The organism is Streptomyces sp. NPDC049040, from assembly GCF_043197715.1.
Taxonomy (GTDB): domain Bacteria; phylum Actinomycetota; class Actinomycetes; order Streptomycetales; family Streptomycetaceae; genus Actinacidiphila.
Window position 1 is genome coordinate 288,358 of sequence record NZ_JBICTO010000006.1, and the last position, 57,671, is coordinate 346,028.

Here is a 57,671-nt window from a genome sequence, read left to right on the forward strand (position 1 = left end):
GCGTACGAAGGCCACGCAGTGCTCCGCTGCCGGGCCCTGCGCGGTCAGCGGCTCGTAGCCGCCGTCCGGGCCGTACCACTGCGGGTTGTCCCTGCGCAGCCGCAGCGCCACCGCGGTCAGCCGCAGCTTCGCCTCGTCCGTGCCGTGCGGCTCCCGACCCGCCAGCAGCTCGTCCAGCGTGCCGCCGAGCCCGAAGCGCCGGGTGCCGCCGGCCGGGCCGGTCATCGGGCCGCGGTTGTCGGGGTCGACCAGGGTGTGCACGGGGAATTCGGTGCCCTGGTAGACGTCGGGCACCCCCGGCATCGTCAGGTGCAGCAAGGCCGCGCCCAGTGAGTTGGCGGCGGCGTAGGGGTGCAGCCGCGCGACGAACTCACCGATGTCGTATATCTGCACCCCGCAGGGGCCGTGCTCGACGAAGTCGGCGACCGCCTTCTCGTAGGCCTCGTCCTGCTCGGTCCATGTGGTGTGCAGGCCTGCCTCGCGTGCGGCCTTCAGCACCGCGGGGGTCAGCCGGTCCGGGTGGCAGAACCCGATTCCCACGCCGGTCTGGTAGGCGGTGTACCGCACCTGCCGGTCGGGCGCGGGCGGGCAGCCGAGCTGCTCCTCGCGCTCCTCCCGCTGCCCCATCCACTCCCGCCACACCTCCGGCAGCTCCGACAGCACCGCAAGGCGCAGCCGCAGATCGGCGCTGCGCTTGGTGTCGTGGGTGGACAGCACCGTGCCGGTGGTGGGCCGGTCGCGCCCGATCCCGGCGCAGTAGGCGTGGAATTCCGCCGGCGCGGTGGCCGGCTGCCCCGGGTCGCGGCCGACCTCGCACAGCGAGAGCAGCGGGGTGTAGCGGTAGAAGGCGGTGTCCTCGACGGACTTCGCGTGCAGGGCGGAGGCGACCTGCGCGAACCGCACCGCGAAGTCGCCGGTGCCCGCGCCCGGCCCAGCCGCCGGGCGGGCCAGTGCAAGGTCCCGTACGAGGTCCAGCGCGTCGCCCAGGGCGGGGACCGCCTCCCGGGCCTCGCGCGCCGCCCGCTCCAGCATCGCCTGGTCCGCGGCGCGGGCCGGGCCGCCCGCGGGCACGTAGGGCCGGTACACCGGCACCCGCACCAGCAGCTCGCGGATCGCGTCCTCCAGCACCCCGGCGGCGTGGCCGCGGGAGCCGGCGCGCTCCGCGGTGCGGCGCAGCCGGGAGACCTCGGCGGCCAGGTCGTGGGTGACCACCCGGTAGGCGGCCCTGCGCACGGTCGGCGCCCACCGGCCGCCGCGGTCGTCGTCGGCGCCGGTGTACTCGCGGTGGAAGGCGTCAAGGGCGGCGGCGCCGTCCGGGTCGGTGAACAATCCGTCGATCCGGTCCAGCGCGTCGTAGCCGGTGGTGCCCGCGCACGCCCAGTCCGCGGGCAGCGGCTCGTCCCGCTGGAGGATCTTCTCCACCACCGTCCAGCGGCCGCCGCTCGCCTCGGCCAGCTGCCGCAGATAGCCCGCCGGGTCGGCTAGGCCGTCCGGGTGATCCACCCGCAGCCCGTCGGCCACACCGTCGCGCAGCAGCCGCAGCACCGTGGCGTGGGTGGCGGCGAAGACCTCGGGCCGCTCGACCCGGATCGCGATCAGGTCCGAGATGGTGAAGAACCGGCGGTAGTTGAGGTCGGTCCTGGCCGTACGCCAGTAGGCCGGCAGATACCACTGGGCCGCCAGCAGCTCCGGCAGCGGCAGGTGCTCGGTGCCGGGGCGCAGCGGGAAGCGGTGGTCGTGGTACCGCAGCACCTTGCCGCCCGCGGCCTTGTCCGACACCACGCCCAGCGCGCCCAGCGCGTCGGGCAGCGGCTCGCCCAGCACCGGCAGCAGGATCTTTCCGCCGAGCGCGTCCCAGTCGACGTCGAACCAGTCCGCGTACGCCGACTGCGGCCCGTCCCGCAGGACGGCCCACAGCGGGGCGTTCAGGTGTTCGGGTGCCGGTAGGGCCATGTGGTTCGGGACGATGTCAAGGATCAGCCCGAGCCCGTGCTCCCGGGCCGTGCGGGACAGCTCCCGCAGACCCTCCTCGCCGCCGAGCTCCGCGCGGATCCTGGTGTGGTCCACCACGTCGTAGCCGTGCCCGGAGCCTGGCACGGCCTCGAGCACCGGCGACAGGTGCAGGTGGCTGACGCCGAGCCGGGCCAGGTACGGTGCGGCGGCTGCCGCCTGGGCGAAGGTGAAGCCCGGTTGTACCTGTATCCGGTAGGTGGCGCTCGGCGCCGGCGTATGGCTCATGCCACCTTCTCTACCCGGGTTCCGCCCGTCCTGCTCCTCGTGCCCCGTCCTGCTCCTCGTGCCACGGCCTGCGCCGGGGCCGCGGCGCCGATCAGGCCCGCGGACCTCAGTCCGCCGGCCGCTGGAGGACCACCATGCTGCGGTCGGCCAGCAGGATGCGGTCCCCCGCGGCGACCCGCTCGCCCGCGCCGGGCGGCACCCCCTCGGGGCGCTCGGTGTCGACGATCAGCTGCCACTCCTTGCCGTGGTTGACCGGGACCAGGAACTCCTGCGCCCGGGGCGCGGCGTTGAACATCAGCAGGAAGGAGTCGTCGGTGACCCGCTCGCCCCGCGGCCCCGGCTCGGAGATCGCGTTGCCGTTGAGGAAGACGACCAGCGAGCGGGCGTGCGCGGCCTGCCACTCGCGCTGCGTCATCTCCCCGCCCTGCGCGGTGAACCACGCGATGTCGGACAGCTCGTCGTGCGTGCCCTCCACGGGGCGCCCGTGGAAGAACCGGCGGCGCCTGAAGACCGCGTGGTCGCGCCGCAGCCACACCATCGTCCGCACGAACTCGTGCATCCGGTGCGCCTCGTCCGACTCCTCGCTCGTGCCCGGCTTGTCCGGCCAGCCGATCCAGGCCAGTTCGTTGTCCTGGCAGTAGGCGTTGTTGTTGCCGCCCTGGGTGCGGCCGAACTCGTCGCCGTGGGAGAGCATCGGCACGCCCTGCGAGAGCATCAGCGTCGCGACGAAATTGCGCATCTGCCGCTGCCGCAGCGCCTTGACCTGCCGGTCGTCCGTGTCGCCCTCGGCCCCGCAGTTCCACGAGCGGTTGAAGCTCTCGCCGTCGCGGTTGTTCTCGCCGTTGGCCTCGTTGTGCTTGTCGTTGTACGACACCAGGTCGCGCAGGGTGAAGCCGTCATGGCAGGTGACGAAGTTGATGGAGGCCAGCGGGCGGCGTCCGTCGTCCTGGTAGAGGTCGGAGGAGCCGGTGAGCCGGGAGCCGAACTCGGCGAGCGTGGCGCTCTCGCCGCGCCACAGGTCGCGCACGGTGTCGCGGAATTTCCCGTTCCACTCGGTCCACAGCGGCGGGAAGTTGCCGACCTGGTAGCCGCCCTCGCCGACGTCCCACGGTTCGGCGATCAGCTTGACCTGGGAGACCACCGGGTCCTGCTGGACCAGGTCGAAGAACGACGACAGCCGGTCCACCTCGTGGAACTGCCGGGCCAGGGTGGCGGCGAGGTCGAAGCGGAAGCCGTCCACGTGCATCTCGGTGACCCAGTACCGCAGCGAGTCCATGATCAGCTGGAGCACGTGCGGGCTGCGCATCAGCAGCGAGTTCCCGGTGCCCGTGGTGTCGGTGTAGTAGCGCTTGTCGCCGCCGAGCCGGTAGTAGGAGGCGTTGTCCAGGCCGCGCAGCGACAGGGTCGGGCCGAGGTGGCTGCCCTCCGCGGTGTGGTTGTAGACCACGTCGAGGATCACCTCGATGCCGGCCCGGTGCAGCGCGCGCACCGCCGTCTTGAACTCCAGCACCTGCTGCCCGCGGTCGCCGAGCGAGGCGTAGGCGTGGTGCGGCGCGAAGAACCCGATCGTGTTGTAGCCCCAGTAGTTGGCCAGCCCCGCGTCCATCAGCCGGTGGTCCTGGATGAACTGGTGGACCGGCATCAGCTCCAGGGTCGTGACGCCGAGTTCCACCAGATGGCCGATCACGGACGGGTGGGCGAGGGCCGCGTAGGTGCCGCGGATCTCCTCCGGCAGACCGGGATGGGTCATCGTCAGGCCCTTGACGTGGGCCTCGTAGATGACGGTGCGGTGGTAGTCGATGCGGGGCGGGCGGTCGTCGGCCCAGTCGAAGTACGGGTTGACGACGACCGAGGTCATGGTGTGCGGGGCGGAGTCCAGGTCGTTGCGCGAGTCCGGCTGCCCGAAGCGGTAGCCGTAGACGGACTCGTCCCAGTCGATGTCGCCGCTCATCGCCTTGGCGTACGGGTCGAGCAGCAGTTTCGCCGAGTTGCAGCGGTTCCCGCGGGCCGGCTCGTAGGGCCCGTGCACCCGGAATCCGTAGCGCTGGCCCGGCATCACCCCCGGGAGGTACGCGTGCCGTACGAAGGCGTCGGCCTCGCGCAGCTCCACCGCCGTCTCGGAACCGTCGTCGTGCAGCAGACACAGTTCGATCCGCGACGCCACCTCGGAGAAGACGGCGAAGTTGGTGCCCGCCCCGTCGAACGTGGCGCCGAGGGGGTAGGACTGACCCGGCCAGACTTGCATGTCGAGACTCTTCCACTCCTGACCGGGCCGCGCGGCCCGGTCACTGGTCCTCGCACCCGGCGTTGCGTTGCCGAAGTTGCCGAGCAGTCATCCTTGCATCCGCTTCCACCCGAGGGTGACACAGCCACAACAGGCAGCGACCGTACGAGTGATGGGGTTGTCCGGTAGTAGTCAAGTAGGGTCGATACTGCTGCGACACCCCCCGCCCCGCAGTACCCTTCCTTGATCGTGGACGGGGGTGGGAGGCGGTGGAGTGGTGACGTCCGGAGGTCTGATGCTCCCGGGAGGCGGTGAGCAGGGTGACCAGCACGACACCACTGTGGAGGGGCCGCACACAGCGGTCACTCTCGCCCAGCCCATGGAGATCGGAGCGGAGCTCGACTGGGGCGCCGACGCCTGGGCGGAGGTGCGCACCCGCGCCCGCAGGGCCGGGCGCGCCTACGTCTGGCTGAACCTGGTCGAACAGCGGCTGCGCGCCGTCGTCAACGCGGTGCTGCGGCCCATCTACGAACCCGTGCACGGCGACGAGTGGGTGGTGGCGGCCGCGGGCCCGGCCGGCCACGAATGGGTGCAGCGCGCCGTCGCCGTACGCGAGGTGAGCCGCCGCAAGGGCTTCCTGCTCGACCCTGCGGACGACAACGTGCTGAGCTTCCTGACCCTGCCGCAGCTGCGGGAGCTGGTCGTCCAGCACTGGCCCTGCTTCGAGCCGTACTTCGACGACCGCCGCGACCTCGAACTCGCCCTGGACGAGCTGGAGGTGGCCCGCCATGTGGTCTCCCGCAACCGCGCCCTGTCACGCACCGTCCTGGACCAGGCGGAGCGGGCCTGCGCGCGGCTGCTGGAACTGCTGGGCGCCGGGAACGCCCGTACCGCCGCGCAGCGGCTGCCGGTCGACGCCATCGAGGAACTCGTCGCCGACCGCTTCTCCGACGTCATCGGCGTCTACCCGGACCGGGTGCGGCTCCAGCGGCAGCTTCCCGTCGAGGACCTGTTCGCCGGCGCCCGGCGGCTCGACGCGGTCGGCATCGGCCTGAACCTGCTGGTGCAGAACTACTCGGGGCGGCGGCTGATCAGGCTCGCAGAGGCGGGCTGCCGGGTGCGGCTGCTGTTCCTCAACCCGGCCAGCAGCGCGGTCCGCCGCCGGGAGCGCGAACTCGGGCTCGGACGCGGTGAGATGAGCCGCTCGGTGGAGATGAACATCATGCACATGCGCCGGGTGCGGGCCAGGCTGCGCGACCCCGGCGCGTTCGAGATCCAGGTCTTCGACGAGACCCCGCGCTTCACCGCCTACCTCGTCGACGGCGACAGCGGCGAGGGGCTCGCGGTCGTCCAGTCGTATCTGCGCAGGGCCCGCGGCATGGAGGTGCCGGTGATGGTGCTGCGCGGCGGGTCGCGCCGGGTCGTCGCCGACGACCGGCCCACCGAGGCCGGGCTCTTCGAGGTCTACCGCGAGGAGTTCGAGAGCATCTGGAGCGACGGCCGCCCGGTCTCCTGACCCCGCGGCGCCGGGCTGCCGGGCGCCGCGGGGGAGTGTCAGTGGTGCGCGCGATGATGACAGGGCACACGGGGGAAGACGGGGCGGGAAGGGGACACGCCATGGCATGGCACGAGGATCTGCTGGTCGGCTTCGACCTGGAGACCACGGGGACGGATCCGCGGCAGGCGCGGATCGTGACCGCCGCGGTCACCGAGGTGAAGGACGGTCAGCCGGTGCGGCACCGGGCCTGGCTGGCCGACCCGGGAGTGCCGATACCCGCCGAGACCACCGCCATCCACGGCGTCAGCACCGCACGCGCCGCCGCGGAGGGCCGCCCGGCACCCGAGGTGGTGGCCGAGGTCGCCGACGCGGTGCGCGGCTACTGGGCGGCGCGGGTCCCCGTCGTGGTCTACAACGCGCCCTTCGACCTCAGCCTGCTGGACGCGGAACTGCGGCGCTACGCGCTGCCGCCGCTGGTCGCGCCGGGCGGCCTGCCGGGGCCCGTGGTCGACCCGCTCGTCATCGACCGGGCCCTGGACAAGTACCGGCGCGGCAAGCGCACCCTGGAGGCGGCCTGCGGCGTCTACGGCGTGGTGCTCGACGGCGCCCATGACGCGGGCGCCGACGCCCTGGCTGCGGTCCGGGTCGCCCGCGCGCTGGCCGCCCGCTTCCCCGAGGCCGGCGAGGCGGACCTGTGGGACCTCCACACGGCCCAGGGCGGCTGGTATGCCGCGTGGGCCGAGGACTTCACGGCCTGGCTCCGCCGGCAGGACGCGACCGCGGCACCGATCCCGCGGGACTGGCCGCTCCACCGGGCGGCCTGAGACGCACCCCTTGGGGGCTTCGCCCGGGGTACGCACGACGCCACCGGGTGGCCGCCCGTGGCGGTGCCGTTCGGGCCCTCGGCCCGTCTCTGCCGGGCGCGAAGGGCGCGAAGGGCCCGGAGTTCGGGGCGGCTTCCCCTGGCGGTGCGTCCTGGCCTTCCGTCCGCCTCCGCGGGCTCGCGGTCTTCGGGTCCGGGCCGCCGCCTCTCGCGGCTGTGTCCGCGCCTCGCGGTGCGCTGCGGGTGCCTCGCGGCCGGTCGCGGGATCCCGCTCGGGCGGAGCAGCCCCGGCGCCCCTCGGGCCCGGCCGTGCACGCGGAGGGTGAGCGTTCTTCAGGGGCGCCGGGAGCCGCGAGCCGGCCGCCAGCGGGGCCGGCGGCGACAGGCCACCGCAAGGGGCGCCCTTCCCCCGCAGGAGCAGGGCGTCAGAAGGAGTACCAGCGGACCGTCGGGTCGCCCGACCGCAACGACGCCACCCGGCGGCGGAATTCGCTCCGCGCCGCGGGATTGGCGGCCGCGTGCTGGGCGACCCAGGCGCAGCCCGCCGTCTCCCGCGCCCCGCGCAGCACCTCGCAGCCCTCCCACTCGGCGACATCCCAGCCGTAGGCGTCGGTGAAGGCCTTGTACGCGGCCGCCGGCACCCCGTAGCGGTCCCGGCTGAGGGTCTGGACGACGAGGTCGTGCTCGCGCAGGTCGGAGGAGAAGGTCTCCAGGTCCACCAGGACCGGCCCGTCCGGGCCGATGTGGACATTGCGGGGGAGGGCGTCGCCGTGGATCGGGCCGCGCGGCAGATGCGGCACCAGGTCGGTGACGGCGCGGGCCAGCAGGTCCCTGCGCGCCCGCAGGAAGACCGCGTCGGCCGGGTCGATCGCGCCGCCTGCCAGCCGCAGCCAGCGCTCGACACCGCCGAGCAGGTCCCGCGGCGGCAGCCCGAAGTCCGGCTCCGGCAGGGCGTGCACGAGCCGCAGCAGCGGGGCGACGTCGGCGGGCTCCGCGGGCCGCAGCGATTCCGGCAGCCGCTGCCAGTAGGTGATCGGGTGGCCGTCGACGAGCCGCACCTCGGACTCGGCGGAGCGCACCGCGGGCACGTCGTGCTTGGCGAGCCAGTCGGCGGTGCGCACCTCGCGGCGCGCGCGGTCCAGCAGGTCGGCGCCGCGGCCCACCTTGATCACCAGCCGGCCGGCCGCGAAGACCGCGTTCTCCCCGAAGGAGATCAGGTCGGCATCCGGATGGCCGGCGGTCTCCAGGACCGCCTGCGCCCGCTCCTGCGTGAACACCGCTTCCGCCATGCCCCGACCCCTTCGAAGTCCGCCGGCGGCAGCGGCAGCACGCCGCCCCGCCCGCCCGCATATGCCGCCGTCATCGCCCATGTGTACGGACAACGGCCAGTCTCCCACTGGTGCGCCCCCGATTCGCGCCTGGTTTGCCGCCAATCCGCTCCGAATACGTACCCCGGCGAGCGATGACTTCGCACCGCGGCGGAGGTCGGTATCTGCGAAGCCGCTTCCGTGCGGTCCCCGACCGGGAGGTCCCGTGCCGACGCCCGCCCCTGATCCCGGGAACACCGCAGGTCAGGGCTGCCCGGTGACCGTCAGTGTGGACGCGGCCGGGCTGCCCGCCACGACCGCGACCCTCGGCGCGCTCGCCAGGCTGGGGCTCGCCGCCCGCCGCACCGGGCACCGGGTGCGGCTGTGCGGCGCGTCACCCGGACTGCGGACCCTGGTCCGGCTGTCCGGGCTCGGCGGGGAGTTCGAGTGGGAGCCCGAAGAGCGGGAAGAGCCTGACCGGGTCGTGGAATGACGTCATCGTGCTGATCCGCCCGCCGGAGGTCTCGATCACCTGGAGCGCGAATGCCCGGAAACCGCCCTCAGGCGTCCGCCGGTACTGGGCGAAGCCCGGCAGTCCGCTGGCCGCGACCGGCACCATCCGCGACCCCTCGCAGCCCGCGCCGGTGGTCGCCATGAAGTCGCGTATGTCGTCGTGACCGGTCACCCACAGCGGATAAGGCGGCATGTTGAGCACCGCGTCCTCGTGCAGCAGGGTGGTCAGCGACGCCAGGTCGTAGCGTTCGAAGGCGTCGACATAGCGGGCCAGCAGCGCTTCCCGCTCCTCGTCGAGCGCCGTGTCGCGCATCGCGGTGTCGGCGGAGGCGCCCGCCTCCGCGAGGGTGGCCCTGGCCCGCTGGAGCGCGCTGTTCACCGAGGCGACGGTGGTCTCCAGCAGCTCCGCGGTCTCGCTGGCCTTCCAGGCGAGCACCTCGCGCAGGATCAGCACCGCCCGCTGCCGCGGCGGCAGGTGCTGGAGCGCGGCGACGAAGGCCAGCCTGACCGTCTCCCGCGAGACCACCACGTCGGCCGGGTCGCCGCCCTCGGGCACCACCCGCCCGTCCGGCGCCGGCTCCACCCACATCCCGTCCGCCGTCGGGTCCGGCAGCACCGCGTCGGCGTGCGAGGCGGGGGACAGGTCCATCGGCCTGGCCCGGCGGTTGCCCGCCTTGAGGCTGTCCATGCACACGTTGGTGGCGATGCGGTACAGCCAGGACCGCAGCGAGGAGCGGCCCTCGAACCGGTCGGCGGCGCGCCACGCGCGGACCAGCGTCTCCTGCACCGCGTCCTCGGCCTCGAAGGCGGAGCCGAGCATCCGGTAGCAGTAACCGGTGAGCTCCACCCGGTGCTTCTCGAGACCGCGCTCGACCTCGTCGGCGCCCGTCACCGTCGTTCCGCTTGCGCTGCTCTCCCGTACGGTCATGTTCTCCACCGTAGCCGCGACCACCGACAGTGCCCCCGTACCGTGTCGGTAGGGGGGCACTGCCGGTTGGGAAAGAGCAGGTCAGACGCGGTCGGGCAGCTGCTCGGCCGGGTGCGGCGCGGCGGCCGGCGGCTGCGGCAGGGCCGACTCGTCGTGGGTGAGGTCGGGGAGCCGGTGCATCCAGCGCGGCAGGTACCAGTTCCGGTCTCCCAGCAGGGTCATCACCGCGGGCAGCAGCACCCCGCGGATCACGGTGGCGTCGATCAGCACCGCGAAGGCCAGGCCGACGCCCATCTGCTTCATGCTCTGCATCGACAGGGTGCCGAAGATCGCGAAGACGGCGACCATGATCACCGCGGCGCTGGTGACGACACCCGCCGTGGTGGTGATGCCGTGCTGGATGGCGCCCTTGGTGGACAGGCCGCGCATCCTGGCCTCGCGGATCCGGGAGACCACGAAGACGTGGTAGTCCATGCTCAGCCCGAACAGGATCACGAAGAGGAACAGCGGCAGCCAGGCCACCACCGCACCGGTGCCGTGCGCGCCCACCAGCGACGCGCCCCAGCCGTGCTGGAAGACCGCGGTGAGGATGCCGTAGGCGGCGCCCACCGAGAGCAGGTTCAGCACGATCGAGGTCACCGCGATGGTCAGCGACCGGAAGGACAGCAGCATCAGCAGGAAGGCGAAGACGGTCACGAAGGCGAAGACCGGCGGCACACTGCTGGTGATCTTGTGGGTGAAGTCCATCGAGCCGGCCGTCTCACCGGTGACCGGTGCCTGCAGCCCCGCGACCTTGCCGAGCGTGTCGGGCCGCACATGGTCGCGCAGCAGCGTCACGTCGGCCTCCGCCTTGGCGCGGTCGCTGCCGCCCGCAAGGGGGACGTCGATCCTGGCGACGTTCTGCGCGCTGTGCACGGTGACGGTCACCGGGCCCTTGCTGGCGCCGGAGGAGACCGCCTCGGCGCGGAAGTCGGCGATGGCCCTCTTCACCGCGGGGGCGTCGATGTCGGCCGCCTTGACCACCACGTGCGCCGGGTCGGGGCCGCCGGGGAAGGCGGCGTTGATGTGGTCGTAGGTCTGGATGATCGGCAGGCCGTCGCCCAGCTCCTGCTGCATCGACAGGTTCGCGGTCTTCATGCCGAACGCGGGCAGTGCGAGCGCCAGCAGCGCGCCGCCGGCGATGACGGTGGCCGCCTTGGGGTTGCGGAGGACAGGACCGAGCACGGACCGCCAGAAGCGGCTGTTGCCGGGCGCGGCGGGACGGCCGGCGGCCTGCTTGCGGCGCCGGTTCAGGAACGGGATGCGGCCCTTCTCGACCCGGTGGCCGAGCAGCGACAGCAGCGCGGGCAGCACGGTGACCGAGCCGAACATCGCGATGGCGACCACGATCATCGTGGCCACACCCATGGCCTTGAAGTCGCCGATGCCGGTGAAGAGCATGCCCGCCATGGCCACGATCACGGTGATGCCGGAGATCAGGACCGCGCGTCCCGACGTGGCCGCGGCGATCCGCAGCGCGGTGTCCGCGTCATGCCCCGCGGCCCGCTCCTCGCGCTCGCGGCGCAGGTAGAACAGGCAGTAGTCGACGCCGACCGCCAGGCCGACCAGCAGCATCACGGAGTTGGCGGTGTCGCTCATCGGCACCAGGTGGCTGACCACCGCCACCACGCCGCCGGCCGCGACGAAGGCCGTCATCGCCAGCGCCACCGGCAGCAGCGCCGCGACCAGGGCGCCGAAGGCGATCAGCAGGATGCCGAGCGCCAGCGGCACGGCGGAGAACTCGGCGGTCTCGAAGTCACTGCCGAAGGCGTCGTTGAGCACCTTCTCCGAACTCGCGTCGCCGAACTCCTCGACCCGCAGGTCGGGATGCCGCGCCTGGACCTGCGCGACCTTGTCCATCACCGGGTCGATCCGGTCGGCCGCGGTCTTCTCCTCGCCGAGCATGTCGAACCGCACCAGTGCGGAACGCCCGTCGGCGGAGATCGACTTGGAGTCGTAGGGCGAGGTGACCGCGGTGACCTTCCCGGTGCTCTTGACCGCCGTCATCACCTCGCCGACCACCGTGCGGAAGCCCGGGTCGGTGGCGCCGCCCGCGCCCTTGGCCTGGACGAGCACCATCTCGCTCGCCGGGGGCTTGAGCCCTGCGTCGTCGTTGATCGTGGCGGCCTGGCTGACCTCGCCGGCCATCGACCGGTCCTGGTCGACGTCGACCCGGCCGGCCGCCTGGCCGACGAAGACCGCGAGGATGACGAAGAGCAGCCAGCCGCCCACCGCGGCCCAGCGGTGCCGTGCACTCCAGCTGCCCATCGATGCCGCGATGCCCATCCTGCTGCCGTGTGCGCGTGAGCGACTCACGGTGTCCCCCTTGTAAGGATCGTCTCGGGTGGCGGCGCCGGGCCGCTCCTTCCACCCATGACGCTATGGGCCGCGGGGGCGCCGACCCATCCGGCCTGCCGGTGACTTCCTGGCGGGCCTTCTCCCCCTCAAGGGTGGGGACAACCCCACCATCCGACGGTGTGTGTCCCTTACACGCGGACAGCGGAAGGCCCAGGCCACACCCGTTGCGGCCGGGTCCGGGGGTCAATGCGGCGGCGCCTGCCGCCTCAGGCGGACAGCAGCCGCAGGGCGGCCGGGCGCAGCGCCTCGTCGTACCGTCGCAGCAGCAGCCCGGCCACCTCGGGGGCCGCGCCCAGCACCGGTGCCAGCAGGTCGGCGCCGGCCTCGCGGGCGCCGCGGGCGATGCGGTCGGGCAGGAAGCCGGGCGCGATCACGTACGGTGCCACGGCGACCCGCCTGACACCCTCGGCGCGCAGCGCCCTGACCGCGTCCTCGGTACGCGGCAGGGACGCGGAGGCGAACGCGGGCCGCACGGCGCACCAACCGGTGTGCCGCCACTCCCGCGCGATTTCTGCGATCACCGCGCTCGCCTCCGGATCTGTGGAGCCCGCCGAGGCCAGCACGACGCCGGTCGACGAGCGGTCGCCGGGCCGCAGCCCGGCCTGCGACAGCCGGCGTTCGAGCGCGGCGGTCAGCAGGGGTGAGGGACCCAGGACGTCCGCGGTGCGCAGCCGCAGCGACGGCAGCGCCGCGGTGGCGTCGCGCAGCACCGCGGGGATGTCGGTCTTGGCATGGAAGGCCCTGGTCAGCAGCAGCGGCAGTGCCACCGCCTCCCGTACGCCGTCGGCCGCGAGCCGGCTGACCGCCTGCGGTACCGAGGGCGCGTTGAAGTCGAGGAAGGCGGTGTCGACCCGCAGCCCCGGCCTGGCCGCCGCCACCCGCCGCGTCAGCGCGTGCACCGTCGCGGCGTGCCGCGGGTCGCGGGAGCCGTGCGCGATGACGAGCAGCGGGGGCGTGGGCGGGCCGGGGCGCAACGTCACTGGCTCCTGGCCGTCAGCCCGCGGGAGCGCAGCACCCAGCGCTCCAGCGGGCTGAAGAGCAGCAGGTCGATGGCGATGCCGACGAAGAGGATCAGCAGGATGCCCAGGAAGACGCCCGCCATGTCGGAGCCTTCCCGCATGTTCTCCAGGTAGCGGCCGAGTCCGACGCCCAGGTCGGGCGAGGACGCGATCAGCTCGGCGGCCATCAGCGACCGCCAGGAGAAGGCCCAGCCCTGCTTCAGGCCCGCCACGTAGCCGGGCAGCGCGGCGGGCAGCAGGATGTACCAGGCCCCGCGCAGCCCCGTCGCGCCGATGGTGCGGCCGGCCCGCAGGTACAGCGGTGGCACCTGGTCGATGCCGGCCACCAGGCCGTTGGCGATCGAGGGCACCGCGCCGAGCAGGATCACCGCGTACATCGTGGAGTTGTTCAGGCCCAGCCAGATCACCGCGGCCGGCACCCAGGCGACCGAGGGCAGCGACTGGAGGCCGGACAGGATCGGGCCGATCGCCGCCCGGACCAGCGGCACCCTGGCCACCACCAGGCCCAGCGGGGTGCCGATGATCAGCGCGGCGAGGAAGCCGAGCAGGCCGTGCGAGACGCTGGTCCAGATGATGGAGAACAGGTCGCCCGCGTTCCACCGGTCGGCCAGTTCCCGGCCGACCGCGGAAGGGCTGGGAAGCTTCGTCTGGTCGGCGAGCTTCGCCCACACCGCGAGCTGCCACAGCACCAGGACCAGCAGCACCGCCACCACCGGCGGCAGCACCTTCTTGAGGAGTATCTGCCCGACCGGCGCTCGCTTGACGGTCACCGCGTCCAGCGCGTCGAGCCCCGCTTCGAGGCCCGACATGTCGTGCCGGCCCCGGGCGGCCTCCCGTGAACGGTCCTTGCCGGGCGGCAGGTCGCCGTCCGGGATGTCGCGTGCGTCGGAGCCCTGCACGCCGGGTGTCTCAGTGCTGGCCATGACGACGGATCTCCCCACGCAGTTCCTCGGTGATCTCGACGGACAGCTCCGCCACGGCCGCGTCCTCGATCCGGCGCGGCTGCGGTATGTCGATGCGCCACTCGCGGTTGATCCGGCCCGGCCGGGACGACAGCAGGACGACCCGCTGGGCCAGCCGCACCGCCTCCCGAACGTTGTGCGTCACGAACATCACCGACAGGTCGGTCTCGGACCAGATCCGGGTCAGCTCGTCGTGCAGGACGTCACGAGTGATCGCGTCGAGCGCCGCGAACGGCTCGTCCATCAGCAGCAGCTGGCTGTCCTGGGCCAGGGCCCTGGCCAGCGCCACCCGCTGCCGCATACCGCCGGACAGTTCGTGCACCCGCTTGCCGTACGCGCCGCCCAGCCGCACCAGCGACAGCAGCCGCTCGGCCTCGGGACGGCGCTCCTCGCGGGGCACCCCGCGCAGCCGCAGGGTCAGTTCGATGTTCTTGCCCGCCGTCAGCCACGGGAAGAGCGCGTGCTCCTGGAACATCAGGGCCGGCCGGCCGCCGGGAGCGTCGATGCTCCCGGCGGACGGCTTGTCGAGCCCGGCGACCAGGTTCAGCAGCGTCGACTTGCCGCATCCCGAGGCGCCCAGAAGGCACACGAACTCTCCCGGCCGCACATCGAGCGTGATGTCGTCCAGCACGAGCTGCTGGGCGCCGGGCCTGCCGAACGCCTTCGACACATGGTCGAGCCTGGCCGCGTACGCGGCGCTTTCCGCGTCCTGCGCGGTGGCACTGGCAAGAGTGTCGGCCATGGATGTCACCTCCTGGGGTTCTCGGATCGACTGCTGGGCGCTTGCGGTTACTGCCGTTGCCGCACTGCGGTCACTGCGTGCCGAGGTTCGCGGCGCTCACCGCGGGCTGCCCCTGGGCCTTGAGCACCTTGTTGAGCAGCGTCAGGTCGTAGATGCCGTCCAGCTTCGGCGCCTTGAGCAGGCCCGCGGCCACCGCGTGGTCGGCCTCGGACTTGGCGGTCGCGGCGAGCGGATCGTCGAGCACCTGGATGGACTGCCACGCCGGGTCGAGGATGTTCGCCGGGAGCGCCTTCTGCGTCAGCTTCTCCAGCTGGGAGTTGGCGTCGGCCTTGGCCTTGTCGGAGTTGGCCTTGATCCAGGCGTTGGTCTTCACCGAGCCGCGCAGCACCGCCTCGACCACGTCCGGGTGGGCGGCCAGGAACTTCTGCGACACGATCACGTTGGTGATCACGAACTGCTTGTTCGGCCACAGCGTGCCCTCGTCGAGCAGGACCTTCGCGCCCTCGCTGACCAGCTTCGACGCGGTGGGCTCCGGCACCCACGCACCGTCGATGGAGCCGTTCTTGTACGCGTCAGGGGTGATCTTGTTGTCGGTGCGCACCACCGACACGTCGCCCTTGCCGCTCTGCGCGTCGACCTTCCAGCCCTGGGACTTGATCCAGTTCAGCAGCGCCACGTCCTGGGTGTTGCCGAGCTGCGGGGTGGCGATCTTCTTGCCCTTGACGTCGGCAAGGGTCTTGATCTTCTTCGGGTTGACCACCAGCTTCACACCGCCGGAGGCGGAGCCCGAGATGATCTTCAGGCTGGAGCCGTTGGACTTGGTGTAGCCGTTGATCGACGGGGAGGGGCCTATCCAGCCGATGTCGATCGACCCGGCGTTCAGCGCCTCGATCTCGGCGGGACCGGCGTTGAAGGTGGCTTCCTTGATCTTGGTGCTGCCCAGCTCCTGCTGGAAGAAGCCCTCCTTGAGCCCGACCAGCGCGGTGGCGTGGGTCAGGTTGGGGAAGTAGCCGATCTTCACCTCGTCGGTGGAGAGCTTCGCGGTGGTGGCGGAGCCGCCGGCGCTGCCCGCGGCCGGTGCGGAGGAGTTCGAGTCGTCCGACTTCTTGTCGGAGCCGTAGCCGCAGGCCGCGAGGGAGCCGAGGAGCAGCGGGAGAGCGGCGGCCACGGCGACGAGTCTGTGGCGCGAGGCGGAGGTGCGGAACGCGGGACGGAGGTGCGCAGACACGGGTGTGTCCTCTCGTAAGGCCCGGCGTGTCGCGCTCTGGTCCGTTGCGGAACTAGGGCGCGGCCGGAAGTTCGTCAGGTCTTCGAAGGTGGTGCGTCGGGGCGCTCGAAGCGCCGTACGGGCGTGCGCAGGCGACCACGGCTGAGCCGTGGACCGCCGTGTACCGGGTCAGCACACACATCGTGCGACCCCGCCCGTACCCGAGCCGAGCGAGCCGCTGCCGACGCGCCCGCCCTCCTTCGCGAATCCCGAAAAGGCTTCCTGAGCCATGGTCAGAAGTCCCATCCCTCGTCATCGGCCGCGCCACCGGGCGCGGACGGGCGTTCCGCGAACGCCTCGCCCGCCATGCCGGCGGTCAGCGTCGTACCGTCCGCGGGGTCGATCAGCAGAAAAGCACCGGTGAGCCGCGCGTCGGCGTAGGCGTCGATCGGCAGCGGCTCCGCGGTGCGCAGCAGCACCGCGCCGATGTCGTTGACCTCCAGCGCCGCCGGCTCGTTCTCGTGCGCCAGGCCGTGCGACAGGTCGATCCGGTAGGGCAGCGCCTTGACGATCGCCTTCACCGTCCGGGTGGCGTGCTTGAGCAGCACCCGCTCGCCGATCCGCAGCGGCCGCTCGTGCAGGTGGCACACCGTGGCCCGGATGTCCTGGGTCACCGCGGGCAGCGAACCCGAGGGCGCGATCAGGTCGCCGCGCGAGACGTCCAGGTCGTCGGCGAGCAGCACGGTGACCGACTGCGGCGCCCACGCGGTGTCCACGCTGTGGCCCAGCGCGTCGATGCCGGAGATCGTCGTCGTACGCCCCGAGGGAAGCACGGTCACCGGCTCGCCGACCCGCAGCAGGCCGGACGCGATCTGGCCGGCGTAGCCGCGGTAGTCGGGGTGCTCGGCGGTCTGCGGCCTGATCACGTACTGCACGGGGAAGCGCGCGGGGCAGCCGGTCAGGTCGTGGCTGACCGGGACCGTCTCCAGGTGTTCGAGCACCGTCGGGCCGCCGTACCAGTCCATGTTCGCCGACGGCTCCACCACGTTGTCGCCGGCCAGCGCGGAGATCGGGATCGCGGTGATCTCCGGCACCCCGAGCGAGGCCGCGTAGGAGGTGAACTCCTCGGCGATGGCGGCGAAGACCGGCTCCGCGAAGTCCACCAGGTCCATCTTGTTGACCGCGAGCACCACGTGCGGCACCCGCAGCAGCGCGGCCACCGCGGCATGCCTGCGGGTCTGCTCGACCACCCCGTTGCGGGCGTCCACCAGCACCACGGCAAGCTCGGCGGTCGAGGCGCCGGTGACCATGTTCCGCGTGTACTGCACATGGCCGGGCGTGTCGGCCAGGATGAACCGGCGCCTGGCGGTGGCGAAGTAGCGGTAGGCCACGTCGATGGTGATGCCCTGCTCCCGCTCGGCCCGCAGGCCGTCGGTGAGCAGCGCGAGGTCGGGCGTCTCCTGGCCGCGGCCGAGCGACGCGCGCTCGACGGCCTCCAGCTGGTCGCTGAGCACCGACTTGGAGTCGTGCAGCAGCCGGCCCACCAGGGTGGACTTGCCGTCGTCGACCGACCCCGCGGTGGCGAAGCGCAGCAGGGTGGTCGCCGACAGCTCTTCCGCGGTCAGCGGGCTCGTGGTGCTGGTCATGGTTAGAAGTACCCCTCGCGCTTGCGGTCCTCCATGGCCGCCTCCGACATCTTGTCGTCGGCGCGGGTGGCACCCCGTTCTGTCAGCCGGGACGCGGCGATCTCGGTGATCACCGTGTCCAGCGTGGTGGCGGCGGAGTCGACCGCACCGGTGCAGGACATGTCGCCGACCGTGCGGTAGCGCACGGTCCTGGTCTGCACCGGCTCACCGGCCTTCGGGCCGCCCCACTCGCCGGCGGTCAGCCACATCCCGTTGCGGCTGAAGACCTCGCGCTCGTGCGCGAAGTAGATCTCCGGCAGCTCGATCCCCTCGCGGGCGATGTACTGCCACACGTCCAGCTCGGTCCAGTTGGACAGCGGGAAGACCCGCACGTGCTCACCGGCCGCGTGCCGGCCGTTGTAGAGCTGCCACAGCTCGGGGCGCTGCCGGCGCGGGTCCCACTGGGAGAACTCGTCGCGCAGCGAGAACACCCGCTCCTTGGCCCTGGCCTTCTCCTCGTCGCGCCGTCCGCCGCCGAAGACGGCGTCGAAGCGGTGCGCCTGGATGGCCTCGGTCAGCGGCACCGTCTGGAGCGGGTTGCGCAGCCCGTCGGGGCGCTCGCGCAGCCGTCCGTCGTCGATGTAGTCCTGCACCTTGGCGACGTGCAGCCGCAGGCCGTGCTCGGCGACCGTGCGGTCGCGCAGGTCGAGCACCTCGGGGAAGTTGTGCCCGGTGTCCACGTGCAGCAGCGTGAAGGGCACCGGCGCGGGCGCGAACGCCTTCAGCGCCAGGTGCAGCATGACGATCGAGTCCTTGCCGCCGGAGAAGAGGATCACCGGCCGCTCGAACTCGCCCGCCACCTCGCGGAAGATGTGCACCGCCTCGGACTCCAGCGCGTCCAGGTGCGTCAGCGCGTACGGGCTGTCCCGCTGCTCGGTGTGCGTGACGGTCGTGGTCATGTCGTGAGGCCCCTCTCGGCGAGCAGCGCGTGCACCGCTGCGGCGGACTGTTCCACCGTGCTGCCTTGCGTCTCGATCCGCAGATCCGGGTTCTCCGGGACCTCGTACGGGTCGTCCACCCCGGTCAGGCCGGTGAGTTCACCGGCGGCCTGCCGGGCGTACAGGCCCTTGACGTCGCGGACCGAGCACACGTCGACAGGGGTGGCCACATGGACCTCCACATAGCCGGTGCCGTGGGCCTGGTGGCGCTTGCGCACCGCCTCGCGGCTGTCGGTGTAGGGCGCGATGACCGGCACCAGCACCAGCACCCCGTTGGACGCCAGCAGTTCGGCGACGAAGCCGATCCGCTGCACGTTGGTGTGCCGGTCCTCGCGGGTGAAGCCCAGGCCCGCGGACAGGAACTCGCGGATCTCGTCGCCGTCCAGCACCTCGACCCGGCGGCCCTGTGCCCGCAGCGTGTCCGCCAGCGCCGTCGCGATGGTGGTCTTGCCCGCGCTCGGCAGCCCGGTGAGCCATACGGTGGCGCCGGTGGTCATCGGGGTCTCCTGCTCCTGGGGTGCCGTCACTGGTGTATTCCGCACTCGGTCTTGCCCAGGCCCGCCCAGCGTCCGGCGCGGGCGTCCTCGCCCTCCAGCACCCGTCGGGTGCAGGGCGCGCACCCGACGGACGCGTAACCGTCCGTCAGCAACGGGTTGGTGAGCACTCCGTGCTCGGCGACGTAGGACTCCACGTCGTCCTGCGTCCAGCGGGCGATCGGGGCGATCTTGACCTTCTGCCGCTTGGCGTCCCAGCTGACGACCGGGGTGTCGGCGCGGGTCGGCGACTCGTCCCTGCGCAGGCCCGTCGCCCAGGCGTCGTAGCCGGCCAGGCCCTGTTCGAGGGGGGCGACCTTGCGCAGCGCGCAGCACAGGTCGGGGTCGCGGTCGTGCAGCTTCGGCCCGTACTGCGCGTCCTGTTCGGCGACGGTCTGCCGCGGGCTGATCGTGATGACGTTGACGTCCATCACCGCCGCCACCGCGTCCCGGGTGCCGATGGTCTCGGGGAAGTGGTAGCCGGTGTCGAGGAAGACGACGTCGATGCCGGGCAGCGCGCGGGACGCGAGGTGCGCCACGACGGCGTCCTCCATCGAGGAGGTCACGCACAGGCGCGGCCCGAAGGTGTCGGCGGCCCAGCGCAGGATGTCGAGTGCGGACGCCTCCTCCAGGTCGCGGCCCGCCTGTTCTGCGAGCTGCTGCAGGTCCTGGGTCGTATACGGTGCGGTGCTCACGAATCGCCTCCATGCGGAGAGTCGGCGGCCGGCCTCCTGGCCAGCAGACCGAGGAACGACAACTGGAATGCCCGGCTGCACGCCCGGCATTCCCAGGCGCCGTGGCCCTCCTCGGAGGGACGCAGGTCCTCGTCGCCGCAGTAGGGGCAGTAGAACGGGGCGGCTCGCTCGGTCATGACAGCGCCTCTTCCGAGGCCCGCGCCGCCCACTGGGCGAAGCGCTCGCCCTCGGTGCGCTCGGCCTGGAAACGGGTGAGCACCCGCTCGACGTAGTCCGGCAGTTCGGCCGCGGTGACCTTCAGCCCGCGCACCTTGCGGCCGAAACCGGGCTCGAGGCCGAGGCTGCCGCCCAGGTGCACCTGGTAGCCCTCGGTCTGCTCCCCGTCGGGGCCGGTGACCAGCTGGCCCTTCAGGCCGATGTCGGCGGTCTGGATCCGGGCGCACGAATTCGGGCACCCGTTGATGTTGATGGCGATCGGCTCGTCGAACTCCGGCAGCCTGCGCTCCAGTTCGTCGATCAGGGAGGCGCCGCGCGCCTTGGTCTCGACGATCGCCAGCTTGCAGAACTCGATGCCGGTGCAGGCCATCGTGCCGCGCCGGAAGGACGACGGGCGGACCTGCAGGTCGAGCGATTCGAGCCCGGACACCAGCGACTCGATCCGGTCCTGCTCCACATCCAGGACCAGCATCTTCTGGTCGGTGGTGGTACGCAGCCGGTCGGAGCCGTGGCCCGCGGCGAGTTCGGCGATCTTCGTCAGCGTGGTGCCGTCGATCCGGCCGACCCGGGGGGCGAAGCCGACGTAGTAGCGGCCGTCCTTCTGCCGGTGCACCCCGATGTGGTCGCGCCACTGCGCCTGCGGCAGCTCGGGCGCCGGGCCGTCGATCAGCTCGCGCTCGAGGTACTCGTCCTGGAGCACCTGGCGGAACTTCTCCACGCCCCAGTCGGCCAGCAGGAACTTCAGCCGGGCGCGGGAGCGCAGCCGGCGGTAGCCGTAGTCGCGGAAGATCCCCACCACGCCGGCCCACACGTCGGGGACCTCGGCAAGCGGGACCCAGGCGCCGAGCCGTTCGCCCAGCCGCGGGTTGGTGGACAGCGCGCCGCCCACCCACACGTCGAACCCCGGGCCGTGCTCGGGGTGCCGGACGCCGACGAAGGCCACGTCGTTGATCTCGTGCACCACGTCGAGCAGCGGCGAGCCGGAGACCGCGGTCTTGAACTTCCGCGGCAGGTTGGAGAATTCCTTGTTGCCGATGTAGCGGGTCTTGATCTCGTCGATCGCGGGGGTGCCGTCGATGATCTCGTCCGCGGCGATGCCCGCCACCGGGGAGCCGAGGATGGTGCGCGGGGTGTCGCCGCACGCCTCGGTGGTGGACAGGCCCACCTCCTCCAGGCGGCGCCAGATCTCCGGCACGTCCTCGATGCGGATCCAGTGGTACTGCACGTTCTGCCGGTCGGTGATGTCGGCGGTGCCGCGCGCGAACTCCTGCGAGATCTCGCCGATCACCCGCAGCTGGGCCACGGTCAGCCGGCCGCCGTCGATCCTGACCCGCATCATGAAGTAGCGGTCGTCGAGCTCCTCGGGCTCCAGGATCGCGGTCCTGCCGCCGTCGATCCCGGGGCGGCGCTGGGTGTAGAGACCCCACCAGCGCATGCGTCCGCGCAGGTCGGCGCCGTCGATGGAGTCGAAGCCCGCCTTGGCGTAGATCGTCTCAATGCGCGTCCGCACGTTGAGACCGTCGTCGTCCTTCTTCGTCTGCTCGTTGCCATTGAGCGGCGTGAAGTGGCCCTTGGCCCACTGGCCTTCACCGCGGTGCCGGGACGTCTTGCGACGGGCGGCGGCGGGAGTCCTGGGCCGGCCCCCGGCCGGCGGCTGGGGGGTGTCGGGGCTGGATGCCATGGCGATGCGTCCTTCTGGCAGGCTCGAATACGGTCGTTGACGGCGCGGAAGTACCCTGTGGCCTGGGGAAACGCAGAGCTGTCGTGCAGGCGCGGCGGACGGCGGGGAACTCCCGGGCATCCACGACGACGGGGATGGCGGAGTGGTGCGGCTGTGCGGTCAGCCCGCCGGACAGATGGCGCTGGACACGCGGCAGAAGTCGACGTGCGGCCGACCTACCAAGGCGATTCCAGTGCGTGACATGACGAAAGCGTGGCATGCGGGTCTCCGGCGAGTCCACCGCTATCCACCATGTGGACCAGATAATCTCACGATGCGAGAAACTGTGTCATGCGTCACTACCGGCGCCGAGCGGCCGCCGCTCCGGCCGCACGGCAGGTGCCGTGGTCACCGTGTCGTAGACGCGGAAGCCGCGCCGCCGGTAGTTCTCCAGCGCGTACGGCCCGTCCAGCGAGCAGGTGTGCACCCACACCCGCCGGGTCGCGGGGCGGCCCGGCCAGCGTCCGCCCAGGTCCCAGGCCCGCTCGGTCCCGTACGACAGCAGGTGGCCGCCGACGCCGCGGCCGCGGAAGTCCGGCAGCAGCCCGAAATACCCGATCTCGACCACGCCGTCGTCCTGCCCGGCCAGCTCCACGTAGCCGGCCGGGGTGCCGTGCTCGTAGGCCACCCACAACTCGGTCCCCGGCCGCTCCAGCAGCTCCCGCCACCGCTCCGGCGGCCACGGCAGCCGGTCGGTCCACGAGCAGTCCGCGCCGACCGCGGTGTAGAGGAAGCGCCCGAAGTCCGGTGAGGGGACTTCGGCCCGCACGATCCGGACACCGGAATCGGCCGCGGGCACCGCGGCGGGGCGCAGCTCTTCCGGCGCGGTCAGTTCGAGGGACCAGGTGGTCACGGCGGTGCTCATGCCGCCAAGGGTAGGCGCAGGTCCCGCCGCCGCCGTGGCCGGATCCCGCTCCCGCGAAGGGCCGGGCTCAGGCCGCCCGGCCGGCCAGCACCGCGGGCGCCACCGAGTGCGGCAGCAGGTCGAGGGCGCGTTCCGGCCGCAGCAGCTCGACCTCCACCTCCTCCGCGAAGCGGTAGGGCCGGTGGGCCAGCACCCCCGCCAGGTTCCTGCGCAGCCGCGACATCTCCGCCCGCACGGTGACGGTACGGCTCGGGTCGCCGAACAGGTCGGCCGCCAGCTGCGCCGCCGTCCTGCCCGCCGGGTGCAGGGCCAGCACGTACAGCAGCTCCGCGTGCCGCGGGCTCAGCGCCTGCGACCAGCTGCCCGCGGGCCCCGACACGGTGACCGTCCAGCCCTTCGGCCGGCTCACGTCGACCACCACCCGGCTCGCCGCAGGCGGCGACTCCCGGCCGCCCACCCGGATCAGCCAGCCGCCGGGCAGCGGCTCCAGCCGGCACACCCCGAGCGACGGCAGCCACATCTGCCCGGCCGCCACCGACGCGGGCAGCGCGACCCGCCCCGGCGGGGCCAGCCCGGTCGCCGCCGCGGTCCAGCCGTTGCGGTCCACCACGAGCGCCTGGCCGCCGATCCCGGCCAGCAGCGGCGCCGCGACCGAGCGCAGCCGCTCCACCGCCGCCCAGTGCCGCGAGCGCAGCTCGGCCTCCGCGACCTTCGCGACCGCCGACACCAGCGACAGCGTCGCCGGGTGCACCGTCGCCGCCGGCCCGCTGACGTCGACCACCCCGAGCAGCCGCCCGTCCCGCGGGTCGTGCAGCGGCGAGGCGGCGCACGTCCAGCCGTGGTGCGTCCGCACGAAGTGCTCGGCCGAGTGCACCTGGAGCGGTGCGCGGGTGATCAGGGCGGTGCCGATGGCATTGGTGCCGACCACCTCCTCCGACCAGGAGGCGCCCTCGGCGAAGCCGAGCCGGTCGGCGCTCCTGCGTACGGCCAGGCTGCCGTCCCGCCACAGCAGCCGGCCCTCGGCGTCGGTCACCACCATGATGTGCCAGGCCGCGTCGGCGACCGGGACCAGGCCTTCGCGCAGCACCTGCAGTACGTCCCCCAGCGGGGTGCTGTGCCTGCGGTGCTCGATCTCCTCGGTGCCGAGCAGGCCGTTGTGCCGGCCGACGTCGGGGTCCACGCCGTGCCCCAGGGTCCGCTCCCACGACGCGCCGATCACCGCGCGCGGCGCCTCGGGCGGCACGTCCCCCGCGAGGGTGGCTGCCCGTACGGAGGCGAGCAGGTGCGGTGACATCAGGACGTCGCTGCTGTCCAGCCGCCCGAAACCGATCGGAAGGTGTGGCACGGCGCCTCCGTTCTGCCGTCCCTGCCATGGTGCACGGGTGCCGGCCCGGGCCGCTCGGCTTTCCTGCAACCGGGTGCAACGGTTGCGCCCGCAGGCGCAAAGGGCGGACCCTGACGCCGCGTCACGGACGGGGGGTGGTGCCGAGTCGGCGCGGCACCACCCCCTCCGCTGTGCGTGCCCCTCCCCGGACGGCACGCGCCCGCGGGGGCACGGGCCGCCGCGGGCTACGGCGCGGTCGGGGCGGCCCTGGCGAGGATCGGGGCCAGGTCGAGGCCGGCCGGCAGGGTGCCGAAGGACGAGCCCCAGTCGCCGCCCAGGCGCGAGGCGCAGAACGCGTCGGCCACCTGCGGCGGTGCGAACCGGACCAGCAGCGAGCCCTGGAGCACCAGCGCCATGCGCTCGACGATGCGCCGGGCCCGGACCTCCACCCCCTCCAGGTCGCCCAGCTCGGACAGCAGGTCCTTGACGGCCGCGTCCAGGCGGTGGTCCGCCCCCCTGGCGAGGCCCACCTCGGAGAGGAAGGCGTCGACCGCCAGGGGTTCGCGTGCCAGCACCCGCAGCACGTCGAGCGCCTGGACGTTGCCCGACCCCTCCCACACCGAGTTGAGCGGGGACTCCCGGAAGATCCTCGGCATCCCGGACTCCTCGACGTAGCCGTTGCCGCCCAGGCATTCGAGGGCCTCGGCCGCGACCGGGGGGCAGCGCTTGGTGACCCAGAACTTGGTCACGGCGACCGCCAGCCGCCTGAAGTGCCGCTCCTGCTCGGTGTCGGCGTCGCAGGCGGCGGCGAGCCGCAGCGCCGTCGTGGTGGCCGCCTCCGACTCCAGGGCCAGGTCCGCCAGGACGTTGCGCATCAGCGGCTTGTCGACGAGCGGACCGCCGAAAGCGCTGCGGTGGGTGGCGTGGTGCACGGCCTGTGCCACGGCTTGGCGCATCAGCGCGGCCGAGCCGAGCGCGCAGTCCAGCCGGGTGGCGGCGACCATCTCGATGATGGTGGCGACCCCGCGCCCCTCCTCGCCGACCCGCCGGGCCCAGGTGCCGGCGAACTCGACCTCGCAGGACGCGTTGGAGCGGTTGCCGAGCTTGTCCTTGAGCCGCTGGATCGCGAAGACGTTGCGGGTGCCGTCGGGCAGCACCCGCGGCAGCAGGAAGCAGGTCAGCCCGGCGGGCGCCTGCGCCAGCACCAGGAAGCCGTCCGACATCGGCGCGGAGCAGAACCACTTGTGCCCGGTGAGCGCGTACGCGCCCTCCTCGGCCAGCGGTTCCGCCCTGGTGGTGTTGGCGCGGACGTCGGAGCCGCCCTGCTTCTCGGTCATGCCCATACCGAACAGCGCGCCGGGCTTCCCGCCCGCGGGTACCAGCCGCGGGTCGTAGACGTGGGAGCCGAGCCGCGGCTCCCACTCCGCGGCGAGCACCGGGTCGGTGCGCAGCGCGGGCACCGCCGCGTGCGTCATGGACACCGGGCAGCCGTGCCCGGCCTCCACCTGGGACCAGACCAGGAATCCTGCCGCCCGCCGCAGGTGCCCGTCAGGCCGCGACCAGGCGTCGGTCAGGCCCGCCGTCACCGCGTGGCCGAGCAGCCGGTGCCAGGCCGGATGGAAGTCGACCTCGTCGATGCGGTTGCCGTAGCGGTCGTGGGTGCGCAGCACGGGCGAGTACGTGTTCGCCTCCTCACCCCACCTCTGCGCCTGTGCGGATCCCGCGGCCTGTCCGAGCCGGGACAGCTCCTCCGTGATCTCCGCAAGTCCCGCGGGATCCGCGTGACGGGCGACGGCCTCGGTGAGGGCGGTGTCGGTGCTGTACACGTCATGGCCGGCCAGGGGCGGGGCCTGGTTCGTCACCGTGTGAGTGGGGGCAGTCATGCCAGCTAACGTAAGGGCGTGCAAGCAGCAGAAGAAAGAAGCCATCGGCGCCCCAACCGCTGGCGGCGGGCCCGGGTGCTCTACCGCAACGTCTCCAAGCGGAAGGTGGGCTGGCTGCTGCTCAAGGACACCGTCGACTCCTGCATGGAGTACCGGGTCACCGGCCTCGCCGCGGAGGCGGCCTTCTTCGTCCTGCTGTCGCTGCCGCCGCTGCTGCTCGGCCTGGTCGGTGCGCTCGGCTATGTCGACACGGTCATCGGCCTGGACACCATCGACCACATCCGCCACAACATCCTCAGCGCCTCCGCGACCGTGCTGTCCGACAAGGGCGTCAACGAACTGGTCAAACCCCTGGTCGACGACGTCTTCCACGGCCGCCGCCCCGACCTGATCTCGCTGGGCTTCCTGATCGCCCTGTGGTCCGGCTCCCGCGCGGTGAACGTCTTCGTCGACACCATCACCATCATGTACGGCCTCGAGGGCCGCCGCGGCATCGTGAGCACCCGGCTGATGTCGCTGCTCCTCTTCGTGGTCGCGCTGGTCCTGGGCGCCGCCGTGCTGCCGCTGATCGTGGTCGGCCCGAACGCCGTCAACGACCTGGTGCCCGGCACCTCGGGCACGGTGCACGTGCTCTACTGGCCGTTCGTGCTGCTGGCCTCCGTCGCCTTCCTGACCACGCTCTACCACGTGTCAGTGCCGGTGAGGGCGCCCTGGTACGAGGACGTGCCGGGGGCGCTGGTCGCGCTGCTGATGTGGGTGGTCGGCAGCTTCGTCCTGCGGATCTACCTCACGCACGCGGTGGAGGGCCCGACGATCTACGGATCGCTGGCCGCGCCGGTGGCCGTCCTGCTGTGGATCGGGGTGTCGGCCTTCGCGGTGCTGGTCGGCGCCGCGGTCAACGCCGCCGTCGACCGGGTGTGGCCGTCACTGGCCACCGCCGCCGCCCGCGAGGAGAACGACGAGCGCAAGGTGGCCGCCGCCGCCGAGGTGGTCGCGCGGGCCGCCGCCCGGCGGGCCAGGCAGGCCGCCGCGGCCGAGGAGGAGGACGACCCGCCGCCCGCCGAGTACCCCGAGCGCTGGGTGGACGTCCTGCCGCACGGCGACGTCCGCTCCCGGCTGCGGGCCCGCCGCCCCAAGCCGGGCCCGGCCGACCCGGTCACACCGCCCCGCCCGCCGCGGCCGCTCGCGCCGCCGCCGCTGCCCCCCTTCCCACCGCAGCAGTCGCCCTGGGACGAGCACCACCACGGCTGACCCGGGGCACCATGGAGGGGTGAGCGGGTATCGGGAACGGGCCGCCCTGGCCCCAGGGGCGGTCCTGTGGACGCGGACCGACAGCGGCGGCGACCCCTACCGGGTGCTGCCCGACGGCTGCATGGACCTGATCTGGCACGACGGTGCCCTGCTGGTCGCGGGCCCCGACACGCGGGCCTATGTGGTCGCCGACCGGCCCGGCAGCAGCTATGCCGGGCTGCGCTTCGCCCCCGGCGTCGGCCCCGCGCTGCTCGGCCTGCCCGCCCGTGAGGTCCGCGACCTGCGGGTGCCGCTCGACGACCTGTGGCCCGCCGCCGAGGCCAGGCGGCTGGCGGCGCGGGCGGACCGCGGGCCCGCGGTGGTGCTCGACGCGTGGGCCGCGGACCGGGCGCGGCGTCTCGGCCCCGCCGACCCGCTGCTCCCCGCGGTCGCCGCCGCGCTGTCCGCGGGCCGCCCGGTCGCCGGCGTCGCCGCCGCCTGCGGCCTCGGCGAGCGGCAGTTGCGCCGCCGCTGCGAGGCCGCCTTCGGCTACGGGCCCAGGACGCTGGCCCGGGTGCTGCGGCTCCAGCGCGCGCTGGGGATGGCCAGGGGCGGCGTGCCCTTCGCCAGGGTCGCCGCGGACGCCGGCTACGCCGACCAGCCGCACCTGTCCCGCGAGGTCAGGGCCCTGGCCGGGGTCCCGCTGGGGGAGCTGGTGGCGCGGCCCTCAGGAGGCGGCTGACGCCGCGAAGAGGTCCACGGCATTGCCGTCGGGGTCGTGGACGACGGCGTAGCGCTGGCCCCAGAACGCGTCCCACGGCTCGAGGTGCCCCTTGTGGCCGGCGCCCGTCAGCTCGGCCCACACCGCGTCGACCCCGGCGGGGCTGCCGCAGTCGAAGGCGAGCGCGACCCGGCTGCCGGTCGCGGGCGACCAGCCGGGGTCGAAGGAGCGGACGGTCTCCACGGTGTCCCACGCGAGCCGCAGCCCGCCGGGCAGCGAGACCTCGGTGTGCGGCTGCGTGTCGGCCTGCGCGGGCAGTTCGAGCCCGAGCCTGCGGTAGAAGGCGAGAGAGGCGGCCATGTCGGCGACGACCAGGCCGATCATGTCGATACGCGGTGTCACGGTCTGTGCGTTCATGCACCCCACGCTAGGCGCGCGGTCCCGTGCCGTCTTGAACGAAACGGCCACCTCCCCGGGGGGAGGGGCGCCGCCGCGAATGCGCACCCTGCTTCGCGGCGGCGCCGTCTTCGGGAGGGCGGGCCCTCAGGTGCCCGGCAGGGTCCAGGCCTGGTTGGCCGAGCCCGTGCAGCTCCAGATCTGCAGCTTCGTGCCGTTGGCCGAGGTGTTGCCTGTGGCGTCCAGGCACTTGCCCGACTGCGGGTTGACCAGCGAGCCACCGGTCCCTGCCTGCCAGATCTGCGAGCCTGACCCGTTGCAGTCGTAGAGCTGCACCTTCGTCCCGTTCGCGGTCCCGGCCGCCGCCACGTCCAGGCACTTGCCCAGCGCCTGGAGCGCGCCGCCGGAGCCGACCGTCCAGCTCTGCGCGGCGGTCCCGTTGCAGTCGTAGAGCTGCACCGCGGTGCCGTTGGCGCTGCTCGCCCCTGCGACGTCGACGCACTTGCCGCCGATCCCGGTGATCGGCCCTGACCCGTTCCCGGGCGGCGGGGTGCTCGGCGGCGGTGTCGAACCGCCGGGCGCCACCGCGGGGTTGTCCGCGTTGGTCAGCGTCTCCCAGGCGACGAAGAGGTTGTTGGAGCCCGCGGGGCGGCGCGACTCCGTCAGCGTCTGGGTGTTGGCCATCGCGATGCCCATCCGGTTGTGCAGCGCGTTGAAGCCGACCTCGGTCACCGGGCCGAGCCCCAGGTTGAGGTGGCCGCCGCACAGCCATGACGGGGGTGCCGTGCCGAGCTCGTACTTCGACTGGAAGCCGAGCGCCTGCTGCAACCGGGCACCGACCTGCGGGTAGAGGTCCTGGCCCTGGATGTACGCGGTCTCGGCGATGTCGGAGATCGACGCGATGCCGTAACCGGTGTGGGTGAAGTCGCGGCAGGTCTCCTGGGTGAGGCCGTCCACGAAGGTCGACTGGCCCTGCCAGTAGCCGATGATCTGCGACGAGGTGGTCAGACCGCTGCCGGGCACGGTCTTGGGCAGCGCGCCGTCGGAGCTGAGGTAGATGTAGGCGGGGACGCGGTTGAGGTAGCGCGCGATCGCCCGGTCGTAGGAGGCGCTGTCGTCGAGGAAGACGGAGATGCCGACGGCGGCCTCCATCATCGTCAGCTCCCAGTTGCCGTTGCTGTTGGAGCCGTTGATGACCTCGGGCAGGTACACGTTGCGCAGCATGGTGCCGAAGCGCGCGGAGCCGGGCCAGCCCCCGGTGTAGGTGTACTTGATGATCTCGGCGGCCCGCGGCCACACCGAGCCCGCCCAGCCGGTCTGGAGCGGCGCGTTGCTGTTGGTGTGCCCGGTGATGGTCGCCGACCAGGCGTCCATCAGCTTGATCGACTCCTGGGCGTAGGCGGAGTTGCCGCTGATGTACCAGGCGAGCGCGTCGGTGTACGCCGCGATGGCGTCCTCGCGCTCGTCCGTACAGCCGTTGTTGGGGTCCGAATACGGCCCGCACTCGACGGTGGCGCGCGGCTTGGGGGTGCGCGAGAGCGAGGCGTAGGAGCTGGACGTCATCTGCGCGTAGGCGGCGGCCCAGGGCGCCGCGCCGGCCTGGACCCTGCCGCGCACGTAGTCGAGCTGGGACCGGCTGACCATGACGCCCGGGTGCGCGAAGGCGGTGGGCGCGGCGGCGACGGCGGGGGCCGCGGCCGGTGTGGCGGCCGGGTTGGCGGCGGTCGCGGCACCGGTACCGGTCACAAATGCTGCCGCCGTGGTCAGCACCGCTGCTGCCGCGACCAGACCGGGCAGATTGAGAAACCGGTTACGACGAGGTGTGTCAGGGCTCCTGCGGAGGAAGTGCTGCATGGGGGGCTCCTTGACGGCCTGTGGGAAAAAAGTGGGGGAGCGTCAGGATGGTATGGACCATAGGTCATTGACATGAACAGCGTCTAGACCTTTGAATCCTGCTACAGGCGCACGTCCCCCCCACCGTCGCGCACCAGGAAGGCCCTCCATGGTCATCACCCGTACCGCACGACCCCGCATCCTGATAAGGCTGTTCGCCCTGCTCGCCGTACTGCTGGCCGCACTGACCGCCCCCGCCCACCGGGCGCACGCGGCGGCACCCGCCTTCAAGGTGCTCGCCTTCTACGACGGCACCTACGACGCCGCGCACATCAGCTTCGTGCACGAGGCGAACGCCTGGTTCCCGCAGCAGGCCGCGGCCAACGGCTTCTCGTACACCGCGACCAACGACTGGAACCAGCTCAACACCGCGAACCTGGCGAACTACCAGGTCGTCATGTTCCTCGACAACTACCCGCAGACCGCCGCCCAGCGCAGCGCCTTCCAGACGTACATGAACAACGGCGGCGGCTGGATGGGCTTCCACGTCTCGGCCTACAACGACCAGACGCCCAGCGACTGGTCCTGGTACCACGAGACCTTCCTCGGCACCGGGACCTTCAAGTCCAACACCTGGGGCCCGACCTCGGAGACGCTGAAGATCGAGGACCCGAACCACCCGGCGACCGCGGGCCTGCCGTCCACGATCACCTCGTCGGTCAGCGAGTGGTACAGCTGGCAGCACGACCTGCGGCAGAACCCGGACATCGACATCCTGGCGTCGATGGACCAGTCCACCTTCCCGATCGGCACGGACCCCAACCAGACCTGGTACAGCGGGTATTACCCGATCGTGTGGACCAACCACAACTACCGGATGATCTACAACAACTTCGGCCACAACGCGATGGACTACGCGACGAACACCACCCTGTCGTCGACCTTCGCCAGCGCGCAGCAGAACCAGCTCCTCCTCCAGGGGCTGCGCTGGCTCGGCGGCCAGTCGGGCCCCGTCACCCCGCCGGCCGGCGGTGCGACCGGGCCGATCCACGGCATCGGCGGCAAGTGCGTCGACGTCGCCGGGGCGAGCAGCGCCAACGGCACCGCGGTGCAGCTCTACGACTGCAACGGGACCACCGCGCAGAGCTGGACCGTCGGCTCCGGCGGCACCGTGCGGGCGCTGGGCAAGTGCCTGGACGTGGCGGCGGCCGGGACCGCGAACGGGACGAAGGTGCAGCTCTACGACTGCAACGGGACCGGGTCGCAGGTCTGGCAGCCCGGCTCGAACAACTCGCTGGTCAACCCGCAGTCGGGCAAGTGCCTGGACGCCACGGGCAACACCTCGGCCAACGGCACGAAGCTGCAGATCTGGAGCTGCACGGGCTCGGCCAACCAGGCCTGGACCCTGCCCACCGCCTGAGCGGGCCGCTCCTGAGCCCGTCTCCCGCGGCTGACCTGCCGTAGGGGTCCGTCGCGCGGTCCCGCCCCCGGAGCACCACCCGGGGGCGGAACCGCGCGCGGCCACGGGGCAGCGCCTCCGTACGACCTTCAGGCCACCGCGAGCGGCCCCCTGCCGCCGGCCGTCAGGCCGGATAGGCGTGCGTCTGCGCGGCCTTGACCGAGACCCACACCCCGCCACCCGGCGCCAGCCCGAGTTCGGCGACCGCCACCGTCGTCAGGTCGGCCGCGAAGGGCAGACCGTCCGCCGGGCCGGAACCGGCGAGCGCGACCCGGATCTGGGCGCCGTGGGACTCCATGCCGACCACCTTCGCCGGCCAGGCGTTGCGCGCGCTGGAGTCGGGCCGGTCCCGGTGCAGGGCGACCGCACCCGGCGGGAAGGCGACGAAGGCCGGCCCGTCGACCTCCTCCGTGGTGGTCAGGTCAAGACCCGGCACCAGCCTCACGGTGCGGCCCGCGGCCTTGCCCCGGTAGAGATTCAGGCCGACCAGCCGGGCGACGTAGTCGGTGCGCGGGCGGCGGGCGATCTCCGCGGGAGTGCCCTCCTGCACCAGGCGGCCGTTCTCGATCACCACCAGCCGGTCCGCCAGCACCATCGCGTCCAGCGGGTCATGGGTGACCAGCACCGCCACCGCCTCGAACGCCGCCAGATGCCGCCGCAGTTCGGCGCGCACGTCGAGCCGGGCACCGGCGTCGAGCGCCGCGAGCGGCTCGTCGAGCAGCAGCAGCCGCGGCCCGGTGGCCAGCGCCCTGGCCAGCGCCACCCGCTGGGCCTGCCCGCCCGACAGCCGCCGCGGCTTGACGCCCGCGTGGTCGGCGAGGCCCATCCGGTCGAGCAGGTCGGCGGCCAGGGCCCGTGCCGCGGCTCGCGGCACCCCGTGGCAGCGCGGCCCGAAGGCGACGTTCTCCAGCGCCGTCAGATGGGGGAAGAGCAGGTAGTCCTGGAAGATCACCCCGACCGGACGGCCCTCGGGCGCGACCCGCCGCCGGCGCGCCGGGTCCTCCAGGGTCTCCCCGTCCAGCCGCAGGTGCCCGCCGGTCAGCGGGGTCAGCCCGGCCAGCGTGCGCAGCGCGGTGGTCTTGCCCGCCCCGTTCGGCCCGAGCAGCGCCAGCACCTCGCCGGGCCGCACGGCCAGCTCCACGTCCAGGGTGAAACCGTCGCGCTCCAGCACCAGGTGGGCGTCGAGTCCCTCGCCCTTGGCCAGGGTCGTCACAGCGCCCCCGTCCAGCGCTCGCGCAGCCCCGCCAGCACCGCGAGGGACACCGCGAGCAGCACCAGGCTCAGCGCGATGGCCGCTGCCGGGTCGTCCTGGAGCGCCAGGTAGACCGCGAGCGGCATCGTCTGGGTGCGCCCGGGGAAACTGCCCGCGAAGGTGATGGTCGCCCCGAACTCGCCCAGCGCCCGCGCCCAGGCCAGCACCGCGCCGGCCGCCACCCCCGGTGCGATCATCGGCAGCGTCACCCGGCGGAAGGCGGTGAGCCGGGAGGCGCCCAGGGTGGCGGCGGCCTCCTCGTACCGCGCGTCGGCGGCCCGCAGCGTGCCCTCGACGGTGATCACCAGGAAGGGCATCGCCACGAAGGTCTCGGCGACCACCACCCCCGAGGTGGTGAAGGGCAGGGTGATGCCGAACGCCGAATCGAGCCAGCGCCCCACCACCCCGTTGCGGCCCAGTGCCAGCAGCAGCGCCACCCCACCGACCACCGGCGGGAGCACCAGCGGCAGGGTGACCAGCGCGCGCACCAGCCGCCGCCCGGGGAAGGCCGTACGCGCCAGCAGCCAGGCCAGCGGCACGCCGAAGACCAGCGAGGCCGCGGTCGCCAGGGTCGCCGTCTGGAGCGAGAGCCGCAGCGCCTGCCAGACCGCGGCACTGGTCAGCTGGTCGGGCATGCTCCGCCAGGGCGCCCTGATCAGCAGCGCGACCAGCGGCAGCAGCAGGAAGACCAGGCCGATCAGCGCGGGCAGCACCAGTGCGACCGGCAGCCGGCCGCCCTTGCGCGCGCCGCCGCGCGGCCGGCCTCCGGAGGCGTCCCGGAGGCCGGCCGTCGCGGCGGGGGAGTCGTCCGTCACGGGTTCAGGAAGCCCGCATCGGTCAGCACCTTCCGGCCCTCGGCGGACTTCACCAGCGCGATGAAGGCCTCGGCGGCCGTCGCGTTGGGGGCGTCCTTGAGCGCCACGATCGGGTAGGCGTTGATGGCACCGGCGGACTCGGGGAACTGCACGCCGTCCACCTTGCCACCCGCGGCCTTCACATCGGTCTGGTAGACCACCGAGGCGTCGACCTCCTTGAGCTCCACCTTGGTCAGCGCGGACTTCACGTCCTGCTCGTACGACACCGGGGTGAGGCTGATGTGGCTCGCCGTCAGCGCCTTCTGCGCCGCGGAGCCGCACGGCACGGTCTTCGCGCACAGCGCGACCTTCAGACCGGGCTTGGTGAGGTCCTTGAGGGTGGCGATGTGCTGCGGGTTGCCGGGGAGGGTGGCGATCTCCAGCTGGTTGCGGACGAAGGTGGTCGGCGTACCCGCACCGTCGCCCGCGTCCGTGACCGTCTTCATGGTGGCCGGGCTCGCGGCGGCGAAGACGTCCGCGGGCGCGCCCGCGGTGATGCTCGCGGCGAGGGTGTCGCTGCCGCCGAAGTTGAAGGTGACCTTCGTGCCCGGGTAGGCGGCCTCGAACTGCTTGCCCAGCGTGCTGAAGGACTCCTTGAGCGAGGCCGCGGCGAAGACCGTGATGGAGCCGCTGACCTGCGGCGACGCGCTCGCCGAGGTCGAGTTGGTGCTCGCGGCGGAGGGAGTGGCGGAATCGGAGGACTTGTCGTCCGAGGAGGAGCAGGCAGTGAGCGCCAGCAGCATCGCGGCGCCGCCCAGAGCCAGTGGCAGGGCGTGCCGTCGTGCGGAACGGGTTGTCACAGGAAGTCTTCCTCTCTGCCGCACGCTGCCGTGCGGATACCAGGATCATAATTCCGCAGATGCGAGGAGGAAGTCAGCTGTCACATTGCATAAGCCAAACAATCCGGCCCCCGGGCCTTGCTCGTGCGATCACACGAGCAGGGCCAGGGGGCCGGAACCGGCCGCGCTCCCGTGCCGGGACAAGCCCGGGAGCGCGGCCGGGGTCAGGACCGGGTCAGCCGGTTGCCCAGCTGGTCAGCCCGGCGCCGTAGGCGTACAGCGGATTGCCGTACGTCGTCGGCACGGTCTGCCCCGCGTCGATCTTCGCCCGGATGTCGGCCCGCTCGGCGGCGGTCGCGCCGAGGTCGTAGGGCAGGTCCCACGCCTCGTTGGCGTCGGCGAGGTTGTCGCCGCCGCCCGGCTTGAGCACCTGGTCCAGGCTCCTGGGAAGCTGCCAGGGCAGCTTGCCGCGCGGGGTGTAGTCCCCGAACAGCAGGCTCGCCGTGGCCGGGCCGACCTCCTCGCCGCCGCGGTAGGTCACCACGATGGCGTCGGCCAGGGTGTTCCAGTCGCTGATCACGATCGGCCGCGGCAGGGTCAGGACGACCACCACCTTGAGCCCCTGGTTCTTGTAGTTCTGGATCAGCGCCAACTGGTCGGCCGGCAGGTACGGCTGGGTGTCCGGCCACGCGGTGGCGTGGGTGTACGACGGCTCACCGACGTAGACCACCGCGACCTTCGGATTGGCGGCCGTGCCCTGGGAGACGTTCACCCCGTTCTGCGCGGCTCTCGCCTTGAGGGCGTCGAGCTGGTCCAGCGACCCGTAGTCCGGGTGGAAGTAGCTGGACCAGATGCAGCAGGCCGCGCCGTCGGTCGCCCGGTCGCCCGCCACCACGATGTTGTCGCCCGAGTTGAGCTTGAGCGGCAGCACCCCGTTGTTCTTGAGCACGGTGTCGGACTCGCGCGCCGCCTGGTTGGCCAGCTGCGTGTACGACGGCTGGTGGAAGCGGTAGGGGCCGTTCACCGGGTCGCCGTAGGGGTGGTCGAAGATGCCCAGCTCGAACTTGAGCTGGAGGATCCGCGTCACCGCGTCGTTGATCCGGGTCAGCGGCACCTGCTGCTCGAAGCCCGCCATGGTGAAGCCCACGGCGCCCGGGTCGGCGCCGCCCATCACGTCGGAGCCCGCGTTCGCCGCGTTGACCCACGCGCCCGACGGCAGCCAGTCCGTGGTGATCAGACCGGTGTAACCCATGTTCTGCCGCAGGTAGGTGAGGATCTTCGCGCTGTCGCCCGCACCGGGACCGCCCGGGTCGAGATACGAACTGCCCGCGTAGCCCGGCATGATGTTGACCGCGCCGGCCTCCATCGCCGCCCGGAACGGGATCATGTGGTACTTGATCGTCGTCGCGTCGTAGACGATGCCGGCCTCACCGCCCGCGCCCTCACCGGGCCAGTGCTTGACCGTCGCCAGCACCGAGCCCGGGTTGAGCTCGGGGCCGCCCTGCAATCCGGCGACCAGGGCCTTCAGCTGGGCCGCGGCGACGTCGGCGTTCTCGCCGCCGCCCTCCTGGATGCGGGGGTAGAGCACCTTGGTGCCGACCTCGGCGAGCGGCGACAGGGTGCCGCGCGCGCCGACCTCCAGCTCCTCCTTGCGCTGCATGTCGCCGAGCTTGTAGTCGAGCGGGTAGTCCTTGCCCGCGGACAGCGTGCTCTGCAGCGGGTAGGTCGTCTGGTAGCCGGCCGTGGTGTCGCCCGCCGAGACCGGCGGGATGCCCAGCCGGGTGGCGGCCGTCGACCTCAGGACGTTGTCGAGGTCAGCGGGCTGCGCGGGCCCGAAGTGCCAGCCGGACATCGGGTACGTCTGGACGTTGTAGAACATCTGATAGGCCTTCTCCTCCAGCGTCATCCGGCTGAGGAGGTCACTGACCCGGGTGGCGACCGGCTGCCGCCAGTCCTCGTACGGCTCGATCTGGCCGTCCTTGTTGAGGTCGCGGGCGCCGTTGATCACGTTGACGCCGTCCGCGACCTGCTCCACGTCGGGCAGGTACACGCTGAACGTACGGATGCCGGACGTCGTCTTGGCGCCGGAGCCGGACACCGCGACCACGAACCACTTGTACGTCCACCGGTCGGTGATGTCCCAACTCGGCGTGTAGCTGGTGCCGGTGGGCTCGGCCACCTTGGTGTAGAGGTCCAGCAGGTTGCCGGACGCGGTGAAGTCGTAGTCGGTGCGGCTGATGTTGAGCCACACCTCGTAGTGCGCTGTGCCGCCGACCGCGTTCCAGCTCAGCGCCGGGCGGCGGGTGTTGGTGACCATGGCCTTGTCGGCGGGCGCCGCCAGCTGGAACTGGCCGGTGGTCGCCGGGGCCTTGGTCGGTCCCGACAGCAGCGGCGGCGTCGCCGTGGAGGTGTCGACCGTGCCGTAGACCTGGAACTCCCACAGGGAGTAGCCGTATCCGGTGGCGCGCGCGGTGCCGGTGAAGCGCACGTAGCGGCCCTTGCCGGTGACGGGCAGCTTCTCGATCCCGCCCTTGCCGGTGGTGGTGGTGTAGAGCCGGGTCCACGTGGTGCCGTTGTCCGAGATGTCGAGGTGGTAGCCGGTGCCGTACGCCGACTCCCAGTTGAGCACGATGCCGCTGAGGGTGCCGGTGCCGCCGAGGTCGACCTGCATCCACTGGTCGTCGCTTGCCAGGCTGGACCAGCGGGTGGTGGTCCGGCCGTCGAGGGCGGCGGCCGGGGCGTTGCCGCCCTCGTAGGAGGACGCCGACACCTGCTTGTAGGCGGAGATCACCGAGCCGGAGAAGTCACCACCGCCGGGGTTGCCCGGGTCGGTCGGCGTGGTGGGGGGAGTGCCGCCGCTGGTGTGGACCTGGAACTCCCAGAGGGAGTAGCCGTATCCGGTGGCGCGGGCGGTGCCGTACATGCGGATGTAGCGGCCGGAACCGTTCACGGTGAGCGTCTGGTTGCCGCCGGTGCCCGCGGTGGTGGAGTAGGCGTCGGTCCAGGTGCTGCCGTTGTCCGAGACCTGGATCTTGAAGGAAGTGCCGTACGCGGCCTCCCAGTTGAGCACCACCTGGCACACGGTGACCGTCGAGCCGAGGTCGACCTGGAGCCACTGGGGGTCGGCGGCGGCGCTCGACCAGCGGGTCCCGGTGTTGCCGTCGACGGCCGCGGAGGCCGGTGTGCCGGCGTTCTCGGTCGAGGACGCTGTGGCGGTCCTGCCCTGGGCGGCGTTGTCCGTGCCGCAGGTGGTGGGTCCTGTGGTGCCGGTGGTGCCGTAGACCTGGAACTCCCACAGGGAGTAGCCGTATCCGGTGGCGCGGGCGGTGCCGTACATCCGGACATAGCGGCCGGAAGCGTTTACGGCGAGTGTCTGGTTGCCGCCGGTCGCGGTGGTGGTGGAGTAGGCGTCGGTCCAGGTGGTGCCGTTGTCCGAGACCTGGATCTTGAACGCGGTGGCGTAGGCCGCCTCCCAGTTCAGGGTGACGGAGCTGAGGGTGGCGCTGGTGCCGAGGTCGACCTGGAGCCACTGGGGGTCGGCGGCGGTGCTCGACCAGCGGGTGCCGGTGTTGCCGTCGACGGCCGCGGAGGCGGGGGTGCCGGCGTTCTCGGTGGAGGAGGCGGTCGCGGTCTTCCCCTGCGACAGCAGGGACGGCGCGGCGTTCGCCGTGCCCGAGGTGGCGGTGATCGCGCCGGCCACCACGACAACGGCCGCCACGACGGCGGCCAGTAAGGGTCTTCTGCGTCGCGCGGCGCGCAGGAAGCGGGACAGGAGGCTCATATGCATCTCCATGGGGGGTGGGTGCCTCGCGACGAGGCAGCGGGAGAGCGCTCTCCGGGGGGAGTCTCATGCAAGGCCTGAGCAGAGTCAATGCCTGTGCGCGGGCCGGGTGGCGGCCGCCGCGGATCGGTGACGCCACGTCACGTCACCCGCGACGGATCGTCGGACACGGCCCACGGCTGCGCCCCCGGACTCCCGATCCAGGGCCACCCGCCCGGTGCCGTAAGGCACTGAGCCCTTTCCAATCTGATGATGGAGCTGTGTAGTTGGGGTGACAACATGGCGAAGCCCCTGGTAGATGGGTTTTCGACCAAGAGAACCGTCTCCACCAGAGGCTTCGCATGCTTGTCTACCCGTCCGGCGTGGACGTGTCCAGCTCCACCCTTCGCTTCCTCGCAGAACAGCTGCGGCGGCGACGCTGTGCGATCAGCTCCCGCTGGCGGAAGCTGAGTGCCGGCCGCCAGGCCCTCCTCGCACTCGCCCACCTACGCGCGGGACACACCTACGCTCAGCTGGCCGCCGGGTTCGGCGTGGGCATCACGACCGCATACCGTTACGTCACCGAGGCCGTCGACCTCCTGGCTGCCCTCGCACCCACTCTGGCCGACGCCGTACGCGCCGCGTCCACGAAAGCGTTCGTGCTCCTGGACGGCACGCTGCTGCCGATCGACCGCATCGCCGCGGACCGGCCCTTCTACTCCGGCAAACACAAGAAGCACGGCATGAACGTGCAGGTCCTCACCGACCCGTTCGGCCGACTGCTGTGGGCCTCGCCTGCCCTGCCAGGCGCCGTTCACGACGTTCGAGCGGCCCGCGAACACGGCATCATCGACGCCCTTGCCCAGGCCGATGTCACGTGCTGGGCCGACAAGGGCTACCGAGGCGCCGGCGGCACAGTCCGCATCCCGTACTGGGGACGCTGGGAGACCCTGTCCCCAGGTCAGAAAGCAGTGAACCGGTCCCACGCCAAGATCCGCGCACTCGTCGAACAGGCCATGGCCACTCTCAAGAACTGGCGGCTCCTACGCAAGCTCCGGTGCTCCACCAACCGGATCACCGCCCTCGTCCAGGCCGTCCTTACCCTGCATCTGGCCAGCTCAGACCAATGATGGAAAAGGCTCACTGAGTGGAGAGGGCTGCGCCCCGGATCATGAATTTCTTCATCGGATTGCGCTGCACGGGGTGCGGCGCACACCGGGAGGCGTAAAATTCGGTCCCCGTCCTCCACTGGGACGGGATTTTCGCATTCAGAGATCCAATTCAGAAGGGTGGGGGTACATGATCAAACGCATGGCCGCTCTGCTGGCCTGCGGCGTCATGGCCGCCGGTTGCGGGGGCGGCGGGGGGTCTGGGGGTTCGATGACATCTCTGGGAGTCTCACCAGGCACGTATGTCGGTACCGACTACAACTCGGCGACCATGGTGACCATCAACCGGGACTCCGGCGGCGGGCTCAGCGGAACCATGGACAGCAAAACGGAGGGCCAATCCCCGGTCTCCGTCACCCTCACGGTCTCCGTCTCAGGTAGCCGGTTCACATTCGGGTTTCCTACTCTGGGGACTGCCGAAACCCTGAGCGGGACAATCCGCGGCCGGGATCTTCACATGCGGTCGCCTCAGCCGAACGGTGTCATCGAGGACTATGTTCTGCACCCGGGGACTGTGGATGATTACAACGCCGCCATTCAGAAAATGAATCTTCGCTGAGAAGGCGCGGACAAGGGCGGATTTCCGGATGAACCGCTGCGAGTTGCCGGGGCGTCATCGCTGCGCCGGGCGCCCTGGCTCGCGCCGCCACCGCGGATGACGCCCTCAGCCGCCGCCTCGCCGAACGCGGTGGCTGCACAGTTCGCAGGATTCCGGCCGGTCGCCACCCCGACCACCCCGTACGACCTGCTCCGGGCACAGGCCCGCCGGCACGCTCATGATCAGCCCGAGGAGGGCGTCCTATGGAACCCGGGGCCCCGCACGACCCCCGCCGCAGGTTCGCCTTCCTCATACGGAGGGCGGTCAGGGCCGGCGTACTCCTGACGTCGGTGGCCGTCGCGGCCTCGCTCGTGGGCGGCGACGCCTGGGGGCGCGTGGGCGCAGGCGCGGGGACACGCAGTGGCACCCTCGCTGTGTCCGTCATCGACCTGCCGAGCCGTACCGCCGCCGACATCGCGCTCACGGGCCCAGGAGGCTTCGCCAGGAAGCTCACCGGGGGCGCGCGGTTCACCCGCATCAGCCCCGGCGCGTACGCCCTGACGGCCCGACCCGTGGGGCAGGCCGGCGGGGACCTCTACCCGACGGTCCCCCGACTCACCGTCGTGGTAGGCGAAGGAGCCGTCGCCACAGCCGAGGTGGACTACGCCGATCTCGTGCCCCGCACGACGAAGATCCTCGACGCCACGCACGCGGGCCTGCTGAGCCTGACGGATGGTCGGATGACGTTCGCATCCGATACGCCCCCGGTGGGCGGCCTGAGGCCCGGGGACGTGATCGTGATGGGCGCCGGGCCCCTGACGCCGCACGGAACCATGCGCCGGGCCACGGCGGTCCGGCGCGACCCGCGGGGCAGGGTGGCGGTCGACACACGTCCTGCCACGTTGCGGGACGCCATGCCCCAGGGAAAGATCAAAATCCGCGACGCCCAGTTGGCAGGCGTCCATGGGACGGCCGCCGCCCCCGATCAGGCCGGCCTCCGGCCGGCGCCGGCTTCGGCGTCCGGCGGGCCGAGGCCGCCCGGTAGCGGCCCCCTCCGGCAGACCTCGTGGGATGCGCGTCCCCTCTCCATGGACGGCGACGCCGGGTCCCATCCCGAGCTCAGCCTCGGGGGTGACCTCACGACGTTCTTCAAGCGTGAGGCGCTGGAGGGCAAATGCTCGGCCTCGGCAGTTCCCGGCGCGTCGAGTCCCGGCCTTGCGAAGGTGCACCTCCCGCTCCCCCGCTTCGACATGGACGTCGACTGGCGGCCGCTGTACCTCGGCGTCCGCAGCGCGTCGTTCTCGCTCACCTTCCGCGAGGGCACCGATTTCGACCTGGCGACGGGTGCGTTCAGCTCCTGGTGCGGTATGTCCTGGCAGGATCCGAAACCGTCGGTCGTGCTCGGCGTGTTCCCGGTCCAACTCGGGCCTGTACCGGCGGTCTTCGTGCTCTCCGGCGCACTCGTCGGCGCCCTGGGCATCGGTGCGAAGGCGGACCTGTCCTTCGCCTTCGACCAGAAGGCGGAGCTGACGGCCGGGCTGACGTGGGCAAAGGGAAAGCCGGGGAAGATCGCCGATTTCCACAACGACTTCTCGATCACGAAGGCCCCCTCGAGCACGATCGAGGCCTCCGCGAAGGCCGGCCTGCGCCTGTCGCTCACCGTGGACGACCTCGTGGGCCCCAATCTCGACATCACCGCCGGCTGCGGGCTCGCGGTGAGCGGGGATCCAGTGGGGGCCGGAAAGATCGAGGCCAGGTGCGGGCTCGACGCCTCCGCCGGCTTCGAGTTCGACTTCCTCGGATACACGGTGCTCAACATCGAGGTGGGCGACCTCTACCACAACGAGAAGGTCTACTACTCGCGCGAGTGGAAGCCGGGAGCGGTCGTGTCCACGCCTCCGCCGACATCCGCTCCGCCGGTCTTCGACCCGGGGCCGGCGAAGCGCTTCATCGAGGACATGGGCTACACCCTGAAGACGGCACCGCCGGCCGACGATCCCGGACCGCTGTACGCCTTCACGGCCTGCGCCTGCGGCGACGGATCCGTCAACCGGGTCTTCTTCTTCCTGGGCAGCCGATACGTCGGCTTCGCGGACGATTTCCACGCCGAGGCGACGAAGCAGGACGGAAGCAGCGTGACCGTCGGCTACCAGAAGAGGAGCCCCACTGATCCGCAGTGTTGCGCCTCCGGCCCCTGGACCACTTACCAGGTCCACTGGGACGGTTCCCGGCTGAGCAGTCCGGCGCAGATATCCGAAGACGAAGTGGGCCCCGCCGTCGCGCTCTACTCGGTCTGCCCGCCCCCCGATGGATCGCGGGACGCGCTCGTGGAGGGGGAATCCGTGGTCGGGTCCGGCGGGAACGCGGTACTGAAAGCGACGCCCGCCTCCTTCTTCTGCGCGCCGGGTGCCCTCGACGACGGAGGCATCGACGCGGTGGCAGGAAGCAGGACCTACCGCTTCGCGCCCGGCGCGACGATACAGCTCCTGATGTCCGGCGGCACGCAACCGACCCGGGTGAGCCTCGCGCAACTCACGGACTTCCTTCAGCAGTTCGCGTCACAGCCGGATCGCGGGGGAATCGACTTCTCCGTCCGGCTGGATTCCCAGGGTCGCATCACCTACCTCTCCCAGTTCTTCCGCCCCTGACTCCGGCCCACGTCCTGCCGGGGAGCGCGACCCTCGTCGTGGGCTGCGCTGCTCGAAGGACACGACAGGGAGAGGGCAAGCGGATCACACACTTCGCCCTATTATGAGGTGATTCATCCGTCTCATAAAGCGCTGTGGTTTCACACAACCGAGGAGTGGACCCCATGCAGGTGATGGTCGCCGGCGCGACCGGCGCGGTCGGCCGCCTACTCGTGCCGCTGCTCATGAACGCGGGACACGAGGTGACCGGCCTCTCGCGCTCTTCCAGGGGACTCGAACGCGTACGGGGCCTGGGGGCATCCGCCGTCCAAGCGGACGCCTTCGACAGGGACGGCCTGCGCAAAGCAGTGGCCGCCGCCGCACCGGATGTGGTGATCCATCAGCTCACCGCCCTGGCGGACGCGGACGGGGAGGCCACCGACCGGCTGCGACGCGAGGGGACGCGCAACCTGGTGGACGCGGCCAAGGCCGCGGGAGTCCGACGGATCATCGCCCAGTCGCTCTCCTGGGCGTACGCACCGGGCGAAGGGCCGGCCGACGAGACCGTACCGCTCGACGTCGGGGCGGAGCAGCCGCGGGGAGCGATGGTGGACGGCATCCAGGCGCTGGAGGAGACCGCCGCCGAAATCGAGACAGCGGTGGCGCTGCGGTTCGGCATCCTCTACGGCCCGGGCACCTGGTACGCCCCGGGTGGCGCTGTGGCCGCCGCGCTCGCCGGCGACAGCACCGCGCGTCTCCTCGCATACCTGGACGCGGACTCTTCCGTGACGTCGTTCGTCCATGTCGCCGACGCCGCACGAGCCACGGTCGCCGCCCTCGACTGGCCGGCAGGACCGGTCAACATCGTGGACGACGAGCCGGCGCAGGGACGTGAGTGGCTGCCGGTCCTGGCAGAGGCCTTGGGGGTACCCGCGCCCGAACCCGTGTCAGGACGTATGGACTGGGCGCGGGGTGCGTCCAACAGAACAGCCCGCTCCCGAGGGTGGCAGCCGGAGCATCCCACCTGGCGTCACGGCTTCGCGGAACAGGGGAGCGCCTGAAGGCGGGCGGCTGCGGGCGACCGGGTGGAGTCAGGCGTCCACCCGGGGGACCTCGTCACCGGTCAGCTTGTACGTCAGGGGTCGGCACGCGTTGAAGCGCCAGATGAACAGGTGATAGATCGCCGCTCCGACAACCGCGCCCAGGACGGGCGCGACGAGATAGATCCACAGATCCTTGGTCACACCTGCCAGTGCGGCGGGACCGAACTGGCGGGCCGGATTGACAGAGCCGCCGCTGAGAGGACCGAGGAGAGCGATCACCGCGGCCACGCAGGCCCCGATGACGTACGGCAGCAGACGGACGAACCGCGGCTTGGCCAGCAGGTATCCGACGATGAGGATGATGGCCGCCATGGCCCCTGCCTCGGCCAGGAAGACGGCCGAGGGCTCCCATGTGGGCGCCGGTCTGATCGCGCCGTGCGCCACGTCGGGGGCAGACACCGCGGGACCCCACACCAGGCGCGCGAGACCCGTACCGGCCACCGAACCGGCGAGCTGCGCGAGCACATAGGGAATGACGCTGCGGCCGGGAAAGGCGTCCAGCAGCCACAGGGCGACAGTCACCGCCGGGTTCATATGGCCACCGCTGCGTCTGCCGGGCGGGGTGAAGATCAGCCCGGTGAGGATGGCTCCGCTCACCACCCCGATGACGGCGAGTGCGTTGTCCAGGTCGGCGATGTAGAGGTCCGAGCCCGGATCGCGCAGCCACCGGACGACCGTCACCGCGAGGAACAGCAGGATCGTGGTGAGCACGAACTCGTCCGCGGCACGCAGCAGGGGCAATTGGCGGGGCAGCGAAGGTGCAGGATCCACCGGAATCTCCAGGCGTCGACATGCCGACTTCTTGCGTGGCGTGGGCACACCTGCGCACCGGCCGCGCGCACGTCCACACCCGAGCTTTGCACCCGTGCGGGATCCCGCCGTGGACCTTGGCGGCGACGTGCCGCTCGACTGGCCCAGTCGTCCACTCGTCGTCACTCCGGCTACGGGCAGGTCTCGTCGGTCTTGACGGCGGTGAACGTGACGGGTTGCCCCGTGTATGCGACACCCGCCTTGGGGTCCTGGGTGCAGACCTTCCAGTTCGACTCCAAGATGATCATCCGGTCTCCGGTGGCGTCCTCGGTCGTGATCGACGCACCGCCGGGGAGGCTGCTCCGCACCGCGCCCAGGCCCTTCCCGGTGAAGTCCGGCATCGTCCCCGTCTTCGCCGGGGGCCTCTCATCGGTTTTCGGACACTGCTCGGTGAGCTTGACCGCCCCGAAGTCCACCTTCGTCGTCACCGCGGTCGACGTGCCCGCGGCGGGACTCTGGAAACACACCTGCCAGTCGCGGTCGAGGAGCTGCATCCGATCCCGGCCGAGGGAATCGTGCGAGGTCAGGTGGTAGAACCCGGCGGCCTGCGACGTGTCCTGCGCGACCTGCAGCCCCTTGCCGACGAGGTTCGGCACGGCGGCCACCGCGGGCGCATTGCTGCTCGCCTTGGCCCCGGCGGTCGTGGCCCCGTCGGTGGGGGCGTTGTTGCCGGTGCCAGTGCTGGTGGTGTTCGGGTCGCATGCGGTGAGCGCGAGCATCCCGGCGGCGAGTGCGGCGATGGTGAGGCTTGTGCGGGTACGCACGATCATCCCCCTTTGGTAGTGGTTGTGGCGGGGATGAGCGTGTCAGGCCCGGAGTGGTCGCGTGGCCTCTGTGACCGGGCTGTGACGAAACGTCATTCGTCCGTGCTACCTGCCCCACCCGGGTTGGTGTGCACCGGCGACTGGGTCGCGGTCGACCCCGAGGGCGACCCGCGTTTCGTCCGTACGCTGCTGCCGCGGCGCACCGCTTTCGTGCGCTCCACGTCCTCCAAGCGTTCCGAGGGCCAGGTGCTGGCCGCCAACCTCGATCACGTGGTGATCTGCGTGTCCCTCGCGATCGAATTCGACCTCGGCCGCCTGGAGCGCTTCCTTGCGCTGACCTGGGCGCGGAGGACGGATCTCTGCCCGGCGATCCGGCCGGCCTCGGGGAACCACCGGAAGCCCCTGGGCAACCCCCGTTGAGCGAGCAGGACGGCGTCAACTGCGAGGAATCCCGGGCACGTTGCGATGGTCGGTGGTATCGGAAGGATGCCCCGCATGAGGGCCTCGCGCGCACGCCGGACAGCTCTGGTCCACGTCGGCCTCCTGGGCGCTGCCGCAGGACTGGCACTGTGGCTGTCATCCAAGGAGTTCGAGGCGGCCGGCCTGGCGACCACCGCCGTCGCGCTGGTTCTCGCCGCTCCCAGGGCCTACCTGGCCGCGGCCTCCTGCCTCGCCGACCGCCGCGAGGCCGCAGCAGACACCGACGCGAAGAACAGGACGGTTGCGTGGGCAGATCGCCAGGGAACTCGTGCGCGGGCTCGCGTCCGGGGTGCTGGCCGGGCTCACGGTTGCTCACGTTTGCGCTCCTGGTCTCCCTCTCGCTCGAGCCGGCGCATTCGCTTCTGGCCTTGCTGGGGTCCGCGCTGCTGGCCAAGCGCGCGTTCGGGCTCGCGGGCGAGCTCGTGGCGCCTCTGGACGACGCTCCACCGACGGAGCCGCGCCGCGCGCTACGGGACGACGTCCTGGTGGGTCTCACCGTGGGCGTCACGGTGGGGCTCGTCTCCGGCCTCGCGTTCGGGCTCACCCTCATGCTCGTGCTCGCACTCTTCTTCGACGTCTCGTACGGAATCGGGCTCGGGCTTGCCCTGGGGTTCGGCCTCGCGTTCGGCCTGCGCATGGCGGGGGCCAGCCGTCGATACGCGGTCTTCCTCTGCTGCGCACGCGGCCGGCTGCCTTGGCGCCTGGGTGTCTTCCTGGACTGGACATACGGCGCGGGCTGTTGCGGATCTCCGGTACGGCCTACCAGTTCCGCCACCGCGAACTCCAGGACCGCCTTGCCTCGCACCCTGCTCCGTAGCGCCCGCCCGCTCCTGCCGCCGAACAGCTGCGGTCCACCGCGGCGACGTTGCGCGCCGACGACGGTCCGGGGCTGGCGCCCGGCGCGGGGTCGGCACGCCGGAAAATGGGTGGCGGTTGCGGACGGGGCGGGCTATGGTCCCAGGTGTTCGTTGCGGGAGCCGTGCTGGCCACCGCAGCCGGCCGTTGATGTGACCAGGGAGGTGTGGACCGATGGCTGTCTTTGCGATGGGCGTTGCCCCAATTCAGCAGATCGTGCCAAGCACTCCCGTGGTCTCCGGCTGACTCCTTCCTTCTTCCGCGCGTGACGCGCGCTGCCGGGGCTGCCTTTCGAAGGGTTCCCCTTGTCTTTCTCTTTTCGTGACGCCGACTCGCATGCCCTCGTGCCCTACGGCTGGGACGACGTGTGGGAGTCGGAATTCGTACCGTATGCCGCGCAGGGCCTGCTGCCCGGGCGGGTGGTGCGGGTGGACCGTGCCATGTGCGACCTCTTCACCGCGGACGGGGTCCTGCGGGTCGACTCCTCGCTGGTGACCCCGAAGGACCCGATGCGGGTGGTGTGCACCGGCGACTGGGTCGCGGTCGACCCCGAGGGCGACCCGCGTTTCGTCCGTACGCTGCTGCCGCGGCGCACCGCTTTCGTGCGCTCCACGTCCTCCAAGCGTTCCGAGGGCCAGGTGCTGGCCGCCAACCTCGATCACGTGGTGATCTGCGTGTCCCTCGCGATCGAATTCGACCTCGGCCGCCTGGAGCGCTTCCTTGCGCTGGCCTGGGAGAGCGGCGCCGTGCCGCTCGTGGTGCTCACCAAGGCGGACACCGTGGGTGACAGCAGCCACCTGGTGGCCGACGCGGAGGCGGCGGCGCCCGGGGTCCAGGTGCTCGCGGTCAGCGCGGCCACCGGCGACGGCCTCGACACGCTGCGGGCCGTGCTGGCCGGCGGCACCGCGGTGCTGCTGGGCCAATCGGGTGCGGGCAAGTCCACCCTGACCAACGCCCTGGTGGGTCGCGAGGTCCAGGAGGTGCAGGCCATCAGGGACGCGGACAACAAGGGCCGGCACACCACGACCACCCGTGACCTGCTGGCACTGCCGGAGGGCGGGGTGCTCATCGACACCCCGGGCCTGCGCGGCGTCGGGCTGTGGGACGCGCACTCCGGGGTAGGCCAGGTCTTCGCCGAGATCGAGCAACTGGCCGAGGACTGCCGCTTCCACGACTGCTCGCACCAGGCGGAGCCGGGCTGCGCGGTGCTGGCCGCCCTCGCCGACGGCATCCTGCCGCACCGGCGGCTCGACAGCTACCGCAAGTTGCTGCGGGAGAACGCCTGGATCGCCTCACGCACCGATCAGCGGCTGCGTGCCGACATGCGGCGCGAGTGGAAGCAGCGGTCGGCAGCAGGCCGTGAGATGTACGAGCGCAAGCGGGGCGGAGGCGGTGGTCACCGCAGGACGGTCTGAGGCCCCGCCGCCACCCGGTGTCCCCGCGGGGGCCCGGGTGGCGTCACCCGGCTCCGCCGTCACGGCCGTGGCGGCGGCGCACCGCGATCGGACTGCCCGCGCTCCAGAACGAGCCGATGACTCCGGCCACCACCAGTACGACGATCACGATTCCGAGGATCACGGAGTAGGCCATGGCAGTCCTCCTCGTCTCCCGGTGCGGTCTTCACCGCACTCTCACGTTCGCTGCCTGACCGTGACCTTCCCGTTGCCTGTCGTTTCCAACCCACAGGGAAGCGAACCGGCTTCGCGGACCGGTGGTCGAACGACCGTACGGGCGACCGATGATGGCGCCAGGCGTGCGCCCGCGCTCAGGCGGAGGCGCGTACCACCAGTTGGGTGGGCGTGACGATCGGAGCGAGCGGGGCCGCCACGCCGGGGACGGTGGACGGCTCGAGCGCGCGCAGCAGCAGCCGCGCCATCATCCGGCCCATCTCCTCGATGTCCTGCCGGATGGTGGTCAGCGGCGGGTCGGTCCACTCGGCGACCGAGACGATGTCGTCGAAGCCGATCACGGCCACGTCCTCCGGCACCCGCCGCCCGCGCTGCCGCAGCACCCGCAGCGCGCCGGATGCCATCACGTCGGAGGCGGCGAAGACCGCGTCGAGGTCGGGCGCGTGCAGGAGCAGCCGCTCCATCGCCATCGATCCGCCGTCCGGGGTGAAGTCGCCCTCGGCGATCAGCCCCGGGTCGATGTCCGGCAGCACGTCGCGGAAGCCGTCGAGCCGGTCGATCGAGGCGGTCTGGTCCAGCGGGCCGGCGATGTGCGCGATGCGCCGCCGCCCGAGGTTCAGCAGATGGCGCACGGCGTCGCGCGCGCCCCCGCGGTTGTCGCAGTCCACATACAGGGTGGTCGGCCCCGACTCGCTGTCCGACCAGCCGGGCCTGCCGCCTATCACGGTCGCGACCCCGGCCTTGTGCGCCAGCACCGGCAGAGAGTCGTCGTCGTGCAGCGAGAAGATCAGCGCGCCGTCCACGTGGCCGCCGGCCAGATAGCGGCCCACGCGCTCGTAGTCGGCGGTGCCCTCCGTGAGCAGCAGGACCAACTGGTTGTCGTGTGCGGTCAGTTCCTTGCTGATGCCGCGCACCTGCTGGGCGAAGAAGGGGTCGGCGAAGAACCGGGTCTCGGGCTCGGCCACCACGACGGCGACCGCGCCGTTGCGCCGGGTGACCAGGGTGCGGGCCGCCTGGTTGGGCACGTACCCCAACTCGTCGACGGCCGCGCGCACCCGCTCGACCAGTGGTGCCCGTACGCCCTCGCTGCCGTTGACCACCCGCGAGGCCGTCGCCCGGGACACCCCGGCCCGCGCCGCGACTTCCTCGAGGGTGGGGCGGGCCGCGAACGTCGGGTCGGACACGGGGAGGGCTCCTTCGCGCACGCATAACGAAAAGTTCCGGGATCGGCACGGACAGCGTAACGGGTTACCCGGCGTTGCGTGAGAGCGCTCTCTTATTTCACAGCGTGAGCTTTGTCCCGCGGGTGCGGAAGGGAAGGGGGTGGGCGGTCAGGCGTCCAGACCCCAGCTGTGAATGGCGTACGGGGTGATCCTGATCAGCTCGGGGCTCATGTACGCGCCGAGGTCGTGCGGGCCGACGACCTGCTCGGCCGTGCCGCGGATCTCCACCCCGCGGACCTTCCACGGCTGGAGGCTCGCGATGTCGTCCACGACCAGGGAGACACAGGGGTTGCCGGCGACATTGCGCCACTTCTTCGTCGTGCCCATCGAGTAGCCGCCGATGTCGACCGTGCTGTCGGGGCGAAGGAAGAAGCCCACCGGGTTGGCCTGCGGCCGGCCCTTGGCGTCCACCGTCGCCAGCCTGGCGAGGCGCTGGCCGCGCAGGTAGGCCAGCTCGGTCTCGTTCAGTTCCGTCCGTGCGGATGTCGTCATGCGTCCAGCCTCACACGGCCTGGGCCCACGGACATCGGACCTGCGGCCCAGGTGAGTCCTGGGTCGCAGGTCCGAGGGCGCGGGAGAGCGGTCTCCCGGCCGCCGCGTCAGGGGGTGTTGTTGGCCAGCGCCAGCAGACGGGTGCTGTTCGCGCTGAAGCGGTCGCGGTCCACCGCGCCCGAGATGCCGCTCACCGATCCGGAGTCCGAGTACTGCCAGAAGGTCCAGTACGGGAAGCCGCTCGGGATGGTGGGGGAGGCCGCGGTGGTCCAGTGCGCCACGTTCAGCGGGCTCCTGGCCGACATGCCGCCCCAGCCGCCGGTGCAGGAATTCCACCAGCTCGGGCTGGTGTAGATGACGACGTCGCGGCTCGTCCTGGACTTGTAGGTGTTGTAGAAGTCCAGGATCCACGACTGCATCGAGGCGGCCGACTTGCCGTAGCAGCCGCCTTCGAGGTCCAGCATGCCCGGCAGCGTCAGGTTGTCGGCCGACCAGGCACCGCCGTTGCTGGCGAAGTAGTTGGCCTGCGCCGCGCCCGAGGACAGGTCGGGCCGCGCGAAGTGGTAGGCGCCCCTGATCACCTTGGCGTTGTAGGCGTTCAGGTAGTTGGCGTTGAAGGTGGGGTCCTTGTAGTTGGTGCTCTCGGTGGCCTTGATGTACGCGAACTGGATGCCGGCCGACTTCACCGACGTCCAGTTGATCGTGCCCTGGTAGTGCGAGACGTCGACACCTGCGGGGTACGTCGCGTTCGGGGCCATGACGCCGGGGGCGTCCAGCTGGAGCTGCCGGGAGTCCGGCGCGAAGGACTTGCTGTCCTGGACGTAGCCGACGCCCATGTAGCCGTTGCCGAGCGGGATGTTGCTGCCCGATGGCAGCGTCTGTGCGGCGGCCGTGCCCGCCGACATCGTCGCGGCGAGCGCCAGGGTCGCGCCGAGGGTTCCGGCCACCATCAGTTTCCGCTGCACGGACGTGGTGGTGTTGAGGATTCGGGAGAACAAGGCTTTCCTCCTGGCGCGTTGGGGTGGGGGTGTCGCGAGACGCAGGCGGTGCGGTGGCGCGGTGGCGCTGTGCCGTGGTGCGGTGTGGTGCGGTGTGTGGCGGGGCGGTGCCGTGCGGGTCTACTCGCGTAGCACGCGAGCGGTCGGCTCCCGCTGCGGCTTCGTTGCCTCTGCGGGGTGGCGGGTGCCCGTCGTTGGGCGGTGCTGCGAGGTGCAGGTGCGGGCGCTGCTGCGCACGATCGTGCGGTGCGCTGTGGTGTGCGCGGGGAACTTGATGTGGACGCGTCATGAGTGACGCATGAACTGCCCCTCGGCGTAAAGGGGTTGAGGTAAATCCAATGTGGTCTAGACAACTGGGGAGGTCGTGGAGCTGCGGCGACGGATCCGCGCCGGTGGAATTTTCAGCGCCGTGAAAGTCGCCGGGTGGGCATCGGGCGCCGTGCGCGGCGCGCGTACGCCGCTGACGCCCCCGATGCGCCGGGTGCCCTGCGCGCTCCGGGCGCTCCGGGCGGTGTGGGCCGGGGCGCGGGTCCAGGGCGGTGCAGGGTCAGCCGGCGATCGCCGCGATCAGCAAGGTGCCGGCCACGATGAGGCACGCGAGGAGCTCGACCAGGACGGAGCCGCCGACCGTACGCATCGCCCGCCTGGTCGCCGTCCAGGCGGTGCGGTGGCCGCCGCCGAGACGGATCCGCTCCGTGACGTAGATGCTCCCGACGAAGCCCAGGACGGCGCCGAGCACCGGCACCAGGACGAAGCCGGCGATGGCCGCGGCACCCGCGTTGATCACCGTGCGCCAGGTGATCCCGGAGTCGCGGATCCGGCGTGCGGGCAGCAGCCACACCACGACCTGCGCGACCGCCAGCAGGCCGGTCGCACCTGCCAGCACTCCCCAGGTGAGGCTGGTGTGCTCGGAGGTCGCCCACCACAGCACGGCCGCCCAGCACAGCAGCGTCCCCGGCACGCCCGGGACCGTCACGCCGATGAGTCCGAGCAGCATCACCGCGCCGATCAGGCTCGCCTGTGCGGTCCCCATGCGTCCCACCCTGCCGGATTCCCGCCGCCTCCGCCGCCCGGAGCGCCAACGGGCCGGCGGTGCGGCCGCCCGCGCCGGCGGCTGCCGCGACGGAGTGAAGTCACCGGTGGGACGGCTGCGCTGGGGGCGGCGCGGCGTTTCCACGTTTCCCGGTGGCCCGGGCGGTGGACAATAAGGGCATGAGCCAGCAGGGGGAGTCGAGCCAAGGCCAAGAGGACGACTGGTGGCGGCAGTTGTACGACGACGACGCGGGTGCCGCCGCGGGACCTGCCGCGCCCGATTCGGTCGACGCGCACTTCGACTCGGCGCTGACGGCGATGTCCCCGCCGCCTCCCGCGCCCCCCGCCGCGGACACGCTGCGGCTGCGCCGCCCGACCGCTCCCGCCCCGCCACCCTCCTGGCCCCGCCCGACCCGCCCGCTGCCGCCCGCGGCGCGCTCGCCGCAGGCACCCGGACGCACCACCCGGCCGCCGGCCGCCCAGGATCCCGACGCTCCGCGGGACGCGGACCCATCACAGGACCGGACGCCGACCGCGGCGGAGGAGCCGTACGCGGACGTGCCGCCGCAGCGGGATGCGCCTGTCCAGACCGATCGGGAGGCCGAGGTGCTGCCCGGCCGGGACGGTCGGGCGGGGGACGCCCCGGATACGGATGTGCCGTCGGGGTGGGATGAGGGGGCCGAGCGCGCCTCGCAGGCCGAGGCGCTGCCCGGCCGGGATGGTCGGGCGGGGGACGCCCCGGGTGCGCACCTCCAGCCGGGCCAGGATGTACCGGCTGGGCCCGACCCGGACGTCGAGGTGCGGTCGGGGTGGGACGTACCGGCCGGGGGCGCCCCGCAGGTCGAGGTGCTGCCCGGTCAGGTCGGTCGGGCGGGGGACGCCCCGGGTGCGGATGTGCCGTTGGGGTGGGATGAGCGGGCCGGGGACTCCCCGGGTGCGCATGTCCAGCCGGGCCAGGACGTACCGGCTGGGCCCGACCCGGACGTCGAGGTGCCGTCGGGGTGGGACGTACCGGCCGGGGGCGCTCCGGAGGCCGAGATGCTGCCCGGCCAGGATGTAGCGGCCGGGGCCGCTCCCGAGGCCGAGGTGCCGCCGGGTCGGGACGGCCGCGTCGGCGGGTCTTCTGGCCTCGGCTCTGCGCCGCGGTGGAGCCTCTCGGCTGAGGGTGCCCCGGGTGCGGATGTGCCGCTGGAGTGGGAGGCGGAGGCTGAAACCGACCCGGGTGCCGAGGTGCTGCCCGGCCAGGACGGTCGGCCCGGGGGCGCCCCGGGTGCGCATGTCCAGACGATCCAGGATGTACCGGCTGGGCCTGAACCGGACGTCGAGGTGCCGTCGGGGTGGGACGTACCGGCCGGGGGCGCCCCGCAGGCCGAGGTGCTGCCCGACCAGGATGGAGCGGCCGGGGCCGCTCCCGAGGCCGAGGTGCCGCCGGGTCGGGACGGCCGGGACGGCCGGTCTTCTGGCCTCGGGTGGGCGCCGCGGTGGGGCGTACCGGCAGAGGCCTCGGATGCCGGCCTGCCGCCCCGGCGGGACGTGTCGGCAGCGGTGCCGTCAGGAGCGGACACGTCATCCGGGCGGGGGCAGGAGGCACCTGGCGGCCAGGGGGCCGAGGGGGGCGCCGCGCCCGAGTCGCCGCCGTGGGATGCCTGGTCGGCGCGGCCGATGTTCCCGGCCCAGGAGTCGGAGGAGCCCGAGGAGGACGACGCCAGGGACGGGGGTCCTGCGCGGCCCTGGGATGTGTGGGCGTCGCAGCCCGCCTTCCCCGACCGCGCCCAGCAGCCCGAAGGGCACGACGCACCGCCGGTGCCGCAGCCCTGGGGCGACGCGCCCCCGGCCCCGGCGGTGCCCTGGGCGCCCGCCTCGCCACCTGCCGCGGATCAGCGCCCGGCCGGCTGGCCCGTGCCGCGGTTCACCGAACCGCCGGACGCATCCGCCGGCCCCGGGTCATCGGACGCGCCGGGCACCCCGGAGCCCCCGGGTGTGACCCTGCGGCCTGCCGAACCCTGGACCTCGACCCCCGCCCCGCCCGCCTACGGGGACGCCCGGGGCCCGTCGCCGTACGCAACGGGCACGCCCGCCGGCTCCGAACCCCCGGAACCGCCCGCGTCCGGTGATGCTCAGGCCCCGCTGTCCGTCCCGCCCGCGGTGCCCGTCCCGCCCGCGGCCCGCGACAACCTGGCCTCGCCGTACGGGCCTGAGGCGCCCGTCGCTTCCGGATCGTTCGGGCCGCCCGCGGCGGATGAGGCCTCGGCCTACGGCCTTCCCGCCGTGCCGCCCGAGGCTGCCGTGCCGCCCGAGGCTGCCGTGCCGCAGGACCTGCCGTACGGGATGGGCACGCCCGCCGTCCACGGACCGCCTGCGCCGCCCGCGGCAGGCGACGCCCCGGCGCCGTCGTACGGACCCGAGCCGGAGCCGCCCCCCTCCTCCGTCACCCCGTTCGGACGGGCGCCCGCTGCCGATGACGTCCACCCCACGGGTGAGGGGCAGCCAGGACAGGACGGCGCCGGCGCCGGGCCGGCCGAAGCGGGCGGGCGCGGCCCGGGCCAGGAGGGCGCCGGGGGTGGGGCGGTCGTCCCCTCTTCCGGTGGAGCCGGCCTCGCGCCACGGGGCGGGGAGGCGTGGGGGGAGACCGCCTTCGGGGAAGGCGGGGTGCGGTGGGCCCCGGAGTTGCCGCCCGGATGGGTGGCGGCGGTGGGGGAGGAAGAGGAGCCGGCCGCTGAGGTGGTCGGCGGCGGGCCGCCCACGTACGCGGCGGAGCCGACGGCCTGGCCGGAGGCGGACCCGGACGGGCTCGACGGGCTGGTGGCCGACACCGTCCTCGACGGCGCGGAGTACGGCGGTCTCACCGTGCGTACGGTCAGCCTGCGCGGGGATTCCGCGCGCTTCCGCGGGCAGCCGCGCAGGGACGCGCTGCTCACCGCCCGCTTCGGTACCGGCGAGGACGCGTTGCTGCTGGTCGCGATGGCCAGCGGCGCCCGCGCGGCGGACGACGCGCACCGGGCGGCGCAGGACGCGGTGCGGTGGATCGCCGGGGCGGTGGGCCGCAGCAGGGAGCGGCTGGCCCAGGATCTGCGGGGCGCCAGACGCGGCTCGCTGAAGTCCGGCCTGCACCGGCTGACCGACCGCTGCTACGGGCGGATGCGTGCCCGCGGCGAGGATCTGGGCCTCGACGAGGGCACCTACACCGCCTCGTTGCGCTGCCTGCTGCTGCCGGTGGACCCTGAGTGCCCGATCCGGCTGTTCTTCGGGGTCGGCGACGGCGGCCTCTTCCGTATCAGGTCGGGGTCGTGGCAGGACCTCGACCCGGCGGTGGAGGGTCCGGCGGCCCCGTTCCGCTTCCGCGCGACCGTCTCCCGGCCGGGTGACGCGCTGGTGATGTGCAGCACCGGCCTGGCGGAACCGCTGCGCGGCGAGCCGGCGCTGGCCGCCCATCTGGCCGAGCGCTGGGGCGGCGGCCGGGTGCCGGGTCTCGCGGCGTATCTGGCCGACACGCAGACCCGGGTCAAGGGGTATGCCGACGACCGTACGGCGGTGACCGTCTGGGACGCATGACCGGTCCGCACGGGCCCGCGGCGCGGATGGGACGTCCCGCCGCGCGGATGCGCGGGCGCACCGCGCGGATGCGCCCGCGCGGCGGCCGTGGCGAGATGGGTACATGGCGAAGCAGACCGTGGCCGAGCAGTTCATCGACATCCTGGCGCGCGCGGGCGTGCGGCGGCTCTACGGGGTGGTGGGCGACAGCCTGAACCCGGTGGTGGACGCCGTCCGCCGCAGCCGTTCGCTCGAATGGGTGCACGTCAGGCACGAGGAGACGGCGGCCTTCGCGGCGGGCGCCGAGGCCCAGCTGACCGGGGGGCTCGCCGCCTGCGCCGGATCGTGCGGCCCCGGCAACCTGCACCTGATCAACGGCCTGTACGACGCCCACCGCTCGATGGCGCCGGTGCTCGCGCTTGCCTCCCACATCCCCAGCAGCGAGATCGGCACGGGCTACTTCCAGGAGACGCACCCTGACCGGCTGTTCGCCGAGTGCAGCCACTACAGCGAGCTGATCTCCAGCGCCGACCAGATGCCGCGGGTCCTGCAGACGGCGATCCAGCACGCGGTGGGGCGCGGCGGTGTGTCGGTGATCAGCCTGCCAGGCGACATCGCCGCGCACCCGGCGCCGCAGCGCAGCATCGAGCACGCGCTGGTCACCCGGCGTCCGACGGTCCGCCCGGGCGACACGGAGATCGACGCGCTGGCCCGGCTGGTGGACGGTGCCCGCCGGATCACCCTGTTCTGCGGCAGCGGCACGGCCGGCGCGCACGACGAGGTGATGGCGTTCGCCGAGCGGGTCAAGTCGCCGGTGGGGCACGCCTTGCGCGGCAAGGAGTGGATCCAGTTCGACAACCCCTACGACGTCGGCATGAGCGGCCTGCTCGGCTACGGGGCCGCCTACGAGGCGATGCACGAGTGCGACCTGCTGCTCCTGCTGGGCACCGACTTCCCCTACAACGCCTTCCTGCCCGACGACGTGACCATCGTCCAGGTCGATGTGCGGCCGGAGCACCTGGGACGGCGCTCGAAGCTGGACCTCGCGGTGTGGGGCGACGTCGGCGAGACGCTGCGCTGCCTGACGCCGCGGGTGCGGGAGAAGTCCGACCGCCGCTTCCTCGACCGGATGCTGAAGAAGCACAGCGACGCGCTGGAGGGCGTCGTCAAGGCGTACACCCGCAAGGTCGACAAGCACCTGCCGATCCACCCCGAGTACGTGGCGTCGGTGCTGGACGAGGAGGCGGCGGACGACGCGGTCTTCACCGTCGACACCGGCATGTGCAACGTGTGGGCGGCCCGCTATCTGACGCCCAACGGCAAGCGCCGGGTGATCGGTTCCTTCACCCACGGCTCGATGGCCAACGCGCTGCCGCAGGCGATCGGTGCGCAGTTCCTGGACCGGCGGCGGCAGGTGGTGTCGATGTCGGGCGACGGCGGGTTCAGCATGCTGATGGGGGACTTCCTCACCCTGGTGCAGTACGACCTGCCGGTGAAGGTGGTGCTGTTCAACAACTCCTCGCTCGGCATGGTCGAGTTGGAGATGATGGTCGAGGGGCTGCCCGCCTACGGCACCACCAACCTCAACCCGGACTTCGCGGCGGTGGCGCGGGCGGCGGGCGCGTACGGGGTGCGGGTGGAGAAGCCCAAGGAGCTGCGCTCGGCGCTCAGGGACGCCTTCAGGTACCGGGGCCCCGCGCTGGTCGACGTGGTCACCGACCCGCACGCGCTGTCCCTCCCGCCGAAGATCACCGGGGAGCAGATCGGCGGGTTCGCCCTGTCGGTCGGCAAGGTGGTGCTGGACGGCGGGGTCGGCCGGATGGTGCAGATGGCCCGGGCCAACCTGCGCAACGTGCCGCGGCCGTAGCCCTGCACAACGTGCCGCGGCCGTAGACCTCTGCGCAACGTGCGCCGGCCCGTGGGCCCCGGGACCCGTGTGCGGTGCCCGGGGACGTCCGCGGGCACGGCACACGGGGGTACCGCGCGGGGTCAGCCGCCGATCAGGTCGAACTCCTCCCAGGGGCCGATCGCGGTGCGGTTGGCGATCAGCGCCGCATCGCCGGCGTTCTCCGCGGTGACGTAGTTGTTGTTGATCCGCGCCCTGAGGCTGACGCTGCCGTCGCCGTTGTGGATCAGCTGGAACTGCTCCCAGGTGCCGACCGAGTCGACCTTCGCCAGCAGTGGCGCGGCACCGGCGTTGTCGGCGGTGACGTACTTGTTGTTGGCGTGGGCGCGCAGCGCGATGTAGCCGCCGCCCTGGTCGATCTCGTCGAACTGCTCCCAGGGGCCGATCGCGGTGCGGTTGGCGATCAGCGGTGCGGCACCGGCGTTGTCGGCGGTGACGTACTTGCTGTTGGCGTGCGCCCGCAGCGAGACGACCGTGCCGTTGCCGGGGTTGGTGCCGCTGCCGCCGTCAAGTC

At 72.2% G+C, this 57,671-nt stretch carries 45 protein-coding genes and 2 pseudogenes (2 of these 47 only partly in view); 13 read left to right on the top strand and 34 right to left on the bottom strand.

The annotated features are described in order from the left end of the window. Together treY and glgX are read right to left on the bottom strand one after the other, a co-directional pair. Positions 1-2,238, bottom strand: the 5' portion of a protein-coding gene (gene treY, locus ACGFMP_RS18900) for a malto-oligosyltrehalose synthase (protein ID WP_393673622.1). The gene continues 189 nt to the left of window position 1, outside the view; 2,238 of the gene's 2,427 nt are visible here — the first part of the coding sequence; it begins with the start codon at positions 2,236-2,238; its stop codon lies off the left edge, out of view. A 106-nt stretch (positions 2,239-2,344) separates the two neighbouring features. Continuing rightward, positions 2,345-4,483, bottom strand: coding sequence for a glycogen debranching protein GlgX (glgX, locus tag ACGFMP_RS18905; RefSeq protein WP_393673624.1), 2,139 nt, complete (start codon positions 4,481-4,483; stop codon positions 2,345-2,347). 256 nt (positions 4,484-4,739) lie between these two features. Here glgX and ACGFMP_RS18910 point away from each other — a divergent pair, with 256 nt between their 5' ends. Together ACGFMP_RS18910 and ACGFMP_RS18915 are read left to right on the top strand one after the other, a co-directional pair. Next, the gene (locus ACGFMP_RS18910; RefSeq protein ID WP_393673625.1) at positions 4,740-5,978 is read left to right on the top strand and encodes an SAV2148 family HEPN domain-containing protein; all 1,239 of its coding nucleotides are present in this window, start codon (positions 4,740-4,742) and stop codon (positions 5,976-5,978) included. Positions 5,979-6,079: 101 nt separating this feature from the next. Continuing rightward, positions 6,080-6,784 (top strand): exonuclease domain-containing protein, encoded by a 705-nt coding sequence (locus tag ACGFMP_RS18915; RefSeq protein ID WP_393673626.1) that lies wholly within the window; start codon positions 6,080-6,082, stop codon positions 6,782-6,784. Between the two features lie 424 nt (positions 6,785-7,208). On the opposite strand, the gene ACGFMP_RS18920 is transcribed toward ACGFMP_RS18915, so the two are convergent. The 17 genes from ACGFMP_RS18920 to ACGFMP_RS19000 form a co-directional block, all read right to left on the bottom strand. Next, a complete protein-coding gene (locus ACGFMP_RS18920; protein ID WP_393673628.1) occupies positions 7,209-8,072 on the bottom strand; it encodes an aminoglycoside phosphotransferase family protein in 864 nt (287 codons plus the stop codon). 412 nt (positions 8,073-8,484) lie between these two features. Beyond that, positions 8,485-9,531 (bottom strand): sigma-70 family RNA polymerase sigma factor, encoded by a 1,047-nt coding sequence (locus ACGFMP_RS18925; protein ID WP_393673630.1) that lies wholly within the window; start codon positions 9,529-9,531, stop codon positions 8,485-8,487. An 81-nt stretch (positions 9,532-9,612) separates the two neighbouring features. Then, complete coding sequence (locus ACGFMP_RS18930; protein WP_393673781.1) at positions 9,613-11,856, bottom strand: MMPL family transporter; 2,244 nt, start codon at positions 11,854-11,856, stop codon at positions 9,613-9,615. 278 nt (positions 11,857-12,134) lie between these two features. Beyond that, the gene (locus ACGFMP_RS18935) at positions 12,135-12,902 is read right to left on the bottom strand and encodes a sirohydrochlorin chelatase (RefSeq protein ID WP_393673782.1); all 768 of its coding nucleotides are present in this window, start codon (positions 12,900-12,902) and stop codon (positions 12,135-12,137) included. Positions 12,903-12,904: 2 nt separating this feature from the next. Further along, positions 12,905-13,870: an ABC transporter permease gene (locus tag ACGFMP_RS18940; RefSeq protein WP_393673632.1), complete on the bottom strand. Its 966-nt coding sequence runs from the start codon at positions 13,868-13,870 to the stop codon at positions 12,905-12,907. After that, the gene (locus ACGFMP_RS18945; RefSeq protein ID WP_393673634.1) at positions 13,857-14,651 is read right to left on the bottom strand and encodes an ABC transporter ATP-binding protein; all 795 of its coding nucleotides are present in this window, start codon (positions 14,649-14,651) and stop codon (positions 13,857-13,859) included. Before ACGFMP_RS18945 ends, ACGFMP_RS18940 begins: the two co-directional genes overlap by 14 nt. A 70-nt stretch (positions 14,652-14,721) precedes the next feature. Next, complete coding sequence (locus tag ACGFMP_RS18950) at positions 14,722-15,879, bottom strand: aliphatic sulfonate ABC transporter substrate-binding protein (RefSeq protein WP_393673636.1); 1,158 nt, start codon at positions 15,877-15,879, stop codon at positions 14,722-14,724. Positions 15,880-16,151: 272 nt separating this feature from the next. Continuing rightward, on the bottom strand, positions 16,152-17,504 hold the full coding sequence (locus tag ACGFMP_RS18955) for a sulfate adenylyltransferase subunit 1 (RefSeq protein WP_393673638.1): 1,353 nt from the start codon (positions 17,502-17,504) through the stop codon (positions 16,152-16,154). A gap of 2 nt (positions 17,505-17,506) precedes the next feature. Next, on the bottom strand, positions 17,507-18,442 hold the full coding sequence (gene cysD / locus ACGFMP_RS18960; RefSeq protein WP_393673640.1) for a sulfate adenylyltransferase subunit CysD: 936 nt from the start codon (positions 18,440-18,442) through the stop codon (positions 17,507-17,509). After that, a complete protein-coding gene (cysC, locus tag ACGFMP_RS18965) occupies positions 18,439-18,978 on the bottom strand; it encodes an adenylyl-sulfate kinase (RefSeq protein ID WP_393673783.1) in 540 nt (179 codons plus the stop codon). The genes cysD and cysC overlap by 4 nt, the downstream gene beginning before the upstream one ends. A gap of 26 nt (positions 18,979-19,004) precedes the next feature. Continuing rightward, positions 19,005-19,709: a phosphoadenylyl-sulfate reductase gene (locus tag ACGFMP_RS18970; protein ID WP_393673642.1), complete on the bottom strand. Its 705-nt coding sequence runs from the start codon at positions 19,707-19,709 to the stop codon at positions 19,005-19,007. Continuing rightward, positions 19,706-19,885 (bottom strand): hypothetical protein, encoded by a 180-nt coding sequence (locus tag ACGFMP_RS18975; RefSeq protein ID WP_393673644.1) that lies wholly within the window; start codon positions 19,883-19,885, stop codon positions 19,706-19,708. Before ACGFMP_RS18975 ends, ACGFMP_RS18970 begins: the two co-directional genes overlap by 4 nt. Beyond that, positions 19,882-21,606 carry a nitrite/sulfite reductase gene (locus tag ACGFMP_RS18980; RefSeq protein ID WP_393673645.1) on the bottom strand — a complete coding sequence of 575 codons (1,725 nt, stop codon included), beginning with the start codon at positions 21,604-21,606 and terminating at the stop codon, positions 19,882-19,884. The genes ACGFMP_RS18975 and ACGFMP_RS18980 overlap by 4 nt, the downstream gene beginning before the upstream one ends. A gap of 159 nt (positions 21,607-21,765) precedes the next feature. Next, complete coding sequence (locus tag ACGFMP_RS18985; protein ID WP_322899662.1) at positions 21,766-21,849, bottom strand: putative leader peptide; 84 nt, start codon at positions 21,847-21,849, stop codon at positions 21,766-21,768. An 85-nt stretch (positions 21,850-21,934) separates the two neighbouring features. After that, positions 21,935-22,510: a GNAT family N-acetyltransferase gene (locus ACGFMP_RS18990; protein ID WP_393673647.1), complete on the bottom strand. Its 576-nt coding sequence runs from the start codon at positions 22,508-22,510 to the stop codon at positions 21,935-21,937. A gap of 67 nt (positions 22,511-22,577) precedes the next feature. After that, positions 22,578-23,804, bottom strand: coding sequence for a GAF domain-containing protein (locus ACGFMP_RS18995; protein ID WP_393673784.1), 1,227 nt, complete (start codon positions 23,802-23,804; stop codon positions 22,578-22,580). Positions 23,805-24,079: 275 nt separating this feature from the next. Continuing rightward, a complete protein-coding gene (locus ACGFMP_RS19000) occupies positions 24,080-25,717 on the bottom strand; it encodes an acyl-CoA dehydrogenase family protein (RefSeq protein WP_393673649.1) in 1,638 nt (545 codons plus the stop codon). An 18-nt stretch (positions 25,718-25,735) separates the two neighbouring features. Between ACGFMP_RS19000 and ACGFMP_RS19005 the strand changes: the two genes are divergently transcribed. Both ACGFMP_RS19005 and ACGFMP_RS19010 read left to right on the top strand, forming a co-directional pair. Beyond that, entirely contained in the window at positions 25,736-26,968 is a 1,233-nt protein-coding gene (locus ACGFMP_RS19005) for a YihY/virulence factor BrkB family protein (protein ID WP_393673651.1), read from the top strand. Positions 26,969-26,987: 19 nt separating this feature from the next. After that, positions 26,988-27,689 carry a helix-turn-helix domain-containing protein gene (locus ACGFMP_RS19010; RefSeq protein WP_393673652.1) on the top strand — a complete coding sequence of 234 codons (702 nt, stop codon included), beginning with the start codon at positions 26,988-26,990 and terminating at the stop codon, positions 27,687-27,689. Here ACGFMP_RS19010 and ACGFMP_RS19015 read toward each other — a convergent pair. The 3 genes and pseudogenes from ACGFMP_RS19015 to ACGFMP_RS19025 form a co-directional block, all read right to left on the bottom strand. Next, positions 27,675-28,085 (bottom strand): VOC family protein, encoded by a 411-nt coding sequence (locus tag ACGFMP_RS19015; RefSeq protein ID WP_393673654.1) that lies wholly within the window; start codon positions 28,083-28,085, stop codon positions 27,675-27,677. The genes ACGFMP_RS19010 and ACGFMP_RS19015 overlap by 15 nt on opposite strands. A 126-nt stretch (positions 28,086-28,211) precedes the next feature. After that, on the bottom strand, positions 28,212-28,649 hold the full coding sequence (locus tag ACGFMP_RS19020; RefSeq protein WP_393673786.1) for a ricin-type beta-trefoil lectin domain protein: 438 nt from the start codon (positions 28,647-28,649) through the stop codon (positions 28,212-28,214). A gap of 3 nt (positions 28,650-28,652) precedes the next feature. Beyond that, positions 28,653-29,918 (bottom strand): annotated as a pseudogene (locus ACGFMP_RS19025) (alginate lyase family protein); the annotation flags it as partial. 148 nt (positions 29,919-30,066) lie between these two features. Between ACGFMP_RS19025 and ACGFMP_RS19030 the strand changes: the two are divergent. After that, entirely contained in the window at positions 30,067-31,317 is a 1,251-nt protein-coding gene (locus ACGFMP_RS19030) for a ThuA domain-containing protein (protein ID WP_393673656.1), read from the top strand. 163 nt (positions 31,318-31,480) lie between these two features. Here the strand turns inward: ACGFMP_RS19030 and ACGFMP_RS19035 are convergent, their stop codons facing one another. From ACGFMP_RS19035 to ACGFMP_RS19050, 4 genes are all read right to left on the bottom strand, one after another. Beyond that, a complete protein-coding gene (locus ACGFMP_RS19035) occupies positions 31,481-32,569 on the bottom strand; it encodes an ABC transporter ATP-binding protein (protein WP_393673658.1) in 1,089 nt (362 codons plus the stop codon). Beyond that, positions 32,566-33,423 carry an ABC transporter permease gene (locus tag ACGFMP_RS19040; RefSeq protein WP_393673660.1) on the bottom strand — a complete coding sequence of 286 codons (858 nt, stop codon included), beginning with the start codon at positions 33,421-33,423 and terminating at the stop codon, positions 32,566-32,568. The genes ACGFMP_RS19035 and ACGFMP_RS19040 overlap by 4 nt, the downstream gene beginning before the upstream one ends. Then, entirely contained in the window at positions 33,420-34,205 is a 786-nt protein-coding gene (modA, locus tag ACGFMP_RS19045; RefSeq protein WP_393673787.1) for a molybdate ABC transporter substrate-binding protein, read from the bottom strand. The genes ACGFMP_RS19040 and modA overlap by 4 nt, the downstream gene beginning before the upstream one ends. A gap of 271 nt (positions 34,206-34,476) precedes the next feature. Next, positions 34,477-38,022 (bottom strand): discoidin domain-containing protein, encoded by a 3,546-nt coding sequence (locus ACGFMP_RS19050; RefSeq protein WP_393673662.1) that lies wholly within the window; start codon positions 38,020-38,022, stop codon positions 34,477-34,479. Between the two features lie 341 nt (positions 38,023-38,363). On the opposite strand from ACGFMP_RS19050, the gene ACGFMP_RS19055 reads away from it, so the two are divergent. The 4 genes from ACGFMP_RS19055 to ACGFMP_RS19070 all read left to right on the top strand — a co-directional run bounded on the left by ACGFMP_RS19055 (position 38,364) and on the right by ACGFMP_RS19070 (position 43,396). After that, positions 38,364-39,131: an IS5 family transposase gene (locus tag ACGFMP_RS19055; RefSeq protein WP_393673664.1), complete on the top strand. Its 768-nt coding sequence runs from the start codon at positions 38,364-38,366 to the stop codon at positions 39,129-39,131. Between the two features lie 181 nt (positions 39,132-39,312). Then, positions 39,313-39,729, top strand: coding sequence for a hypothetical protein (locus tag ACGFMP_RS19060; RefSeq protein ID WP_393673666.1), 417 nt, complete (start codon positions 39,313-39,315; stop codon positions 39,727-39,729). 242 nt (positions 39,730-39,971) lie between these two features. After that, entirely contained in the window at positions 39,972-42,356 is a 2,385-nt protein-coding gene (locus ACGFMP_RS19065) for an LppP/LprE family lipoprotein (protein ID WP_393673668.1), read from the top strand. Between the two features lie 164 nt (positions 42,357-42,520). Next, complete coding sequence (locus ACGFMP_RS19070) at positions 42,521-43,396, top strand: NAD-dependent epimerase/dehydratase family protein (protein ID WP_393673670.1); 876 nt, start codon at positions 42,521-42,523, stop codon at positions 43,394-43,396. Positions 43,397-43,426: 30 nt separating this feature from the next. On the opposite strand, the gene ACGFMP_RS19075 is transcribed toward ACGFMP_RS19070, so the two are convergent. Both ACGFMP_RS19075 and ACGFMP_RS19080 read right to left on the bottom strand, forming a co-directional pair. Then, a complete protein-coding gene (locus ACGFMP_RS19075) occupies positions 43,427-44,209 on the bottom strand; it encodes an MIP/aquaporin family protein (RefSeq protein WP_393673672.1) in 783 nt (260 codons plus the stop codon). A gap of 170 nt (positions 44,210-44,379) precedes the next feature. Next, a complete protein-coding gene (locus ACGFMP_RS19080; RefSeq protein WP_393673674.1) occupies positions 44,380-45,018 on the bottom strand; it encodes a hypothetical protein in 639 nt (212 codons plus the stop codon). Between the two features lie 54 nt (positions 45,019-45,072). Here ACGFMP_RS19080 and ACGFMP_RS19085 point away from each other — a divergent pair. Then, positions 45,073-45,348, top strand: a pseudogene (locus ACGFMP_RS19085) (GTPase RsgA); the annotation flags it as partial. A 1,304-nt stretch (positions 45,349-46,652) separates the two neighbouring features. After that, complete coding sequence (rsgA, locus tag ACGFMP_RS19090; protein ID WP_393673675.1) at positions 46,653-47,762, top strand: ribosome small subunit-dependent GTPase A; 1,110 nt, start codon at positions 46,653-46,655, stop codon at positions 47,760-47,762. 43 nt (positions 47,763-47,805) lie between these two features. Here the strand turns inward: rsgA and ACGFMP_RS19095 are convergent, their stop codons facing one another. The 5 genes from ACGFMP_RS19095 to ACGFMP_RS19115 all read right to left on the bottom strand — a co-directional run bounded on the left by ACGFMP_RS19095 (position 47,806) and on the right by ACGFMP_RS19115 (position 51,721). Continuing rightward, positions 47,806-47,937: a hypothetical protein gene (locus ACGFMP_RS19095; RefSeq protein WP_393673677.1), complete on the bottom strand. Its 132-nt coding sequence runs from the start codon at positions 47,935-47,937 to the stop codon at positions 47,806-47,808. Positions 47,938-48,112: 175 nt separating this feature from the next. Beyond that, positions 48,113-49,159, bottom strand: a complete 1,047-nt coding sequence (locus tag ACGFMP_RS19100) for a LacI family DNA-binding transcriptional regulator (RefSeq protein ID WP_393673679.1) — start codon at positions 49,157-49,159, stop codon at positions 48,113-48,115. 147 nt (positions 49,160-49,306) lie between these two features. Further along, a complete protein-coding gene (locus ACGFMP_RS19105) occupies positions 49,307-49,690 on the bottom strand; it encodes a PPOX class F420-dependent oxidoreductase (protein WP_393673681.1) in 384 nt (127 codons plus the stop codon). A gap of 107 nt (positions 49,691-49,797) precedes the next feature. Next, a complete protein-coding gene (locus ACGFMP_RS19110; protein ID WP_393673788.1) occupies positions 49,798-50,640 on the bottom strand; it encodes a GH25 family lysozyme in 843 nt (280 codons plus the stop codon). A 595-nt stretch (positions 50,641-51,235) separates the two neighbouring features. Then, the gene (locus ACGFMP_RS19115; RefSeq protein ID WP_393673683.1) at positions 51,236-51,721 is read right to left on the bottom strand and encodes a DUF456 domain-containing protein; all 486 of its coding nucleotides are present in this window, start codon (positions 51,719-51,721) and stop codon (positions 51,236-51,238) included. A 179-nt stretch (positions 51,722-51,900) separates the two neighbouring features. Between ACGFMP_RS19115 and ACGFMP_RS19120 the strand changes: the two genes are divergently transcribed. Then, entirely contained in the window at positions 51,901-55,272 is a 3,372-nt protein-coding gene (locus ACGFMP_RS19120; protein ID WP_393673685.1) for a protein phosphatase 2C domain-containing protein, read from the top strand. 103 nt (positions 55,273-55,375) lie between these two features. After that, the gene (locus ACGFMP_RS19125; protein WP_393673687.1) at positions 55,376-57,118 is read left to right on the top strand and encodes a pyruvate dehydrogenase; all 1,743 of its coding nucleotides are present in this window, start codon (positions 55,376-55,378) and stop codon (positions 57,116-57,118) included. A 122-nt stretch (positions 57,119-57,240) separates the two neighbouring features. Here the strand turns inward: ACGFMP_RS19125 and ACGFMP_RS19130 are convergent, their stop codons facing one another. Further along, on the bottom strand, positions 57,241-57,671 hold the final stretch of the coding sequence (locus ACGFMP_RS19130; protein WP_393673689.1) for a hypothetical protein. Its footprint extends 2,395 nt past the window's final position; only the last 431 of its 2,826 coding nucleotides appear in the window; the start codon falls outside the window, past its right edge; the stop codon is at positions 57,241-57,243.

What these genes read in the sequence shown, in the direction of transcription:
- glgX (WP_393673624.1), bottom strand. Translation starts at nt 4,483, where the DNA reads ATGCAAGTCTGGCCGGGTCAGTCCTACCCCCTCGGCGCCACGTTCGAC.
- ACGFMP_RS18915 (WP_393673626.1), top strand. Translation starts at nt 6,080, where the DNA reads ATGGCATGGCACGAGGATCTGCTGGTCGGCTTCGACCTGGAGACCACG.
- ACGFMP_RS18920 (WP_393673628.1), bottom strand. Translation starts at nt 8,072, where the DNA reads ATGGCGGAAGCGGTGTTCACGCAGGAGCGGGCGCAGGCGGTCCTGGAG.
- ACGFMP_RS18925 (WP_393673630.1), bottom strand. Translation starts at nt 9,531, where the DNA reads ATGACCGTACGGGAGAGCAGCGCAAGCGGAACGACGGTGACGGGCGCC.
- ACGFMP_RS18930 (WP_393673781.1), bottom strand. Translation starts at nt 11,856, where the DNA reads ATGGGCATCGCGGCATCGATGGGCAGCTGGAGTGCACGGCACCGCTGG.
- ACGFMP_RS18940 (WP_393673632.1), bottom strand. Translation starts at nt 13,870, where the DNA reads ATGGCCAGCACTGAGACACCCGGCGTGCAGGGCTCCGACGCACGCGAC.
- ACGFMP_RS18945 (WP_393673634.1), bottom strand. Translation starts at nt 14,651, where the DNA reads ATGGCCGACACTCTTGCCAGTGCCACCGCGCAGGACGCGGAAAGCGCC.
- ACGFMP_RS18955 (WP_393673638.1), bottom strand. Translation starts at nt 17,504, where the DNA reads ATGACCAGCACCACGAGCCCGCTGACCGCGGAAGAGCTGTCGGCGACC.
- cysD (WP_393673640.1), bottom strand. Translation starts at nt 18,442, where the DNA reads ATGACCACGACCGTCACGCACACCGAGCAGCGGGACAGCCCGTACGCG.
- cysC (WP_393673783.1), bottom strand. Translation starts at nt 18,978, where the DNA reads ATGACCACCGGCGCCACCGTATGGCTCACCGGGCTGCCGAGCGCGGGC.
- ACGFMP_RS18975 (WP_393673644.1), bottom strand. Translation starts at nt 19,885, where the DNA reads ATGACCGAGCGAGCCGCCCCGTTCTACTGCCCCTACTGCGGCGACGAG.
- ACGFMP_RS18980 (WP_393673645.1), bottom strand. Translation starts at nt 21,606, where the DNA reads ATGGCATCCAGCCCCGACACCCCCCAGCCGCCGGCCGGGGGCCGGCCC.
- ACGFMP_RS18985 (WP_322899662.1), bottom strand. Translation starts at nt 21,849, where the DNA reads ATGTCACGCACTGGAATCGCCTTGGTAGGTCGGCCGCACGTCGACTTC.
- ACGFMP_RS18990 (WP_393673647.1), bottom strand. Translation starts at nt 22,510, where the DNA reads ATGAGCACCGCCGTGACCACCTGGTCCCTCGAACTGACCGCGCCGGAA.
- ACGFMP_RS18995 (WP_393673784.1), bottom strand. Translation starts at nt 23,804, where the DNA reads ATGTCACCGCACCTGCTCGCCTCCGTACGGGCAGCCACCCTCGCGGGG.
- ACGFMP_RS19000 (WP_393673649.1), bottom strand. Translation starts at nt 25,717, where the DNA reads ATGACTGCCCCCACTCACACGGTGACGAACCAGGCCCCGCCCCTGGCC.
- ACGFMP_RS19015 (WP_393673654.1), bottom strand. Translation starts at nt 28,085, where the DNA reads ATGAACGCACAGACCGTGACACCGCGTATCGACATGATCGGCCTGGTC.
- ACGFMP_RS19030 (WP_393673656.1), top strand. Translation starts at nt 30,067, where the DNA reads ATGGTCATCACCCGTACCGCACGACCCCGCATCCTGATAAGGCTGTTC.
- modA (WP_393673787.1), bottom strand. Translation starts at nt 34,205, where the DNA reads ATGCTGCTGGCGCTCACTGCCTGCTCCTCCTCGGACGACAAGTCCTCC.
- ACGFMP_RS19050 (WP_393673662.1), bottom strand. Translation starts at nt 38,022, where the DNA reads ATGAGCCTCCTGTCCCGCTTCCTGCGCGCCGCGCGACGCAGAAGACCC.
- ACGFMP_RS19055 (WP_393673664.1), top strand. Translation starts at nt 38,364, where the DNA reads ATGCTTGTCTACCCGTCCGGCGTGGACGTGTCCAGCTCCACCCTTCGC.
- ACGFMP_RS19060 (WP_393673666.1), top strand. Translation starts at nt 39,313, where the DNA reads ATGGCCGCTCTGCTGGCCTGCGGCGTCATGGCCGCCGGTTGCGGGGGC.
- ACGFMP_RS19065 (WP_393673668.1), top strand. Translation starts at nt 39,972, where the DNA reads ATGGAACCCGGGGCCCCGCACGACCCCCGCCGCAGGTTCGCCTTCCTC.
- ACGFMP_RS19070 (WP_393673670.1), top strand. Translation starts at nt 42,521, where the DNA reads ATGCAGGTGATGGTCGCCGGCGCGACCGGCGCGGTCGGCCGCCTACTC.
- ACGFMP_RS19080 (WP_393673674.1), bottom strand. Translation starts at nt 45,018, where the DNA reads ATGATCGTGCGTACCCGCACAAGCCTCACCATCGCCGCACTCGCCGCC.
- ACGFMP_RS19095 (WP_393673677.1), bottom strand. Translation starts at nt 47,937, where the DNA reads ATGGCCTACTCCGTGATCCTCGGAATCGTGATCGTCGTACTGGTGGTG.
- ACGFMP_RS19105 (WP_393673681.1), bottom strand. Translation starts at nt 49,690, where the DNA reads ATGACGACATCCGCACGGACGGAACTGAACGAGACCGAGCTGGCCTAC.
- ACGFMP_RS19110 (WP_393673788.1), bottom strand. Translation starts at nt 50,640, where the DNA reads ATGGTGGCCGGAACCCTCGGCGCGACCCTGGCGCTCGCCGCGACGATG.
- ACGFMP_RS19115 (WP_393673683.1), bottom strand. Translation starts at nt 51,721, where the DNA reads ATGGGGACCGCACAGGCGAGCCTGATCGGCGCGGTGATGCTGCTCGGA.
- ACGFMP_RS19120 (WP_393673685.1), top strand. Translation starts at nt 51,901, where the DNA reads ATGAGCCAGCAGGGGGAGTCGAGCCAAGGCCAAGAGGACGACTGGTGG.
- ACGFMP_RS19125 (WP_393673687.1), top strand. Translation starts at nt 55,376, where the DNA reads ATGGCGAAGCAGACCGTGGCCGAGCAGTTCATCGACATCCTGGCGCGC.